Source organism: Streptomyces sp. CBMA123 (genome assembly GCF_014596465.1).
Lineage (GTDB): Bacteria > Actinomycetota > Actinomycetes > Streptomycetales > Streptomycetaceae > Kitasatospora.
The window spans coordinates 1-56,239 of record NZ_MECK01000068.1 but is presented as its reverse complement, the minus strand read 5'-3'; the positions used below and the strand labels follow the sequence as shown (position 1 = coordinate 56,239).

51 protein-coding genes, 3 pseudogenes and 3 riboswitches (1 of these 57 cut by a window edge) are annotated in these 56,239 nt (G+C 72.8%); of the genes and pseudogenes, 31 read left to right on the top strand and 23 right to left on the bottom strand.

All coding sequences use genetic code 11. The features are described from left to right. Both BG452_RS10775 and BG452_RS10770 read right to left on the bottom strand, forming a co-directional pair. Nucleotides 1-527, bottom strand: partial view of a hypothetical protein gene (locus BG452_RS10775; RefSeq protein ID WP_188304008.1) — the 5' portion only. Its footprint begins 157 nt before the window's first position; 527 of the gene's 684 nt are visible here — the first part of the coding sequence; it begins with the start codon at nt 525-527; the stop codon falls past the left edge of the window. A 101-nt stretch (nt 528-628) separates the two neighbouring features. Further along, nucleotides 629-838, bottom strand: coding sequence for a hypothetical protein (locus BG452_RS10770; RefSeq protein WP_188304007.1), 210 nt, complete (start codon nt 836-838; stop codon nt 629-631). Nucleotides 839-1,116: 278 nt separating this feature from the next. On the opposite strand from BG452_RS10770, the gene BG452_RS10765 reads away from it, so the two are divergent. Beyond that, on the top strand, nt 1,117-2,094 hold the full coding sequence (locus BG452_RS10765; protein WP_188304006.1) for a carbohydrate kinase family protein: 978 nt from the start codon (nt 1,117-1,119) through the stop codon (nt 2,092-2,094). A 10-nt stretch (nt 2,095-2,104) separates the two neighbouring features. Here BG452_RS10765 and BG452_RS10760 read toward each other — a convergent pair. Then, nucleotides 2,105-2,335 (bottom strand): annotated as a pseudogene (locus tag BG452_RS10760) (sulfurtransferase TusA family protein); the annotation flags it as partial. 1,020 nt (nt 2,336-3,355) lie between these two features. Further along, nucleotides 3,356-4,669: pseudogene (locus BG452_RS10755) on the bottom strand (cysteine desulfurase family protein); the annotation flags it as partial. A gap of 240 nt (nt 4,670-4,909) precedes the next feature. Here BG452_RS10755 and coxB point away from each other — a divergent pair. The 4 genes from coxB to BG452_RS10735 all read left to right on the top strand — a co-directional run bounded on the left by coxB (nt 4,910) and on the right by BG452_RS10735 (nt 9,393). Next, complete coding sequence (gene coxB, locus BG452_RS10750; protein WP_188304005.1) at nt 4,910-5,764, top strand: cytochrome c oxidase subunit II; 855 nt, start codon at nt 4,910-4,912, stop codon at nt 5,762-5,764. Next, nucleotides 5,761-7,536: a cytochrome c oxidase subunit I gene (gene ctaD / locus BG452_RS10745; protein WP_188304004.1), complete on the top strand. Its 1,776-nt coding sequence runs from the start codon at nt 5,761-5,763 to the stop codon at nt 7,534-7,536. Before coxB ends, ctaD begins: the two co-directional genes overlap by 4 nt. Next, a complete protein-coding gene (locus tag BG452_RS10740) occupies nt 7,536-7,958 on the top strand; it encodes a cytochrome c oxidase subunit 4 (protein ID WP_188304003.1) in 423 nt (140 codons plus the stop codon). Before ctaD ends, BG452_RS10740 begins: the two co-directional genes overlap by 1 nt. 178 nt (nt 7,959-8,136) lie before the next feature. Next, on the top strand, nt 8,137-9,393 hold the full coding sequence (locus tag BG452_RS10735) for an Ig-like domain-containing protein (RefSeq protein WP_188304002.1): 1,257 nt from the start codon (nt 8,137-8,139) through the stop codon (nt 9,391-9,393). Nucleotides 9,394-9,400: 7 nt separating this feature from the next. On the opposite strand, the gene BG452_RS10730 is transcribed toward BG452_RS10735, so the two are convergent. From BG452_RS10730 to BG452_RS10710, 5 genes are all read right to left on the bottom strand, one after another. Next, the gene (locus BG452_RS10730; protein ID WP_188304001.1) at nt 9,401-9,772 is read right to left on the bottom strand and encodes a GntR family transcriptional regulator; all 372 of its coding nucleotides are present in this window, start codon (nt 9,770-9,772) and stop codon (nt 9,401-9,403) included. Nucleotides 9,773-9,906: 134 nt separating this feature from the next. Then, the gene (locus tag BG452_RS10725) at nt 9,907-11,565 is read right to left on the bottom strand and encodes a cytochrome b (RefSeq protein ID WP_188304000.1); all 1,659 of its coding nucleotides are present in this window, start codon (nt 11,563-11,565) and stop codon (nt 9,907-9,909) included. Continuing rightward, the gene (locus tag BG452_RS10720) at nt 11,562-12,614 is read right to left on the bottom strand and encodes a ubiquinol-cytochrome c reductase iron-sulfur subunit (protein ID WP_188303999.1); all 1,053 of its coding nucleotides are present in this window, start codon (nt 12,612-12,614) and stop codon (nt 11,562-11,564) included. The genes BG452_RS10725 and BG452_RS10720 overlap by 4 nt, the downstream gene beginning before the upstream one ends. 8 nt (nt 12,615-12,622) lie before the next feature. After that, a complete protein-coding gene (locus BG452_RS10715; RefSeq protein WP_188303998.1) occupies nt 12,623-13,432 on the bottom strand; it encodes a c-type cytochrome in 810 nt (269 codons plus the stop codon). Nucleotides 13,433-13,619: 187 nt separating this feature from the next. Then, entirely contained in the window at nt 13,620-14,240 is a 621-nt protein-coding gene (locus BG452_RS10710) for a heme-copper oxidase subunit III (RefSeq protein ID WP_188303997.1), read from the bottom strand. Between the two features lie 397 nt (nt 14,241-14,637). On the opposite strand from BG452_RS10710, the gene BG452_RS10705 reads away from it, so the two are divergent. The 3 genes from BG452_RS10705 to BG452_RS10695 all read left to right on the top strand — a co-directional run bounded on the left by BG452_RS10705 (nt 14,638) and on the right by BG452_RS10695 (nt 17,972). Next, nucleotides 14,638-15,063 carry a hypothetical protein gene (locus BG452_RS10705; protein ID WP_188303996.1) on the top strand — a complete coding sequence of 142 codons (426 nt, stop codon included), beginning with the start codon at nt 14,638-14,640 and terminating at the stop codon, nt 15,061-15,063. Nucleotides 15,064-15,181: 118 nt separating this feature from the next. Beyond that, nucleotides 15,182-16,258 carry an anthranilate phosphoribosyltransferase gene (gene trpD / locus BG452_RS10700; RefSeq protein WP_188303995.1) on the top strand — a complete coding sequence of 359 codons (1,077 nt, stop codon included), beginning with the start codon at nt 15,182-15,184 and terminating at the stop codon, nt 16,256-16,258. Between the two features lie 178 nt (nt 16,259-16,436). Beyond that, a riboswitch (SAM riboswitch) is annotated at nt 16,437-16,554 on the top strand. Nucleotides 16,555-16,607: 53 nt separating this feature from the next. Continuing rightward, entirely contained in the window at nt 16,608-17,972 is a 1,365-nt protein-coding gene (locus BG452_RS10695) for an aminotransferase class V-fold PLP-dependent enzyme (protein WP_188303994.1), read from the top strand. A 3-nt stretch (nt 17,973-17,975) separates the two neighbouring features. Here the strand turns inward: BG452_RS10695 and BG452_RS10690 are convergent, their stop codons facing one another. Next, a complete protein-coding gene (locus tag BG452_RS10690; protein ID WP_030240061.1) occupies nt 17,976-18,257 on the bottom strand; it encodes an Lrp/AsnC ligand binding domain-containing protein in 282 nt (93 codons plus the stop codon). A 41-nt stretch (nt 18,258-18,298) separates the two neighbouring features. After that, nucleotides 18,299-19,081: a rhomboid family intramembrane serine protease gene (locus tag BG452_RS10685; RefSeq protein WP_188303993.1), complete on the bottom strand. Its 783-nt coding sequence runs from the start codon at nt 19,079-19,081 to the stop codon at nt 18,299-18,301. A gap of 229 nt (nt 19,082-19,310) precedes the next feature. On the opposite strand from BG452_RS10685, the gene BG452_RS10680 reads away from it, so the two are divergent. From BG452_RS10680 to BG452_RS10655, 6 genes are all read left to right on the top strand, one after another. Continuing rightward, complete coding sequence (locus BG452_RS10680) at nt 19,311-19,574, top strand: hypothetical protein (protein WP_188303992.1); 264 nt, start codon at nt 19,311-19,313, stop codon at nt 19,572-19,574. A gap of 133 nt (nt 19,575-19,707) precedes the next feature. Next, nucleotides 19,708-21,201 carry an NYN domain-containing protein gene (locus BG452_RS10675; protein ID WP_411292931.1) on the top strand — a complete coding sequence of 498 codons (1,494 nt, stop codon included), beginning with the start codon at nt 19,708-19,710 and terminating at the stop codon, nt 21,199-21,201. Between the two features lie 201 nt (nt 21,202-21,402). After that, a complete protein-coding gene (locus tag BG452_RS10670; protein ID WP_188303991.1) occupies nt 21,403-22,437 on the top strand; it encodes a C40 family peptidase in 1,035 nt (344 codons plus the stop codon). A gap of 337 nt (nt 22,438-22,774) precedes the next feature. Continuing rightward, nucleotides 22,775-22,929: riboswitch (cyclic di-AMP (ydaO/yuaA leader) on the top strand. Between the two features lie 10 nt (nt 22,930-22,939). Beyond that, entirely contained in the window at nt 22,940-24,064 is a 1,125-nt protein-coding gene (locus BG452_RS10665) for an NlpC/P60 family protein (protein ID WP_188303990.1), read from the top strand. A gap of 227 nt (nt 24,065-24,291) precedes the next feature. Next, nucleotides 24,292-25,338 (top strand): C40 family peptidase, encoded by a 1,047-nt coding sequence (locus BG452_RS10660; protein ID WP_188303989.1) that lies wholly within the window; start codon nt 24,292-24,294, stop codon nt 25,336-25,338. A gap of 53 nt (nt 25,339-25,391) precedes the next feature. Then, nucleotides 25,392-26,546 (top strand): hypothetical protein, encoded by a 1,155-nt coding sequence (locus BG452_RS10655; protein WP_188303988.1) that lies wholly within the window; start codon nt 25,392-25,394, stop codon nt 26,544-26,546. Between the two features lie 22 nt (nt 26,547-26,568). Here BG452_RS10655 and BG452_RS10650 read toward each other — a convergent pair whose 3' ends face one another. Then, the gene (locus BG452_RS10650) at nt 26,569-27,924 is read right to left on the bottom strand and encodes a glycosyltransferase 87 family protein (RefSeq protein WP_317620979.1); all 1,356 of its coding nucleotides are present in this window, start codon (nt 27,922-27,924) and stop codon (nt 26,569-26,571) included. Nucleotides 27,925-28,136: 212 nt separating this feature from the next. On the opposite strand from BG452_RS10650, the gene BG452_RS10645 reads away from it, so the two are divergent. Further along, complete coding sequence (locus BG452_RS10645; protein ID WP_188303987.1) at nt 28,137-29,273, top strand: glycosyltransferase family 4 protein; 1,137 nt, start codon at nt 28,137-28,139, stop codon at nt 29,271-29,273. A gap of 70 nt (nt 29,274-29,343) precedes the next feature. On the opposite strand, the gene BG452_RS10640 is transcribed toward BG452_RS10645, so the two are convergent. Next, on the bottom strand, nt 29,344-31,137 hold the full coding sequence (locus BG452_RS10640; RefSeq protein WP_188303986.1) for an AMP-dependent synthetase/ligase: 1,794 nt from the start codon (nt 31,135-31,137) through the stop codon (nt 29,344-29,346). Between the two features lie 345 nt (nt 31,138-31,482). On the opposite strand from BG452_RS10640, the gene BG452_RS10635 reads away from it, so the two are divergent. From BG452_RS10635 to BG452_RS10615, 5 genes are all read left to right on the top strand, one after another. Then, complete coding sequence (locus tag BG452_RS10635) at nt 31,483-31,917, top strand: SRPBCC family protein (RefSeq protein ID WP_188303985.1); 435 nt, start codon at nt 31,483-31,485, stop codon at nt 31,915-31,917. A gap of 33 nt (nt 31,918-31,950) precedes the next feature. Further along, nucleotides 31,951-33,123: an ArsA family ATPase gene (locus BG452_RS10630; protein ID WP_188303984.1), complete on the top strand. Its 1,173-nt coding sequence runs from the start codon at nt 31,951-31,953 to the stop codon at nt 33,121-33,123. A 109-nt stretch (nt 33,124-33,232) separates the two neighbouring features. Continuing rightward, a complete protein-coding gene (locus BG452_RS45475; RefSeq protein WP_223242041.1) occupies nt 33,233-33,637 on the top strand; it encodes a DUF5304 family protein in 405 nt (134 codons plus the stop codon). Between the two features lie 192 nt (nt 33,638-33,829). Continuing rightward, on the top strand, nt 33,830-34,771 hold the full coding sequence (locus BG452_RS10620; protein ID WP_188303983.1) for an ROK family glucokinase: 942 nt from the start codon (nt 33,830-33,832) through the stop codon (nt 34,769-34,771). 158 nt (nt 34,772-34,929) lie between these two features. Beyond that, complete coding sequence (locus tag BG452_RS10615) at nt 34,930-35,688, top strand: endonuclease/exonuclease/phosphatase family protein (protein WP_188303982.1); 759 nt, start codon at nt 34,930-34,932, stop codon at nt 35,686-35,688. 50 nt (nt 35,689-35,738) lie between these two features. Here BG452_RS10615 and BG452_RS10610 read toward each other — a convergent pair whose 3' ends face one another. Next, the gene (locus tag BG452_RS10610) at nt 35,739-36,605 is read right to left on the bottom strand and encodes a hypothetical protein (protein WP_223242040.1); all 867 of its coding nucleotides are present in this window, start codon (nt 36,603-36,605) and stop codon (nt 35,739-35,741) included. Next, a complete protein-coding gene (locus tag BG452_RS10605; protein WP_188303981.1) occupies nt 36,598-37,392 on the bottom strand; it encodes an alpha/beta hydrolase in 795 nt (264 codons plus the stop codon). Before BG452_RS10605 ends, BG452_RS10610 begins: the two co-directional genes overlap by 8 nt. A gap of 176 nt (nt 37,393-37,568) precedes the next feature. On the opposite strand from BG452_RS10605, the gene BG452_RS10600 reads away from it, so the two are divergent. From BG452_RS10600 to BG452_RS10590, 3 genes are read left to right on the top strand one after another with little or no spacing between them, the layout of a single operon-like run. Then, complete coding sequence (locus BG452_RS10600; RefSeq protein WP_411292929.1) at nt 37,569-38,438, top strand: lysophospholipid acyltransferase family protein; 870 nt, start codon at nt 37,569-37,571, stop codon at nt 38,436-38,438. 46 nt (nt 38,439-38,484) lie between these two features. Beyond that, nucleotides 38,485-39,714, top strand: coding sequence for a MacS family sensor histidine kinase (gene macS, locus BG452_RS10595; RefSeq protein WP_223242039.1), 1,230 nt, complete (start codon nt 38,485-38,487; stop codon nt 39,712-39,714). 26 nt (nt 39,715-39,740) lie between these two features. Next, complete coding sequence (locus tag BG452_RS10590; protein ID WP_188304019.1) at nt 39,741-40,406, top strand: response regulator transcription factor; 666 nt, start codon at nt 39,741-39,743, stop codon at nt 40,404-40,406. A 40-nt stretch (nt 40,407-40,446) separates the two neighbouring features. Here the strand turns inward: BG452_RS10590 and BG452_RS10585 are convergent, their stop codons facing one another. Then, entirely contained in the window at nt 40,447-42,387 is a 1,941-nt protein-coding gene (locus tag BG452_RS10585; RefSeq protein ID WP_188303980.1) for an anthranilate synthase family protein, read from the bottom strand. A gap of 302 nt (nt 42,388-42,689) precedes the next feature. Here BG452_RS10585 and BG452_RS10580 point away from each other — a divergent pair, with 302 nt between their 5' ends. Both BG452_RS10580 and BG452_RS10575 read left to right on the top strand, forming a co-directional pair. Beyond that, a complete protein-coding gene (locus tag BG452_RS10580) occupies nt 42,690-44,039 on the top strand; it encodes a class II 3-deoxy-7-phosphoheptulonate synthase (RefSeq protein ID WP_188303979.1) in 1,350 nt (449 codons plus the stop codon). Nucleotides 44,040-44,220: 181 nt separating this feature from the next. Then, nucleotides 44,221-44,508 (top strand): bacterioferritin-associated ferredoxin, encoded by a 288-nt coding sequence (locus BG452_RS10575; RefSeq protein ID WP_411292927.1) that lies wholly within the window; start codon nt 44,221-44,223, stop codon nt 44,506-44,508. A gap of 16 nt (nt 44,509-44,524) precedes the next feature. On the opposite strand, the gene bfr is transcribed toward BG452_RS10575, so the two are convergent. Next, the gene (bfr, locus tag BG452_RS10570; RefSeq protein WP_188303977.1) at nt 44,525-45,004 is read right to left on the bottom strand and encodes a bacterioferritin; all 480 of its coding nucleotides are present in this window, start codon (nt 45,002-45,004) and stop codon (nt 44,525-44,527) included. A 229-nt stretch (nt 45,005-45,233) separates the two neighbouring features. On the opposite strand from bfr, the gene BG452_RS10565 reads away from it, so the two are divergent. Continuing rightward, entirely contained in the window at nt 45,234-45,863 is a 630-nt protein-coding gene (locus tag BG452_RS10565; protein WP_188303976.1) for a molybdopterin-dependent oxidoreductase, read from the top strand. A gap of 40 nt (nt 45,864-45,903) precedes the next feature. Here the strand turns inward: BG452_RS10565 and pknB are convergent, their stop codons facing one another. The 4 genes from pknB to thiO form a co-directional block, all read right to left on the bottom strand. Next, nucleotides 45,904-47,682: a Stk1 family PASTA domain-containing Ser/Thr kinase gene (pknB, locus tag BG452_RS10560; protein WP_223242044.1), complete on the bottom strand. Its 1,779-nt coding sequence runs from the start codon at nt 47,680-47,682 to the stop codon at nt 45,904-45,906. Nucleotides 47,683-47,760: 78 nt separating this feature from the next. Beyond that, on the bottom strand, nt 47,761-48,567 hold the full coding sequence (locus BG452_RS10555; protein WP_188303974.1) for a thiazole synthase: 807 nt from the start codon (nt 48,565-48,567) through the stop codon (nt 47,761-47,763). A 3-nt stretch (nt 48,568-48,570) separates the two neighbouring features. Beyond that, the gene (gene thiS, locus BG452_RS10550; RefSeq protein ID WP_188303973.1) at nt 48,571-48,780 is read right to left on the bottom strand and encodes a sulfur carrier protein ThiS; all 210 of its coding nucleotides are present in this window, start codon (nt 48,778-48,780) and stop codon (nt 48,571-48,573) included. Beyond that, nucleotides 48,777-49,952, bottom strand: a complete 1,176-nt coding sequence (gene thiO, locus BG452_RS10545; RefSeq protein ID WP_188303972.1) for a glycine oxidase ThiO — start codon at nt 49,950-49,952, stop codon at nt 48,777-48,779. Before thiO ends, thiS begins: the two co-directional genes overlap by 4 nt. A 3-nt stretch (nt 49,953-49,955) precedes the next feature. Next, a riboswitch (TPP riboswitch) is annotated at nt 49,956-50,068 on the bottom strand. 83 nt (nt 50,069-50,151) lie between these two features. On the opposite strand from thiO, the gene BG452_RS10540 reads away from it, so the two are divergent. Genes BG452_RS10540 through thiE form a run of 3 tightly spaced genes read left to right on the top strand, consistent with a single transcriptional unit; the run spans nt 50,152 to nt 52,406 of the window. Then, the gene (locus BG452_RS10540) at nt 50,152-51,354 is read left to right on the top strand and encodes an NAD(P)/FAD-dependent oxidoreductase (protein ID WP_188303971.1); all 1,203 of its coding nucleotides are present in this window, start codon (nt 50,152-50,154) and stop codon (nt 51,352-51,354) included. Nucleotides 51,355-51,387: 33 nt separating this feature from the next. Beyond that, nucleotides 51,388-51,753 carry an Rv2175c family DNA-binding protein gene (locus BG452_RS10535; protein ID WP_188303970.1) on the top strand — a complete coding sequence of 122 codons (366 nt, stop codon included), beginning with the start codon at nt 51,388-51,390 and terminating at the stop codon, nt 51,751-51,753. Then, nucleotides 51,753-52,406, top strand: a complete 654-nt coding sequence (gene thiE, locus BG452_RS10530; RefSeq protein ID WP_188303969.1) for a thiamine phosphate synthase — start codon at nt 51,753-51,755, stop codon at nt 52,404-52,406. The genes BG452_RS10535 and thiE overlap by 1 nt, the downstream gene beginning before the upstream one ends. Before the next feature lie 25 nt (nt 52,407-52,431). Here the strand turns inward: thiE and BG452_RS10525 are convergent, their stop codons facing one another. Further along, nucleotides 52,432-53,538 (bottom strand): polyprenyl synthetase family protein, encoded by a 1,107-nt coding sequence (locus BG452_RS10525; RefSeq protein WP_317620978.1) that lies wholly within the window; start codon nt 53,536-53,538, stop codon nt 52,432-52,434. 182 nt (nt 53,539-53,720) lie between these two features. On the opposite strand from BG452_RS10525, the gene metF reads away from it, so the two are divergent. Both metF and BG452_RS10515 read left to right on the top strand, forming a co-directional pair. Beyond that, nucleotides 53,721-54,635 carry a methylenetetrahydrofolate reductase [NAD(P)H] gene (metF, locus tag BG452_RS10520; protein ID WP_188303968.1) on the top strand — a complete coding sequence of 305 codons (915 nt, stop codon included), beginning with the start codon at nt 53,721-53,723 and terminating at the stop codon, nt 54,633-54,635. Nucleotides 54,636-54,800: 165 nt separating this feature from the next. After that, complete coding sequence (locus BG452_RS10515) at nt 54,801-55,715, top strand: hypothetical protein (RefSeq protein ID WP_188303967.1); 915 nt, start codon at nt 54,801-54,803, stop codon at nt 55,713-55,715. A gap of 34 nt (nt 55,716-55,749) precedes the next feature. Here the strand turns inward: BG452_RS10515 and BG452_RS10510 are convergent. Beyond that, nucleotides 55,750-56,239: pseudogene (locus BG452_RS10510) on the bottom strand (hypothetical protein); the annotation flags it as partial.

Genomic DNA, 56,239 nt, shown 5'->3' with positions numbered 1-56,239 from the left:
CAGACCTGTCCCGGCTGGACGGCTGGCGGGCCCGGCACGACCTGGACGCCGACCTGGCCCTGCTGGGACTCGTCCGCCTTCAGCGCGTACTTGGTGCAGACCCCGCCGAAGAAGTAGACGGTCAGTGTGTTGCCGCCGTCCACCCGGTAGCCGATCGGCGGTCGCGCCCCGGGGTTGGGCTTGCCGGTACCGGCCGGGTCGGGCTCGCCGGGGGCGATCCCGTTGGCCGGGGGAGTGGCCGCTCCCGACGGCCGCCCGGGGGCGGGCTCGGCCGGGGTCGGGGACCAGCCGGGCGGCGGGCCGCTCGTGGTGGCCCCCGCGGACGGCGAGCCGGAGTCCGCCGGGACCTGCGGGGAGCCGCTCGCCGAGGGCGAGGCGCTCGCGGCGGCCGACGCGGTGCTCTTGGCCGAATCCCCGGAGCCCTTGCCGTCGCCGTTGCAGCCGGCCAGGGTCACCACCGCCGCCAGCGCGGCCACCGCCAGGGCCACCGTCCGCCGACCGCGCTGGGGCATCGTCTCCAGATCCATCTGCACATCCTCCCGAGGGCTCAGCGGCGCCGCCTCCTCGGCTGCTCCGCGCGGATGTGACGTGCCCCGGTCGGATCCGGTTCCGCTTCGGCCCGGGCGGATCACATGCCGTACTCGGCCATCCCGGCGACCAGTCGCTGGGCCCCGGACGGGACCCGTACGCCGACGGACGCGGGGGCGGCCGGCTCCGGACCGGCCGTCACCTGCGGCCAGAACCGGCGCAGCCGACGGGAGGAGCTGACCAGCGCGTCGAGGGTCTCGCCGTCCGCGTCGGACCGGAGGGCGGGCAGCGGGGAGTGGTTGGGCATCATCGGGCATCGCTCCGATCCAGGCCGTGGCCGCACCGCCACGGTCGACGACGGGCCCCGTCACGTCCGACAGGGTTCCCGTTGCCGACCCTAGGCGCGGCTCCGTGGGCCCACCAGTGCTACCCGGAGGTAGTACACGTCCGAGGGCTTCGGGTGCCACCATGGCCGGGAGGGCCGGGCGGCAGCTTGCGGGACGCATGCCGGCTCGCCGCCCCCGCACCGGTACCGTTAGTGGGTTCATCCGCCCCCGCTGGCCCTGTTGCCATCCTGAGGAGACCTCCGTGCGTATCGCCGTCGCCGGCTCGATCGCCACCGACCACCTGATGACGTTCCCCGGTCGGTTCGCCGACCAGCTCGTCGCCGAGCAGCTGCACACCGTGTCGCTGTCGTTCCTGGTCGACGCCCTGGACATCCGCCGCGGCGGGGTCGCGCCGAACATCACGTTCGGCATGGGTGTGCTCGGGCTCCGACCGATCCTGGTCGGCGCCGCCGGCGCGGACTTCACCGAGTACCGCAGCTGGCTGGAGCGCAACAACGTGGACTGCGACTCCGTCCACATCTCCGAGACCCGGCACACCGCCCGCTTCATGTGCACCACGGACGAGGACCACAACCAGATCGCCTCGTTCTACACCGGTGCCATGGCCGAGGCCCGCAACATCGAGCTCAAGCCGATCGCCGACCGCGTCGGCGGCCTCGACCTCGTCCTGATCGGCGCCGACGACCCGCAGGGCATGGTGCGCCACACCCAGGAGTGCCGCACCCGCGGTTACGCCTTCGCCGCCGACCCCTCCCAGCAGCTGGCCCGCCTGGAAGGCGAGGACATCCGCGAGCTGGTGGACGGCGCCGCCTACCTCTTCACCAACGAGTACGAGGCCGCGCTGATCGAGACCAAGACCGGCTGGGGCGGCGAGGAGCTGCTCACCCGGGTCGGCACCCGGGTCACCACCCTGGGCAGCAAGGGCGTCCGGATCGAGCGCAAGGGCGAGGCCCCGATCCTGGTCGGCTGCCCGGTGGAGGACGCCAAGGTCGACCCGACCGGCGTCGGCGACGCCTTCCGGGCCGGCTTCCTGGCCGGCCTGTCCTGGGGGCTCGAACTGGAGCGCAGTGCCCAGCTCGGCTGCATGCTCGCCACCCTGGTGATCGAGACCGTCGGCACCCAGGAGTACGAGCTGCGCCCGGTCGCCTTCCTGAAGCGCTTCGAGGACGCCTACGGCGCCGAGGCCGCCGCGGAGATCCGCGCGAACCTGGTCAAGTAGCCCGCCCCGGTCAGGAGCGGCGCACCACCAGGTAGGCCGAGCCCCGGTCACCGCCGTAGTCGGCGGCCGGGGCCTCGCCCGCGTACTCCTGTCCGCGCATCCCGCACCAGGCCGGGATGTCCAGCCGGGCGGCTTCGTCGTCCGCGAGGACGGCGACCGTGCCGCCCACCGGCACCTCGCCGATCCGCTTCGCCAGCTCGATCACCGGCAGCGGGCAGCGCTTGCCGAGGGCGTCGATCACTGTGACTCGCCCGCTCGCCTCCGGGCGCTCGGACCCGGCGCCGACGCTCTTCGCTCCGGCACTCCCTCCTGCGTCGGTCGCTGGTCGCTCATCACTTTCGGCACCGGCGCGCCCTTCGGCTCGGGGCGCCACTCGCCCGCTCGCCTCCGGGCGCTCGGACCCGGCGCCGACGCTCTTCGCTCCGGCACTCCCTCCTGCGTCGGTCGCTGGTCGCTCATCACTTTCGGCACCGGCGCGCCCTTCGGCTCGGGGCGCCACTCGCCCGCTCGCCTCCGGGCGCTCGGACCCGGCGCCGACGCTCTTCGCTCCGGCACTCCCTCCTGCGTCGGTCGCTGGTCGCTCATCACTTTCGGCACCGGCGCGCCCTTCGGCTCGGGGCGCCACTCGCCCGCTCGCCTCCGGGCGCTCGGACCCGGCGCCGACGCTCTTCGCTCCGGCACTCCCTCCTGCGTCGGTCGCTGGTCGCTCATCACTTTCGGCACCGGCGCGCCCTTCGGCTCGGGGCGCCACTCGCCCGCTCGCCTCCGGGCGCTCGGACCCGGCGCCGACGCTCTTCGCTCCGGCACTCCCTCCTGCGTCGGTCGCTGGTCGCTCATCACTTTCGGCACCGGCGCGCCCTTCGGCTCGGGGCGCCACTCGCCCGCTCGCCTCCGGGCGCTCGGACCCGGCGCCGACGCTCTTCGCTCCGGCACTCCCTCCTGCGTCGGTCGCTGGTCGCTCACCGCTTTCGGCACCGGCGCGCCCTTCGGCTCGGGGCGCCACTCGCCCGCTCGCCTCCGGGCGCTCGGACCCGGCGCCGACGCTCTTCGCTCCGGCACTCCCTCCTGCGTCGGTCGCTGGTCGCTCACCGCTTTCGGCACCGGCGCGCCCTTCGGCTCGGGGCGCCACTCGCCCGCTCGCCTCCGGGCGCTCGGACCCGGCGCCGACGCTCTTCGCTCCGGCACTCCCTCCTGCGTCGGTCGCTGGTCGCTCACCGCTTTCGGCACCGGCGCGCCCTTCGGCTCGGGGCGCCACTCGCCCGCTCGCCTCGGGGCTCGGCGTGAGCTCCGTCGGGGCGCTGACCGCCGTGGGCGCGGGCAGGTCCAGCCCGAGCGGCGCCCGGACCCCGGCGACCAGCTCCGGCAGCACGGCGAGGAAGCGCTCCACGTCCGCCTCGGCCGTCCCGTACGGCAGCGAGACCCGGACGTTGCCCTCGGTGAGCACCCCCATCGCGGCCAGCACGTGGCTCGGCGTCAGGGTGGAGGAGGTGCAGGAGGAACCGGAGGAGACCGCGAAGCCCGCCCGGTCCAGCTCGGTCAGCAGCACCTCGCCGTCCACGTACAGGCAGGAGAAGGTGACGATGTGCGGCAGCCGCCGCACCGGGTCGCCGACCACCTCGACCTCGGGCACCGTCTGCGGCACCCGGGTGCGGATCCGCTCCACCAGCGCGTGCAGCCGGGCGTTCTCCCGCTCGGCCTCGGCCCGTACGGCGCGCAGCGAGGCGGCCGCGGCCACGATCGCCGGGACGTTGACGTAGCCGGGCACCCGTCCGCCCTCGCGTTCGTCGGCCGGCAGCGGTGAGGCGTACCGGACTCCCTTGCGCACGGCGAGGATCCCGACCCCGGGCGGCCCGCCCCACTTGTGGGCGCTCGCGGTCAGCAGTGACCAGCCCGCCGGGACGTCCATCCGTCCGACGCTCTGCGCCGCGTCGACCAGCAGCGGCACCCCGGCCGCGGCGCACAGCGCGGCGACCTCGCCGACCGGCTGGACCGTCCCCACCTCGTGGTTGGCGCTCTGCAGCGCGGCCAGCGCGGTGTCCGTCCGCAGCAGGGCGCCGAAGGCCTCCGGGTCCACCCGTCCGGCGCCGTCCACCGGGGCGACCGAGACCTCGCCGCCGTCCGTCTCCCGGCGCTCGGCGACGTGCAGCACGCTGGAGTGCTCCACCGCGGAGTGCACCAGGTGCCCGCCGCGCCGCCGGTTCCCGGCCAGGCCGCCCAGCAGGCCGAGTTGGACGGCCTGGGTCCCGCTGGCGGTGAAGGAGATCTCGTCGGCGCGTACGCCCAGGACGCCGGCGACCGTCTCGCGGGCGGCGTCCAGCAGCATCCGGGCCTGGCGGCCGGAGCGGTACAGCCGGGCCGGATCGGCCCAGCCCTCGTCCAGGGCGGCGGTCAGGGCCTGCCGCGCGACGGGGTGCAGAGGGGCCGTCGAAGCCACGTCGAAGTACACGGTCACATTTAACGGCACACCCGGAAGCGTTCCGCTCGCTCCGCATCGCTCACCGACCGTCAGTCGATCACCCCGAATGTCCGCTTCGTCCGGTACCGACGGGCCGTCACTCCCGTTGTTCGAGGTCATCCCCCGATCGGGCGTAACGGCCTCGAATGCCTACGATGACCTGGGACGCAGCCCCTGCCGGGCCTGATCGGGCGACCGGGCGGCGCGTTACCGGGGGCTGCCCGTCAGGAGCGCATAAGGCTGGAGTAGGGTTTGGCCCGCATAAGCATTCAAACCGTGCCCGTGGACGGGTCGCCGGAGGAGCTCACAATCCCCTCCCGGTGCGACGCGAAGGCGGGCGAGACTTCGGGAAGGCGCTACGTGAGTCCCAACGGCTCCGACCGCTCGCCGCGGCGCACGATGCGGCGGAAGCTGCCTCAGGCGCTGGCACTGGGCCTCGTCATCGCGACCGCCACCGGCTGCTCGGCCAACGACCTCCCCAGGCTTGGCCTCCCGAGTCCGGTCACGAAGGAAGGACCCATGGTCCTCCAGATGTGGCAGGGCTCCTGGATCGCGGCGCTGGTGGTCGGCGTACTGATGTGGGGTCTGATCATCTGGAGCGTGATCTTCCACCGGCGCAAGCGCACCGGCGTGGAGATCCCCCCGCAGACCCGGTACAACGTGCCCATCGAGGCGCTCTACACCGCGGTCCCCATCATCATCGTCTCGGTCCTCTTCTACTTCGTCGCCCGCGACGAGTCGAAGCTGACCTCCGTCTCCGCCAAGCCGCAGCACTACGTCAACGTGGTGGGCTTCCAGTGGAGCTGGGCGTTCAACTACGAGAACACCGAGACCCCCGACCCGGCCAACAAGGACGCCGCGTACGACGTCGGTACGCCCAAGGACGTTCCGACGCTCTGGCTGCCGGTCAACGAGACGGTGCAGTTCCGGCTCACCTCTCGGGACGTCATCCACGACTTCTGGCCCGTCAACTTCATGATGAAGATGGACGTCGTGCCGGGCGTGGTGAACAAGTTCGAGGTCACCCCGACCGTCAAGGGCGAGTACAGGGGCAAGTGCGCCGAGCTCTGCGGCGTCGACCACTCGCGCATGCTCTTCAACGTCAAGGTCGTCGATCGCGCCGACTACGACAAGCACCTGGCCGAGCTTCGTGCGAAGGGTCAGGAAGGCGCGGTGCCCTCCGGCGTCATCACCATGGGAAGTGAAGCGAAGTGACCATCCTCAACGAGCCCGCCGCGGCCGGCGGGGGCGCCGAGGCCGTCACGGTCGGGGCGCAGCGGACCCGCAAGCCGGGTTCGACCATCATCAAGTGGCTGACCACCACTGACCACAAGACGATCGGCACCCTGTACCTGGGTACGTCGTTCGCCTTCTTCCTGATCGGTGGCATCCTCGCCCTGGTCATGCGTGCCGAGCTGGCTCGTCCCGGGACCCAGATCCTGTCGAACGAGCAGTTCAACCAGGCGTTCACGATGCACGGCACGATCATGCTGCTGATGTTCGCGACGCCGCTGTTCGCGGGCTTCGCGAACTGGATCATGCCGCTCCAGATCGGCTCCCCGGACGTGGCCTTCCCGCGTCTGAACATGTTCGCGTACTGGCTGTACCTCTTCGGTTCGTCCATCGCGGTCTGTGGCTTCCTGACCCCGAACGGCGCCGCCGACTTCGGCTGGTTCGCCTACTCCCCGCTCTCCGACGCGGTGCACTCGCCCGGCGTCGGCGGCGACATGTGGATCATGGGTCTGGCCTTCTCCGGCTTCGGCACGATCCTCGGTGCGGTCAACTTCATCACCACGATCATCTGCATGCGCGCTCCGGGCATGACGATGTTCCGGATGTCGATCTTCGTCTGGAACGTCCTGCTGACCTCGGTGCTGGTCCTGCTGGCCTTCCCGGTGCTGGCCGCCGCGCTGTTCGCCCTGGAGGCGGACCGCAAGTTCGGGGCCCACGTCTTCGATCCCGCCAACGGCGGGGCGATGTTGTGGCAACACCTGTTCTGGTTCTTCGGCCACCCCGAGGTGTACATCATCGCGCTGCCGTTCTTCGGCATCGTGTCGGAGATCATCCCGGTCTTCAGCCGCAAGCCGATGTTCGGCTACTCCGGTCTGATCGCGGCCACCATCGCGATCGCCGGTCTGTCCGTGACGGTGTGGGCGCACCACATGTACGTCACCGGACAGGTGCTGCTGCCGTTCTTCTCCTTCATGACCTTCCTGATCGCGGTCCCGACCGGTGTGAAGTTCTTCAACTGGGTCGGCACCATGTGGAAGGGCTCACTGAGCTTCGAGACCCCGATGCTCTGGACGGTCGGCTTCCTGGTCACCTTCCTCTTCGGTGGTCTGACCGGTGTGCTGCTGGCCTCGCCGCCGATCGACTTCCACGTCTCGGACTCGTACTTCGTCGTCGCCCACTTCCACTACGTGGTCTTCGGCACCGTCGTGTTCGCGATGTTCGCCGGCTTCCACTTCTGGTGGCCGAAGATGACCGGCAAGATGCTGGACGAGCGCCTCGGCAAGATCACCTTCTGGACGCTGTTCTTCGGCTTCCACACCACCTTCCTGGTGCAGCACTGGCTCGGCGCGGAGGGCATGCCCCGCCGTTACGCCGACTACCTGGCCTCGGACGGCTTCACCACGCTGAACACCGTCTCGACCATCGGCTCCTTCGTGCTCGGCCTGTCGATCCTGCCGTTCCTCTACAACGTCTGGAAGACCGCCAAGTACGGCGAGAAGGTCGAGCAGGACGACCCGTGGGGCTTCGGCCGCTCGCTGGAGTGGGCGACCTCCTGCCCGCCGCCGCGGCACAACTTCCTCACCCTGCCGCGGATCCGCTCCGAATCCCCGGCCTTCGACCTCCACCACCCGGAGATCGCCGCGCTGGACTACCTGGAGAACCACGGTGAGCCGGCCAAGCACCTCGCCGGTGTGACCCCGGCGAAGTACGACGCCCCGAAGCTGGGCAAGGGCAAGCAGGAGGGTGACGCCTGATGAAGGAACAGGGAAAGATCTTCCTGGGCCTGGCGGTCTTCGTACTGGCGATGGCCATCACCTACGGCCTGTGGACCAGCCACGCGAGCAACGGCCCGGGCCTGGAGGCCGCCGGTACCACCGCGCTGTTCCTGGCCTTCGGCCTCTGTGCCTTCATCGGGTACTACCTCGCCTTCACCGCCCGCCGGGTGGACAGCGGCGCGGGTGACAACCCCGAGGCCGAGGTCGCGGACGACGCCGGTGAGCTGGGCTTCTTCGCCCCGCACAGCTGGCAGCCGCTGTCGCTGGCGCTCGGTGGCGCGCTCGCCTTCCTGGGCGTGATCTTCGGCTGGTGGCTGATGTTCTGGGCCGCTCCGATCATCCTGATCGGCATCTTCGGATGGGTCTTCGAGTTCTACCGGGGCGAGAACCAGAACCAGTAGGTTCCGCCTCCCACCACAGGGCCGGTCCTCCCGCACGGGAGGACCGGCCCTGCTGCGTCCTGAGGGTGACGACCTCACTCACCCGGGTGAACGGAGAGTCGCTCGGATGTCGCTCGATGCGACGCGTTCCTACGATCTGATCAATCGTGCGAATCGTGCGAACCCCTCGGAGGCGGTCATGGCCGACAGGCGCGGAATCGCAGGCATCAGCAGCATCTCGCTGGCCCTGGCAGTACTGGCCCCGCTGGCCGCCTGCTCATCCGGCGACGAGGAGCCCACCGGGCCGCACCGGATCGACGCGGCCCCGCTCGTCCACCTCTCGGCCGAGGGCAAGGTCGACCCCTCCAAGCCGGTCACCGTGACCGCCGTGGGGGGCAGCCGGCTCACCGACGTCACCGTGCTCGGCCCGGACGGCCGGGTGGTGGCCGGCACGCTCGCCGACGACCAGCACAGCTGGCAGACCACCGGCCGGCTGAAGGCCGACACGGCGTACGCCGTCCGGATCTCCGCCGACGACGGCCGGAACGGCCGGGGCGACACCACCCAGACCTTCAGCACCATGGCCGCCCAGCGCCTGCTGAACGTCAAGCTCGGGCCGGACTCCTCCGGCACTGGCGTCTACGGGGTGGGCCAGCCGCTCACCGCGCAGCTCTCCGAGGCGGTGAAGGACCCCCAGGCCCGTCAGGAGGTCGAGCGCGCCCTGACGGTGACCTCCCAGCCGGCCGTCACCGGCGCCTGGTACTGGGTGGACGACAAGAACCTGCACTTCCGCCCGCAGGAGTACTGGCCGGCCGGGACGACCGTGGCACTGGCCTTCGACGGCACCGGCAGCCGGATCTCGGACGGCCTCTACGGCGGCGACCGCAGCTCGCTGCGGCTGCGGATCGGCGCGCGGGTCGAGTCGGTGGTCGACGCGGCCACTCACGAACTCACCCTCAAGCGTGACGGCGAGGTGGTCCGGAGGATCCCGGTCACCACCGGCAAGCCCGGCTTCGACACCCGCAACGGCATCAAGGTGGTGCTCGGCCAGGAGCGCTCGGTGCGGATGAACGGCGAGACGATCGGCATAGCGGCCGGCAGCTCCGAGGCGTACGACCTCGACGTGCTGTGGGCCACCCGGGTGACCTGGAGCGGCGAGTACGTCCACGCGGCGCCCTGGTCGGTCGGCTCGCAGGGCTACGAGAACGTCAGCCACGGCTGCACCGGGATGAGCACCGACAACGCCAAGTGGTTCTACGACAACACCCGGGTGGGGGACCTGGTGACGGTGGTCAACAGCCGCGGCGCCACCATGGAGCCCTTCGGCAACGGCTTCGGCGACTGGAACGTCTCCTGGGTGGACTGGGTCAAGCACAGCGCCCTCGGACAGCCCCTCAGCACCACCGCCCCGGCCGGCCAGGCCCCCGCCGCGGGCATGACGCGCCCCGAGCTCTGAACCGGCCCTAGGCCCCGGGATAGGTCACGTGCAGGGCCGTCACCACGGCGGCCAGGGCGTCCGGGTGGGACAGGCCCAGCCGGCCCACCCGCTCGGCGTACTCGGCGGCGGCCTCGGCGGCCAGCCGGTGGGCGGTGTCCCCGGTGGCCGCGATCAGGGTGCCGCGCCGGCCGTGGGTCTCCACCACGCCGTCCGCCTCCAGCTCCTTGTAGGCCCGGGCGATCGTCCCGGCGGCCAGCCCCAGTTCCTCGGCGAGGGCCCGTACGGTGGGCAGCCGCTGCCCGGTCGGCAGCGCGCCCGAGCGGGCCCGCTCGGCGATCTGGGCGCGGATCTGCTCGTACGGGGGCGTGGCGGCGGCGGGGTCGACGGACAGCTGCACGGAGGGCTCCTGGGGGCGATGCGGGGCGATACGGGGCGGTGCGGTGACTGTGCGGGGGCGGGAAAGCCCGAGGGCCGCCGACCAGATGAACTCTGGTCAGCGGCCCTCGGGGTGACGCGGGGGTGCGTACGGGATCAGTGGTGGCCGTGGCCGCTGGTGATCTCGTGGTGCTCCTCGGCGGTGGGCTTGGGGATCTGGCTGCCCTCGCCGTAGAAGCCGCGGGAGAGCTTGGCCCGGGTGCGGGTGAGGGCGCCGGCCTTGCGGGCCACGCCGTTCTCGTCCGTCTGGGCCGGCAGCTCGACCGGCTGGTTCTGCTCGTGCGCCGTGAGGGTGTGCAGGTCCTTCGCCGGCAGCTGGGCGTGCACCTCGACGAACTCACCGTGCGGCAGGCGCTTGATGACGCCGGTCTCGCGGCCGTGCAGCACCTTCTCCTTGTCACGGCGCTGGAGGCCGAGGCACCAGCGCTTGGTGACGATGAAGGTGATGACCGGCACCAGGAAGAAGCCGGCACGCACGAAGTAGGTGATCGAGTTGAGCGACAGGTGGAAGTGCGTGGCGAACAGGTCGTTGCCACCACCGACCAGCAGGACCAGGTAGAGGCTGATCCAGGCGGCACCCAGGGCGGTGCGGACCGGGGCGTTGCGCGGGCGGTCCAGGATGTGGTGCTCGCGCTTGTCGCCGGTGATCCAGCCCTCGATGAAGGGGTAGACCGCGATGGCGACCAGGACCAGCGGGAAGATCATCAGCGGGATGAAGACACCCAGGTTCAGGGTGTGGCCCCACAGGCTGATCTCCCAGCCCGGCATGACGCGGATCAGACCCTCGGAGAAGCCCATGTACCAGTCGGGCTGGGCGTCGGTCGACACCTGGTCCGGACGGTACGGGCCGTAGGCCCAGATCGGGTTGATCGTGGCGATCGCCGAGATGGCGGCGATGATGCCGAAGACCAGGAAGAAGAAGCCACCGGCCTTGGCCATGTAGACCGGCATCAGCGGCATGCCGACGACGTTCTTCTCGGTCTTGCCCGGGCCCGCCCACTGGGTGTGCTTGTGGTAGAAGACCAGGATCAGGTGCGCCACCAGCAGACCGAGCATGATGCCCGGGATCAGCAGCACGTGGATGGTGAAGAACCGCGGCACGATGTCGTGGCCGGGGAACTCGCCCCCGAACAGGAACATCTGGATGTAGGTGCCGACCAGCGGGACCGCGAGGATCGCGCCTTCCATGAAGCGGATACCGGTACCCGACAGCAGGTCGTCCGGCAGCGAGTAGCCGAAGAAGCCGTCGAACATGCCGAGGACCAGCAGCAGGAAGCCGAAGACCCAGTTGATCTCACGCGGCTTGCGGAACGCGCCGGTGAAGAACACGCGCATCATGTGCACGAGCATCGCGGCCACGAAGACCAGCGCGGCCCAGTGGTGGATCTGGCGGATCAGCAGACCGCCGCGGATCTCGAAGCTGATGTCCACCGTCGAGGCGTACGCCTCGGACATCCCGATGCCCTTGAGCGGCACGTACGAGCCGTTGTAGACGACCTCGGCCATCGACGGCTTGAAGAACAGCGTCAGGTAGACACCGGTCAGGATGATGATGACGAAGGTGTAGAGGCAGATCTCGCCCAGCATGAAGGACCAGTGGTCCGGGAAGATCTTGCGCAGGTTGGCCTTGGCGAGGGAGTAGATCCCCAGCCGGCCGTCCGTCCAGTCAGCCGCGGACTCCCACTTGTTGGCGGGATTGGCGCGCGTGCTGGAGGGCTTGGCGGCACCGGTCTTGGTGCTGCTCGCGCTACTCATCGAGCACGCTCCCAGAAGCTCGGGCCGACGGGCTCGTCGAAGTCGCCGGTGGCGACCAGGTTGCCCTTGTCGTCAGTGGTGATCTTCAGCTGCGGCAGCGGGTGGCCGGCCGGGCCGAAGATGACGCGCGCGCCGTCCGCCAGGTCGAAGGTCGACTGGTGGCAGGGGCAGAGCGCGTGGTGGGTCTGCTGCTCGTACAGGCTGATCGGGCAGCCGACGTGGGTGCAGATCTTGGAGTAGGCGAGGATGCCCTCGAAGCCCAGCTCCCTGGACTTGTCGTCCTTGATGTCGTCCGGCGCGATGCGCACCAGCATCAGGGCGTCCTTGGCGATCCGCTGCTGGAAGTCCTCGTCGTGCGTGGTCAGACCCTCCGGCATGGCGAAGGTCAGCGAGCCGATGACGAGGTCCTCGGGCTTCATCGGCTGCAGGGTGCTCATGTTGACGAGCTGCAGGGGCCTGGCCGGAGTGGCCTCCTTCCAGCCCGTCTCCTTGAGCTTCTTCTCCGGCAGCGGGCCCAGGTCGCGGAGCAGGACCACGCCGGAGAGCGGGACCAGCGCCATCGACCCGATGAGGGTGTTGCGGATCATCTTGCGGCGACCGAAGCCGGACTCGGCGGCACCGGTCTTGAACTGCTCGATGACGTCCGCGCGGACGTCATCGGGGGCCTCGATCGGGTGACGCTCGGCCGGCAGCTCGACGTCCGACATCAGGGTGCGGGCCCAGTGGACCGCGCCCGCGCCGATCATGAACAGCGCGACGCCCAGGGTCAGGCCGAGCGCGAAGTTCAGCGCGCTGACGTGACCCAGCGGGAAGATGTAGACGATCTTGTCCGGGTCGATGGCCACGTACGAGGCGATGAAGCCGATGGTGGCCAGCATCGAGACCACGAACATCAGCGAGACCTGACGCTCGGCCCGCTGGGCGGCCCGCTCGTCGATGTCGGTGCGACGGGGCTCGTGGGCCGGCAGGCCCGGGTCGGCGAACGGGTTGCCGTGGTCGGCCACCTCGCCGGCGGAGCCGTGCGGCTCCGGAAGCTTCTCTTCTGACATGTCGTGGCTCATGACTTCTTGGCCTTGGTGGTGTGGGCGGCGACCCAGATCGCGACCGCGATGAGCGTGCCGAGGCCGAAGATCCAGCCGAACAGGCCCTCGGTCACCGGACCGAGGCTGCCCAGGGTGAGACCGCCGGGGTTGGGCTCATCGTTGGTGGTGTGGCGGACGAAGGCCACGATCTGCTTCTTCTGCTCCTCGGGCATGGTGCTGTCCGGGAACGACGGCATGTTCTGCGGGCCGGTCTGCATGGCCTCGTAGATGTGCTTGGCGTCCACGCCCTCCAGGGACGGGGCGTACTTGCCCTTGGTCAGGGCACCACCCTGACCGGCGAAGTTGTGGCACTGGGCACAGTTGGTGCGGAACAGCTCGCCACCCTTGGAGATGTCGTCAGGGTTGGTCGAGGTGTACTGCTTCGCGTCCGGGGTGATCGGGCCGGGGCCGAGCGACTGGACGAAGGCGGCGAGCTGGTCGATCTCGCCCTGGGTGTAGATGGCCTTCTTGCGCGGCACCTGGGCACCCGGCTGCTGAGCCGGCATGCGGCCGGTGCCGACCTGGAAGTCGACGGCGGCGGAGCCCACGCCGACCAGGCTCGGACCGTCACTGCTGCCCTGGCCGTTCAGGCCGTGGCAGGAGGAGCAGCCCACGGCGAAGAGCTTCTTGCCCTCATCGATCGCGAGCGACTGCGCGGCGACGTCGGCCTGCGCCTTGTCGGCGGGCGCGAACAGGCCGTACAGCCCCCCGGTGGCCGCCAGGGCGAGAAGTAGGACGACCAGCGCCGCCAATGGGTGGCGCCGTCGTGCGGAGAGCTTTTTCACGGAATAACCCCGGTGTCAGGATCTGGTCGACTGGTGGGTGCACCCGGCTGCCGGTCTGGCCGGCACGAGGCTGCCTGTCCAAGGCTGCGCGCGCGGTCGGTCGGTGGGAGCGTCGGCACCGGCAGAAGCGGCCCGTCGCCGGTGAGGGCGGGGGCCGCTGCCGGTGGCCAGCGACCTGATCAGCTGGTTACTTGATCAGGTAGATGGTCGCGAACAGGCCGATCCACACGACGTCGACGAAGTGCCAGTAGTAGGACACGACGATCGCGGCGGTGGCCTGCTCGTGCGTGAAGCGCTTGGCTGCGTACGTCCGTCCGAGGACCAGCAGGAAGGCGATCAGACCACCCGTCACGTGCAGACCGTGGAAGCCGGTGGTCAGGTAGAACACCGTGCCGTACGGGTCGGAGGACAGCGAGAGGCCGTCGTTCTTGACCAGCTCGGTGTACTCGTAGACCTGGCCGCCGATGAAGATCGCGCCCATGAAGAACGTGAGGATGAACCAACCGCGGAGCTTCTTCACGTCACCGCGCTCGGCGGCGAACACGCCGAGCTGGCAGGTGAGCGAGGAGAGCACCAGGACGGTGGTGTTGATCGAGGAGAACGTCACGTTGAGGGCGTGCGCCTTCTCGGCCCAGAACTCGGCTCCCTTGACGGAGCGGAGCGTGAAGTACATCGCGAAGAGGGCCGCGAAGAACATCAGCTCGGAACTGAGCCAGACGATCGTTCCGACGCTGACCATGTTCGGTCGATTGACCGATCCGTGCGCGTGCCCGGTTTCTGTTGCTGTTGCTGTCGCCACGACGGACATTATGTCGGTCCCTTATTCCGTCTTCACGTCGGGGGGTGTCCCTCGGAGTGTCCGGTGCGTGCGGTATGCCCGCTTGAGGGCCGACGGGGTGTCCGGACGGCGGCCGGTCAGCGGCGTGTCCCTTTTCTGACGGTTCCTCGGGACGGCCCGCTACCCCCTTGCCCGGCGCGTCGTTGCACGGTCGGCGCAGCGTCGGGTTGTAGGGGAGGGGAGTGCGCCATCGGCTGTCCGGGTGGACCTGGCCGGCCCGGGTGACGGGCCGTCCTCCGGGCGGGTGAGCCGTGGGCGCGGCGGCTTGAGGGGGAACGTGCGCGAGGGGGACCGGCGACGGGCGAAACGGGGGTAGCATCCGGATCAGGTGAACGTGGTCCGGATCACACTTGAGGGAGCAGGGTCCATGGCGTACACGACCGACGAGACGCTCACCGTCCTCGTCTACAGCGACGACCGCAACACCCGCGAGCAGGTGCTGACGGCGCTCGGCCGTCGGCCCGCCGAGGATCTTCCGGAGCTGTCCTACCTCGAATGCGCGACCACCCCCGCGGTGCTCAAGGCGCTGGAGAAGGGCGGCGTCGACCTCTGCGTGCTGGACGGCGAGGCGGTGCCGGCCGGCGGGCTCGGCCTCGGGCGACAGCTCAAGGACGAGATCTACGGCTGCCCGCCGGTGCTGGTGCTGATCGGCCGGCCCCAGGACTCCTGGCTCGCCGCCTGGAGCCGGGCCGATGCCGCGATCTCCCGCCCGGTGGACCCGGTGGCGCTGGCCGAGGCGGTCGCCACCCTGCTGCGGGCCCGGTTGGCCAAGCGGGCCCCCGCCACGCGTTGAACAGTGCCGTCTCAGTACTAGAGAAGACGGGGCCGTAGGGACCCCGCCGCTCGATAGGCTGGCTCCATCCGTACGGACGTCCCCCCGAGCGGGGAACCGACAACAGCTGGAGTCAGCCATGGTGAACGTGAACCCTGCGAACGGTGGTACCGACCCCGCGCAGGTGGTCCGCACCTGGCCGGACCTCCTGGCGGCGCTGTTGAAGGGGGAGGACCTCGACCGCTCGTCCACCGCGTGGGCGATGGACCGGATCATGAGCGGCGAGGCGTCCCCCGTCCAGGTGGCCGGGTTCATGGTGGCGCTGCGGGCCAAGGGCGAGACGGTCGACGAGATCGCCGGCCTGGTGGACGCGATGTACGAGCACGCCGAGCCGCTGGAGATCCCCGGCCCGGCGGTCGACATCGTCGGCACCGGCGGCGACCGGGCGAAGACCGTCAACATCTCGACCATGTCGGCGATCGTCGCGGCGGCGGCCGGGGCGAAGGTGGTCAAGCACGGCAACCGGGCCGCCTCCTCGTCCAGCGGGTCCTCGGACGTGCTGGAGAAGCTCGGGGTGGCGCTGGACCTCTCCCCCCGGCGGGTGGCCGAGGTGGCCGAGGAGGTCGGACTCACCTTCTGTTTCGCGGCGAGGTTCCACCCCTCGATGCGGCACGCCGCCACCGCGCGGCGCGACCTCGGGGTGCCCACCGCGTTCAACATCCTCGGCCCGCTGACCAATCCGGCGAAGGTCACCTCGCACGCCATCGGCTGCTTCGACACCCGGCTGTCCGGCTTGATCGCCGGGGTGCTCGCCCGGCGCGGGGCGACGGCGCTGGTGTTCCGCGGTGACGACGGGCTGGACGAGCTGACCATCACCACCACGTCGCGGGTCTGGGTGGTGCGCGACGGGGTGGTCACCGAGACCGCCTTCGACCCGCGGGACGTCGGCATCGAACTGGTCGGCATCGAGACGCTGCGCGGGGCCGACGCCGCCTACAACGCCGAGGTCGCGCGCCGGCTGCTGGCCGGGGAGCGCGGGCCGGTGCGGGACGCCGTACTGCTGAACACCGCGGCGGCGCTGGTCGCGCTCGACCTCGGCGACGCGCCGCTGTCCGAGCAGCTCGCGGCGGGCATGGCGCGGGCGGCCGAGGCGATCGACTCGGGCCGGGCGCAGGACCTGCTGCGGCGCTGGTCGGAGGCCACCAGCCGGATCTGAGGCGGTAGTTGAGGGCCCGTGCCGGTTTTCCGGTGCGGGCCCTCGCGCGTGGGCCCGCTCTCGTGCCCCGAGCGTCGGCACCGGGCCCGAGCGCCCCGGAGGCGGGTGGGCGAAGGCAGAGTCCGGATGGTGGATACCTGTTTGACCGTCCGACGCGCCCGACCTAGAGTCTTGGCCAGGTCATGAGTGACAGCGTCAAGCCCCAGCTGGCTGTCCGGCAACCCTCCGTCCGTGGCGGGGTGCCCTGGGTGAGGACCGGGTCGCCGGGCATGCCGTCCGCGCGACAAGCGCGGACGCCCGATGACTAGCACTCCCGGGGGTCCCTCACCCCCAGAAGGAGTGCATCCTCATGTCGGTCTCTGTTGACCTCTGCTCCCCGCTCGCCGTTCTCGGCCACGACGTCCAGGTGCCGCTGGCCAGCGGTGCGAAGGTCGGTTACGCCGCGCTGGACTACGCGGCCAGCGCGCCGGCGCTCCAGCGGGTGTGGGACGACGTCGCCGCCTACGCGCCGTACTACGGCAGCGTGCACCGCGGTGCCGGCTACCTCTCGCAGCTGTCCACCGACCTGTTCGAGCAGAGCCGCCGGACCGTCGCCGAGTTCCTCGACCTGCGCGAGGGCGACCAGGTGGTCTTCACCCGCGCCACCACCGACTCGCTCAACCTGCTGGCCGCCGCCGTGCCGGCCGGCGCCCGGGTGTTCGCCTTCGAGACCGAGCACCACGCCTCGCTGCTGCCCTGGGCGCACGCCGGGCTGGAGGTCGCCTACCTGCGGGCGCCGCGCTCGCGGGCCGAGGCGGTCGAGGCGCTGGAGGCCGCGCTGGCCGCCGCGCCCGAGGGCCCCAAGCTGCTGTGCGTCACCGGCGCCTCCAATGTGACCGGCGAGCTGTGGCCGGTCGCCGAACTGACCGCGACCGCGCACCGGTACGGCGCCCGGGTGGTGCTGGACGCCGCCCAACTGGCCCCGCACCACCGGGTCTCGGTGCGCGAGCTGGACGTCGACTGGATCGCCTTCTCCGGCCACAAGCTGTACGCGCCGTTCGGCGCCGGGGTGCTGGCCGGGCGGGCCGACTGGCTGGACGCGGCCGAGCCGTACCTGGCCGGCGGCGGGGCGACCCGCACGGTGGCCCGGGAGCTGGACGGCTCGGTGGCGGTGCAGTGGCACAGCGGCCCGGCCCGGCACGAGGCCGGCTCGCCCAACGTCATCGGGGCCTACGCGATCGCCTCGGCCTGTCGGGCGCTGACCGAGGCCGGCTTCGACGCGCTGGAGGCCCGGGAGCGGCAGCTGGTCGACCGGCTGACGGCCGGGCTGGCGGAGATCCCGGAGGTCAGGGTGCTGAACCTGTTCGGCGCCGGCTCGGCCCGGGTGGGCGTGCTGTCCTTCGTCGTCCGGGGCTGGAACAGCTCGCACTTCTCGGCCGCGCTGTCCGCCGAGTACGGCATCGGGGTGCGCGACGGGCTGTTCTGTGCCCACCCGCTGGTGCGGACCCTGCTCGGGGACGAGGACGTCGCCGTGTCCGAGTGCGGGGCGCCCGAGCCCTCGCTGCCGGGCGAGCGCAGCCTGAACGCGATCCGGGTGAGTTTCGGGGCGGGCACGCCGGACGAGCACATCGAGCGTTTCCTGACCGCCGTCCGCGAGCTGGTCACCGACGGCGCGGCGTGGAACTACCGCAACGAGGGCGGCCGTTGCGTCGCCGACAGCCGCCGCGAGGGCTGAGGACTACTCGTCCAGGCCGAGGGCGAAGGCCGCTTCCAGGTCGTGCTGGGAGTAGGTGCGGAAGGCGATCTGGGTCTCGGTGTGGGCCACGCCCGGGACCTTGTTGAGCCGGCCCGGGATGACCTCGGCCAGGTCGTCGTGGCGGCGCACCCGGACCATCGCCACCAGGTCGTAGCCGCCGGTCACCGAGTACACCTCGCTGACGCCCTCGATCGCGGCGATGGCCTCGGCGATCTCCGGGATGCGGTCGACGCTGGTCTTGATCAGGACGATGGCAGTGATCACTGTGCGGGCTCCTTCATGGGGTGCGGCCAGCGTATCGGGCCTCAGCCGGGGCGTCTCGGGGGGTGTCCGGCCACGGTGCAGGCGTACAGGAAGCCGGCCGAGAAGCCGATCACGTGCACCAGGTAGGCCACCCCGGGCCCGGCCGAGTGCACCGACCACCACTGCAGGGCGAACCAGAGGCCGAGCACCAGCCAGGCCGGGAAGCGCAGCGGGAGGAAGAGGAGCAGCGGGACCAGGGTGGTGACCCGGGCCCGCGGGTGGAAGCGCAGGTAGGCGCCGAGGACGCCGGAGATCGCGCCCGAGGCGCCGATCAGGACCCGGGTGGAGTCCGGCGAGTGGGCCTCGGCGAGCGCGAAGCCGTACGAGGCCAGGCTGCCGGCGGCCAGGTAGAAGAGCAGGTACCTGGCCCGGCCGAGCCGCCGTTCGACGGTGGGGCCGAAGACGTGGAGGAAGAGCAGGTTGCCCAGCAGGTGCAGCCAGCCGGCGTGCAGGAAGAGGCCGGTGAGGGCGGACACCGCGGGGTGTTTGCCGGGGGTGGGGGCGGCGGGGCAGCCGGGGACCGGGTCGGGGGCCTCGGCCAGTTGCCCGGCGGTGAGCGGGTGGCCGGTCAGCAGTTCGGCGGGGACGGCTCCCCAGCGCTGCTCGTAGCGCTGCTCGGCGCAGATCCGGGCCTGGCCGGTGCCGTACAGCGGGTTGACGCCGGCCGCCGGGCCGAGCAGGAAGACCAGGGTGTTGACCGCGATCAGGGCGTAGGTGACCGCCGGGGCGGGCACCGCCGGGCGGCCGTCCCACGCGTCGGTGTGGCCGGGGGCCGCGAGTGCCATGCGGCCAAGCATCCCTCCGGGCGCGGCAGGTGACACGGCGGTTTACGGCAGGTGGACTACCGGTCCGTCCGGCGGGGCGGAACGGGCTCCGGTCATCTCAGCTGACCGGTGGTCCTGATGGTTGCCCCAGGCAATAGGCTTGGGCCGGGCCATCCCGCCTCCCGCCGCCGATGCCGGGGCTCCGGGGGGAGCGCCTAGCCCACCCAGGGACCAGCCGAGAGGATCCCCGATGACCGTCCCCGCACTGACCGCCGAGACGCGCTGGCGCTGCACGCTGTGCGGCAACCTCACCCGCTTCGACGTGACCCGCACCGCGCGGGTGACCGAGTTCCTGCACTTCGACCTGGCCGGCGAGTCCAAGGTCGAGGAGACCGAGGTGCACAGCGAGACGATCGAGTCGGTGCGCTGCCGCTGGTGCAACGCGGTGGACCAGGTCGAGCTGGTGGCCCGCCCGGGTGCCGAGGGCGCGGAGGCCCCCGCCGCGCAGGGCTGACCCCTCCGGTGCGGTGGGTGGTGCGCGACGCGGCCGTCCACCGCACGGGACAATACAGACAAGACGCACGGAGCGTGACGACAGGGGCGGCTGCGGCCGTACCCGCTGGATCAGGATCGGAGCCGAGGACGTGGTGGACGCAGCGAGGGAGCCCGGCGAACCGCAGGGGCTTCAGCCCGCTGCGCAGGCACCGGAGCCGGCGGCCGGGACGGTCCCGTCCGAGACCCCTGGCGGGGGCGCCGACGCTTCGGGCACTCCCGCTTCGGATACTCCCGCCTCGGATACTCCCGCCTCGGGTGCTGCCGCGGAGCGCGCGGCCGAGAAGCTGGACCGGCCGCTGCCCGAGGGCGTGCGCCGGCGGGTGGTCGGGCTGGCCTCGGACGCGCTGGGCGGGCTGCCGCCCGGGGAGCTGCCGCAGAGCCTGCGTCAGTACGCCAAGTTCACCCCCGCGCGGCGGGCCAAGTACGCGGCCACCGCGCTGGCGGCGGCGCTGGAGTCCGAGCCGGCCTTCCGGGTGCGGATAGCGGAGCGGCTGCGGCTGGGCCAGCCGGACCTGGTGAAGGCGTTGGAGTCGGGCAGCGTCCCCGGCGCCGCCGATCCGATGGACGTCGCGGCCGCCGCCTACCTGGTGCGCTCGGCGGGCTGGAGCCGGCTGGTCGCCGAGGCCGGCGAGGAGGCCGAGCGGGCCGGCGCCGAGGACGCGGTGGCGGAGGCCTCCCGGCTGGTGGAGAAGCTGCAGGCCGAACTGGCCGAGGTGCGGGCCGCCGCCCGGGCGGACCTGGACCGCCAGCGCGCGGAGTTCGAGGGCGTCCGGCGGGAGGCCGAGTCGCTGCGCAAGAAGGTGCGGTCGCTGGAGAGCGACACCCGCCGGGCGCAGGCCGAGACCCGGCGGGTGGCCGCGGAGCTGGAGGCCGCGAAGGCGCAGGCCGCGGGTGAGCGCAGCGCGGCCGAGAGCGAGGCGCGGCGGTTGCGGCACCGGGTGTCCGAGCTGGAGAGCGCGGCCGAGCAGGGCCGCCGCTCGGCCCGGGAGGGGCGCAGCGTCGAGGACATGCGGCTGCGGCTGCTGCTGGACACCGTGCTGCAGTCGGCGCAGGGCCTGCAGCGCGAGCTGGCGTTGCCGGTCTCCCAGATCCGCCCGGCGGACCTGGTGGAGGCGGTGGTGCCGGGGGCGGCCTCGCCGCACGACGTGGCCCGGCGCGGCCTGGCCGACGACGACCCGGCGCTGCTGGACCAGCTGCTGGCGATCCCCCAGGTGCACCTGGTGGTGGACGGCTACAACGTGACCAAGACCGGGTACCCGACGCTGCCGCTGGAGCAGCAGCGGATCCGGCTGCTGGGCGGGCTGGCGATGCTGGCCCAGCGCACCCAGGCGGAGGTCACCTGTGTGTTCGACGGGCAGGACCTGGACGTCCCGGTCATCATGGCGCCACCGCGCGGGGTGCGGGTACGGTTCAGTCGGACCGGCGAGACCGCGGACGAGTTGATCCGCCGTCTGGTCCGGGCCGAGCCGCAGGGCCGTCCGGTGGTGGTGGTCTCCACCGACCGGGAGGTCGCGGAGGGCGTACGGAAGGCGGGCGCGCGCCCGGTGGCCTCGGTGCTGCTGCTGAACCGGCTGGCCCGGCCCTGATCGGGGGCCCGGGCGGCGTGATGGCAGGTCAGTGCCGTCGCCGCGGGGGTGTGCGGATCCGGTGAAGTCAGCGGGAGAACCGGAGTTCACGCCTTCGGGGGAGTGGCAAAACGGGTAGATCTTCACTAGGGTCTGGCGTCAAACCTATTTTCCGGTATCTCACCCGATCGGGCGAGTCCGTTGGAAGAAGGAGCCGGTCTCTTGGCCTCCCACCGCCGTCCCAGGCAGCCCAGCCGCGCGCGGGTCTCCGTGCTCACCGCTGCCGCTGCGACCGCGGTCGCCCTCTCCGCTCAGGTGGCCGCGCACGCCGCGCCGCAGCCGAACACGACCGACGTCAAGGCGCAGATCGACCAGCTCCAGCAGGACCAGGAGCAGGCGGCGGAGAAGTACAACGGCGCCAAGGAGCGCGCCGACCAGCTCCGCAAGCAGGCCGACCAGCTGCAGGATCAGGTGGCCCGCAGCCAGGACCAGATGAGTCAGCTGCAGACCGGCCTGGCCCAGGTCGCCGGCGAGCAGTACCGCACCGGCGGCATCGACCCGTCCGTCCAGCTGATGCTCTCCTCCGACCCGTCGGGCTACCTGGAGAAGGCGTCGAGCGTCCAGCAGGCCAGCACCAGTCAGACCGAGGCGCTCAAGGGCCTGCTCGACCAGCAGCGCCGGCTGGACCAGGAGAAGGCCGAGGCGGCCGCCGTACTGGCCTCGCTGGACTCCACCACCAAGGACCTGAACCAGGCCAAGGCGGACGTCAACACGAAGCTGAAGGCCGCCCAGGACCTGCTGAACTCGCTCAGTGCCGCCGACCGCGCCGCGCTGCGGGCCCAGCAGCAGCAGGACGACCGCGCCTCGCGCGGCGCCGACCGGGTCGACCTCAGCAACCTGCCGCCGGCCAGCGGCTACGCGGCCGTGGCCGTGGCCAAGGCGATGAGCAAGCAGGGTTCGCCGTACGTCTGGGGCGCCACCGGGTCGAGCACCTTCGACTGCTCGGGCCTGATGGTCTGGGCGTACGGCCAGGCCGGCGTCTCGCTGCCGCGCACCTCGCAGGAGCAGGGCCACATCGGGACCGCGGTGACGCTGGCCACGGCTCAGCCGGGCGACCTGGTGATCTACGGCGGGGACATGCACCACGTCGCGATGTACATCGGCAACGGCATGGTGGTCCACGCGCCGCACACCGGTGACGTGGTGAAGGTGATGAAGGCCGACGCGATGCCGATCAACACCATCCGCCGGATCTGACGGGCCGACACGCCGTCGGGGCCCGTTCCGGCCGTGTGATCCGCGCCACCCTCCGGTCGGAGGGTGGCGCTTCGGCTTGTCCGTTCCGTGGCTGACTCGTGAGACCTGATCAGCTTTGCGTGCGGAACTGATCACCATCAGTCATTTTCACAAAAGAACATGGGTAATCTTCCGTCTTTTTTCTGACAAGGATTTGAACGGATCACGGTTCAGTTACTAGGGTCATGCTCCGAACCACCGCACTGTCGATCACCCAGCCCGGGTGGCGGCGGTGGTTACCGCCGAGTTCGCGAAACAGCGGGGCAGGTCGAAGCGACTGCCCGACAGGGGAGCCCAGTAGTCGGGGGTGCTGCGGAGCGGAGCCGGGGAACCACGTTCCTCCGGGGTGAATCGGCGCCAGGTCGGCCGTAGGTGAGGCCGGTGAGGCGTCGTAGGGCATGCTTCCGGCCCGAACCCGTCAGCTCACCCGGTAGGCGGACGTAGGAAGAAGGAGCCCGCCTTCGTGGCGTCCCATCGTCGTCCCAAGCCCGCCAGTCGCGCTCGTGTCTCGATCCTGACCGGCTTCGCCGCCGCGGCCGTCGCGCTCTCCGCGCAGTCCGGCGCGCACGCCGACCCGCAGCCGACCAAGGACCAGGTCAAGGAGCAGGTCGACCAGCTCAACAACCAGGCCGAGCAGGCGACCGAGAAGTACAACGCCGCCCAGGAGAAGCAGCAGGAGCTGGAGAAGCAGGTCTCCGGCATGCAGGACCAGGTGGCCCGGCAGCAGGCGCAGGTGACCGACCTCCAGGGCGGCCTCGCCGAGATCGCGGGCGAGCAGTACCGCAACGGCGGCATATCCCCGACCGTCCAGCTGATGCTCTCCTCCAGCCCGGACAACTTCCTCAGCCAGGCCGGTGCGCTCAACCAGGCCGGCAGCACCCAGAAGAACCAGCTGAAGCAGCTCCAGGACCAGCAGCGCAAGCTGGACCAGGACCGTACCGAGGCCCAGGGCAAGCTCGCCGAGCTGGAGTCCACCACCACCCAGCTGAAGGCCTCCAAGGACGAGGTCCAGACCAAGCTGAAGGCGGCCCAGGACCTGCTCAACACGCTGACCGAGCAGGAGCGCCAGGCGATCAAGGCAGCCGAGGACAAGGCCGCCGCCGACGCCAAGGCCAAGGCGGACGCCGCCGCGAAGGCCGCCCAGCCCGCCAGCTCGGACCGCGCCTCGCGCGACAGCAGCCGCAGCGACATCGGCGCGGGCGCCGCCTCCGCGCCGGTCAAGATCGCCCCGGGCAGCTCGCACGGCGCGGCCGCGCTGGCCGCCGCCGCCACCAAGGTCGGCAGCCCGTACGTCTGGGGCGCCACCGGCCCCGGCTCCTTCGACTGCTCCGGCCTGATGGTCTGGGCGTTCAACCAGGCCGGCGTGTCGCTGCCGCGCACCTCCCAGGAGCAGGCGGGCGCCGGCACCCGGATCGGCTCGGACATCTCCCAGGCCCAGCCCGGCGACATGCTGATCTTCTACGGCGACGCCCACCACGTCGGCATCTACGCCGGCAACGGCCAGGTGCTGCACGCTCCCAAGCCGGGTGCGTCGGTCCGCTACGAGGCCGTCTCCAACATGCCGCTGGCCTCCATCGTCCGGGTCTGATCCCCGCTCGAAGGTTCACGGGCCCGGTCCTCCGCCACGGGGGGCCGGGCCTGCGGCTTTTCCGGCGGCTCGGCCTGATGTCCGAATAGGGGTCAAATATTCGGGTCCGGAGGGGTTTGGACTCGCTTGCCCGGACTCGCTAACGTCTGCCACCGGACTCCCGCTCGACGGCCGCCCAGCAGGGCGCGGCCGCGGGGCCGCGCCGCAGGAATGGAGCCGCTGCCGACATGCCCGTGCACCGTCGTTCCCAACTGCTCGCCCGTGCGCTGGTACTGACCGCGGCCGCCACCACGGCCCTGGGCGTGGCGACCGCCGGCAGTGCCCAGGCCGCCCCCGGAGCGCCGGACGCGCCCGACCGCAAGGACGTCAAGGCCCAGGTCGAGCAGCTGTACGACGAGGCCGAGCAGGCGTCGGAGAAGTACAACGCCGCCCAGGAGGCGCAGAAGCGGCTCCTCGGCGAGACCACGATCCTGCAGGGCGAGGTCGCCGCCGCCCAGGACCAGCTCAACCAGCTGCGCGGGGACCTCGCCACGGTGGCCGGGGCCGAGTACCGGAGCGGCGGGATGGCCCAGACCGCCCAGCTGATGCTCTCCACCGACCCCGAGGGCTACCTCGCCCGCGCCCGGACCCTCGGCCAGGCCGCCGAACGTCAGCAGGAGACCCTGCACGAGCTGGTCACCCGTCAGCGCGGGCTCGACCAGCGCCGCACCGAGACCGCGGCCAAGCTCGCCGAACTGGACCAGGCCCGCCGCTCGCTGGCCGAGAACAAGCAGCAGATCCAGCAACGGCTGACCAAGGCCCAGAAGCTGCTCAACAGCCTGGGCGTCGCCGAGCGGACCCGGATGGTCGCCCAGGACGCCCGGGACGCCGAACAGCGCGCCACCCGCGGCACCGACCGGCTGGACCTCGGCAGCGCCCCGGCCGCCTCCGAGCGCGGGGCCGCCGCGCTGGCCGCCGCGGTGCGGATGATCGGCTCGCCCTACGTCTACGGATCCACCGGACCCCGTGCCTTCGACTGCTCCGGTCTGATGTACTACAGCTGGCGGCAGGCCGGAGTGACCCTGCCGCGGACCTCGCAGGCCCAGGCGTACGCCGGGCAGCGGATCAACCTCTCCGAAGCACGGCCGGGAGACCTGGTGATCTTCTACCGGGACATGCACCACGTCGGGATGTACGCCGGCGGCGGGGTGATGGTGCACGCGCCGTACCCGGGTGCCAAGGTCCGGTACGAGAGCGTCAACGCGATGCCGGTCTCGGGAGTGGTCCGGCTCTGAGCGCGACGCCCACCGGGCCGGACGGCCCCCACCCGATAGACCCGGCCCGCCGCGTGCTGTCCCGGCGCGGTGCGCTGCTGCTGGCCGCCGGCGGACTGGCCCAGCTGTCGCTGCCGCCGGCCGCCCCGGTGGCGGTGCCCGACGGGCGGGCCGGCGACCTGCGGGGCGAGGTCGCCGGGCTGCTGGCGGCGCGGGCGCGCTCGCTGCCCGTCTGGTCGGGGCTGACGGGGGCCGAGGCGACGTACCGCAACCTGGTGCTGTCGCCGGCCGGCGGACCGGACCGGCTGACCGGCTCCGTCGAACTGGCCGTGCGGATCAGCGGGTACGACGAGTACCCCGTGGTGTACCCGCGCCGGATCGAGCTGGTCCGGGACCCGGGCGGCTGGCGGGTCGATCGGGAGGAGGGCACCGGCGGGCCCCCGGCGCTGTGGGACCTCGGCCCGGCCCGTACCGCCCCGGGCGCCCACTGCCTGGTGCTCGGCCTCGCCGGCGGGCCCGACCCGGCCGGGCTGGTCGCGGTGGGGGACAGCGCCGTGCCGGCCGTCAACGCGGTCTGGGGCAGTGCCTGGCCCGGCCGGCTGCTGCTCGAACTGCCCGCCACCGAGCCGCAGTTCGCCCGGCTGCTGGAAGCCGACCCGGCGGGCTGGACGGGCATGGCGGCGGTCACCGTGGCCGCCCCCGGCGCGCCCTGGCACACCCCGGCGGACCGGGTGGTGATCAACCCCGAGGCGTTCGGGCGGCTCAGCGGCTTCGGCCGGCAGGTGGTCGTCACCCACGAGGCCACCCATGTCGCCACCCGGGCCGACACCCGGGCCTGGACCCCGCTGTGGCTCTCCGAGGGCGTCGCCGACTGGACCGCCTACCGCGAGTCCGGCCGCCGCCCGCAGCAGATCGCTCCCGAGCTGGCCCGGGACGTCGCGGCCGGGAAGCTGCCCACCGCGCTGCCCGCCGACGGGGACTTCGCCGCGGGCGCCACCGGCATCGCCCAGGCCTACGAGCAGTCCTGGCTGGCCTGCGACCTGATCGCCCGCCGGTACGGGACCGGGCGGCTGGTCGACTTCTACCGGGCGGTCGGCGCGGGCGACGGACAGGGTGAGGACCGCGAGCACCGCGTCGACCGGCTGCTGCGCGGCGAACTGGGCGTCGGGCTGGCCGAGTTCACCGGGCTCTGGCTGGCCGAGGTGGAAGCCCTGAAGAGCCGGGGCTGAAGGCCCCCGGGCCGGACAGGGCCTAGCGGCCGGCCGGGTGGTCGATGCCGTCCAGGAGGTCCTGCTCGTACGCGATGCCCGGGCGCACCGGGTAGGCGGAGGCGGGCGGCAGCGCCGGCGGCTCGGCCAGCACCACGGTGGGCGGCAGCGGCGCCGGGGCGCGGGTGGAGCGCCAGAGCCGGACGCAGGAGAGCACGGTGGCGGTCAGCAGCAGCAGGTTGCGCAGGCCCAGCACGGTGACTGCCAGCGGCTCGCTGTTGAGGACCTGGGTGAACATCGTCGGGAACTCGAGCAGGGTGAGCGGGCAGGCCAGCAGGATCAGCAGCGCCACCGGCCGCTGGCTGGTGCCGCGCACGGTCAGGCAGACCGCGGCGACGCCGACCAGCCAGACCAGGTACTGCGGGCTGATCACCCGGCTGGTCACCACGAAGATCAGCAGCGCGCACAGCGCCGCGTCGTACATGGTGGCGGCGTTGCGGCGGCGGGCGGTGAAGCGCCACAGCAGCAGCCAGAGGAAGCCCAGCACGGTGCCGGCCATCATCACCTTGCTGATCACGCTGACCCACGGCCCGAGCATCTCGGGGGAGCCGTAGTTCATGGTGACCTTGCCGTCCCAGCCGCCGGCCAGCCGGGCCAGGTGCAGCGGCAGTGCGCCGACCGACTCGACCTCGATGCCGCGGGCGCCCTGGAAGGCCAGGAAGCCGAAGGCGCCGTTCATCCCGGCCGCGAGCAGGAAGCCCACCGAGACGGCGGTGGCGGCGGCCAGCGTCCAGGAGCGGCGGGTGCGGCGGCCGGACGGGGTGCCGATCAGGCCGAGCAGCGGCCAGACCTTGACGATGCCGCCCAGGCCCAGCAGCAGCCCGCCGATGGCCGGGCGGCGGATCAGCGCGAGCAGACCGGCCAGGGCGAGGGCGGTGACCAGGAGGTCGAAGCGGTTGTAGATCATCGGGCCGAGCAGCGGCACGGCGACCACCCACAGCCAGGCGCCGGTCAGCGTCCGGCCCTTGCGCAGCCCGGTGCGGATCAGCAGCGCGGCCGCGGCGGCGTCGGCGATCCCGCAGATCACCCAGAACGAGGTCAGGTACGACCAGGGCAGCAGGCCCGGCAGCAGGATCACCAGGGCGGCGCCCGGCGGGTACTGCCAGGTGACGTCGTCGAACGGGAAGGTGCCGGTCTGCAGCACGCCGTACCAGGCGTGGTAGATCATCCAGACGTCCGCGGTGACGTCGCCGCCGGGCGACTTCAGCACGCCGGTCATCAGCAGCACCAGCACGGTGCGGGTGGCCACCCAGGTCGCCCCGAGGGCGGCGAGCGCCCCGAGCGGGCGGCCGAGGCGGCCGCGTGAAGAACCGGACTCGGTGGCCGGGGCCAACTCCACTGCGCTCCCTCGTTCGTCTCGACGTCCTCACCGGAGGCGTCGAACTGACGGACGCCCGGGCCGCCGCGTCCGCGGCCTAGGTACTAGGACAGGCCCGGGGGTCAAACGGTTGCCGTGGGCGGATCCGTTCCCGGCGGGTCATGGTGTTGACCTATCGTACGGATCACCCAGCGGTACACCGAGCACCCCCCGACCGAGCGAGCCGTGGCCTGATGCACAGAACCTTGATCGTCACCAATGACTTCCCGCCCCGTCCGGGGGGCATCCAGGCCTTCGTGCACAACATGGCCGTCCGTCAGCCTGCCGGAAGCGTCGTGGTGTACGCCTCGACCTGGCGGGACGGCACCGAGGTGCGGGCCTTCGACGCCGAGCAGCCGTTCCCGGTGATCCGGGACCGTACGAAGGTGATGGTTCCCACACCCCGGGTCACCCGGCGGGCCGCCGAGATCCTGCGCGCGGAGAAGTGCGACTCGGTCTGGTTCGGCGCCGCCGCGCCGCTCGGCCTGATGGCGCCGACGCTGCGCCGGGCCGGGGCCGGGCGGCTGCTCGGCATGACCCACGGGCACGAGGCCGCCTGGGCCCAGCTGCCGGGCTCCCGGCAGTTGCTGCGGCGGATCGGCGCGGGCACCGACGTGCTGACGTACCTGGGCGAGTACACCCGCTCGCGGATCGCCGCCGCGGTCGGGCCGCAGGCCGCGGCCCGGATGGTGCAGCTGCCGCCGGGCGTGGACGAGACGACCTTCCACCCCGGTTCCGGGGGCGCCGAGGTGCGCCGGCGGCTGGGGTTGGCGGACCGGCCGGTGGTGGTCTGCGTCTCCCGGCTGGTGCCGCGCAAGGGCCAGGACACCCTGATCGAGGCGATGCCGCAGATCCTGGCGGACGTGCCGGACGCGGTGCTGCTGATCGTCGGCGGCGGCCCGTACCGGGCGGACCTGGAGAAGCTGGTGGACGCCACGGGCGTACGGGCCTCGGTGCGGTTCACCGGCTCGGTGCCCTGGGAGGAGCTGCCCGCCCACTACGGGGCCGGGGACGTCTTCGCGATGCCCTGCCGGACCAGGCGCGGCGGGCTGGACGTGGAGGGCCTGGGGATCGTCTACCTGGAGGCCTCGGCGACCGGCCTGCCGGTGGTCGCGGGGGACTCCGGCGGGGCGCCGGACGCGGTGCTGGAGGGCGAGACCGGGTACGTGGTGCCGGGCGGCTCGGCCGGAGCGGCGGCGGAGCGGATCGTCCGGCTGCTGCGGGACGAGGAACTGCGCCGCCGCCTCGGCGAGGCCGGGCGGCGCTGGGTGGAGCGGTCCTGGCGCTGGGACCTGCTGGCCGGGCGGCTGACCGCGCTGCTGGCGGGCTGACACCGGCACGGGAGAGGGCCCCGGGGAGTCCCGGGGCCCTCTCCGCGTACGGCCTACGTCTGCGGACGGCCTACTTCTGGTAGAGCGCCTCGATCTCGGCCGCGTAGTCCTTGAGCACGACGTTGCGCTTGAGCTTGAGCGAGGGCGTCAGATGGCCGCTCTCCTCGGAGAACTCGGTGTCCAGCAGGCGGAACTTCTTGACCGCCTCGGCGTGCGAGACGGCCGCGTTGCCGTCGTTCACCGCGGCCTGCAGGGCGGCCAGCAGGTCCGGGTCGGCGGCCAGCTCGGCGACGGTGGCGGTGGCGGGCTTGCCGTTGAGCTCCTTCCACTTCGGGAAGAAGTCCGGGTCGACGGTGATCAGGCAGGCGATGAAGGGCTTGCGGTCGCCGACCACCATGACCTCGCCGACCAGGGCGTGGGCCCGGATCCGGTCCTCGATCACGGCCGGGGCGACGTTCTTGCCGCCCGCGGTGACGATGATCTCCTTCTTGCGGCCGGTGATGGTCAGGTAGCCCTCGGAGTCCAGCGAGCCGAGGTCGCCGGTGGCGATCCAGCCGTCCTTGAGGGTGTCGGCGGTGGCCTGCGGGTTGTTCCAGTAGCCGGTGAAGACGTGCGGGCCCTTGAAGTAGACCTCGCCGTCCTCGGCGATCCGGACGGAGGCGCCGGGGACGGGCTGGCCGACCGTACCGATCTTCGGCTTGTCCCACGGGTTGAAGGCGGTGGCCGCGCAGGTCTCCGTCAGGCCGTAGCCCTCCAGGACGGTGAAGCCGATGCCCCGGTAGAAGTGGCCGAGGCGCTCGCCGAGCGGGGCGCCGCCGGAGATCGCGTGGGTGGCCCGGCCGCCGAGGGCGGCCCGCAGCTTGCTGTAGACGAGCTTGTCGAAGACGGCGTGCTTGAGCCGCAGGACCAGGCCCGCGCCGCCGGCGTCCAGCGCCCGGCTGTAGGCGATCGCGGTGTCCGCCGCCTTGTCGAAGATCTTGCCCTTGCCGTCGGCCTGGGCCTTGGCACGGGCGGTGTTGTAGACCTTCTCGAACACTCTGGGCACGCCCAGGATCAGGGTCGGCTTGAAGGAGGCCAGCTCGGCGGTGACGTCCCTGATGTCGGAGACGTGGCCCAGCTTGATCGGGGCCATCACCGGGGCGATCTCGGCGATCCGGGCGAGCACGTGGGCCAGCGGCAGGAAGAGCAGCACGGAGCTGTCGCCGGTGCGGAACAGCGGGGCCAGGCGCTCGACCACGTTGCCGCACTCGGCGAGGAAGTTGCCGTGGGTCAGCTGACAGCCCTTCGGGCGGCCGGTGGTGCCCGAGGTGTAGACGATGGTGGCGATGTCGTCGGGGCCGGCGATCGCGCGGCGCTCCTGGACCGTCGCGTCAGGGACGCCCTGGCCGGCCTCGGCCAGCGCGGCGAGCGCGCCGCCCTCGATCTGCCAGGTGTGCTTCAGCCCCGGCAGCCGGTCGCGGACCTCGGCGACCACCTTGACGTGCTGGTCGGTCTCGGTGAGGACGGCGACCGCGCCCGAGTCGCCGAGGATCCACTCGACCTGCTCGGCGGAGGAGGTCTCGTAGACCGGCACGGTGATCGCGCCGGCCGTCCAGATCGCGAAGTCCAGCAACGTCCACTCGTACCGGGTGCGGGACATGATGCCCACCCGGTCGCCGGGCTCGATGCCCGCGGCGATCAGGCCCTTCGCGGCGGCGTGCACCTCGGCGAGGAACTGGACCGAGGTCAACTCCTGCCAGTGGCCGTCCACCTTCCGGCTGAGCACCGCGACGTCCGGGTGCTCCTCGGCGTTCCGGTGCACAGGGTCGGAGAGGTTACTGCCGCTCGGTACCTGGTAGAGAGCCGGAAGGCTGAAGTCGAGCAAGACTGCTCCTCGTTCGCGACGCTGCGGGACGGCAGGACGTTACTGCCCAGTAGGCAGCTTCGACCAGGGGGGTCGGCCCCGGTGTTCGAAGTGTCACACCCGGCCGGGTCGGACCAGGCCGTGACCGGGTCGTTCGACTGGCACCCTACGACAGCCCGGTGGTGACCGGTCGGTAGCCTGCCTCGCCGCCCGCCCGCAAGGCCCGCCACCGCGGACCCCGGCCACCGACGCCGGTGCCCGCGCGGCCGAGCCGATCGCCGGTCGCGATAGCCTGCTCCGGGCGGATCGGGTCGAGCACGCCTCGACCGGACCGGCAGGCAGAGGGACGACGCGGAGGGCCATTCCATGGCGGAGCACACCAGGTCGAGCATCACCATCGACGCGACCCCGGCCACGGTCATGGCCGTGATCGCCGACTTCGCCGCCTACCCGGCCTGGACCGGCGAGGTCAAGGAGATCGAGGTCCTGGAGACCGGCGAGGACGGCCGCGCCGCCCAGGTCCGGCTGCTGCTCGACGCCGGCGCCATCCGGGACGAGCACACCCTCGCCTACACCTGGGACGCCGACCGCGAGGTCAGCTGGACCCTCGTCCGCAGCCAGATGCTCCGCTCGCTGGACGGTTCCTACACCCTCGCCCCGCTGGCCGGCGGCCGCACCGAGGCCACCTACCAGCTCGCCGTGGACGTCAAGATCCCGATGCTCGGCATGATCAAGCGCAAGGCCGAGAAGGTCATCATCGACCGCGCGCTGGCCGGTCTGAAGAAGCGCGTCGAGGGCTGACGGGGCCGGCACGGCGGAACGGGGGCTGACGGCATGACGGCGACGCGCACCATCCTGGTCAGCGGCGACGCGGGCGCGCCCGCCGTGGCCGCCGCCACCGCCCTGCACGCCGCCCGGCGCGGCCACCGCACCTGGCTGCTCGCCGCCGACGACCCCCACCGCACCCTGGACTCCGCGCTCGGCACCCGCCTGGAGCCCGAACCGCTCCACCACGCGCCGGGCCTGACGGTCTCCCGGATCGACGAGCAGGCCGCCTTCCGCTACGCCGTCGGCGAGCTCTCCGGCCGGCTCAAGCCCGCCCTCGACCTGCTCGGCGCCGAACAGCTCGACCCCGAGGAGCTGACCGCCCTCCCCGGCATCGCCCGGCTCGCCCTGCTGCGCGCCCTGCCCGCCGCCGACCAGGACGTCCTGGTGGTGCTCGCCCCGCCACCCGCCGAACTGATCTCCACCCTCGCCCTGCCCGAGCAGCTCGGCCGCTACCTGGACCGGCTCGTCCCCGAGCAGCGACAGGCCGCCCGCGCGCTGCGCCCGCTGCTGGCCGGGCTGGCCGGCGTCCCGATGCCCGCCGAGTGGCTGTACGAGGGGCGCACCAGGGCCGCCGCCGTGCTGGCCGAGTCCCGCGCCGCGATCAGCGACCCGGGCACCAGCGTGCGCCTGGTCGTCCCGGCCGACGGCCACCCGTACGAGGAACTGCGCCGGACCCGGGCCGGGCTCGCGCTGTACGGGCACCGGCCGGACGCCGTCGTGGTGCACGGCGCGCTGCCGCCCGCCGCCCTCGCCTCGCCCGACCCCTGGCTGGCCGAGCTGGCCCGCCGCCGCCAGGAGGAACTGGACCGGCTCATCGCCGGGACCGACGTCCCGGTGCTGGTCACCGGCCTGGCCGAGGGCACCCTGGAGGCCGTCGCGGACCGCCTGTACGGGGACGGGCCCGGCCCCGAGCGGCTCGAAGCGCGCCCCTGGGCCGTCGAGGACCGGCTCGCCGAGGAGGGCCTGCTGGTCTGGCACCTCGACCTGCCCGGCGCCGACCGCACCGGCCTGGACCTGGTCCGCCGAGGTGACGACCTGGTGGTCGGCCTCGGCGCCCACCGCCGGGTCCTGCCGCTGCCGTCCGCGCTGCGCCGCTGCACGGTCGCCGGGGCGGGGCTGCACGAGGGCGTGCTCTCGGTGCGGTTCGCGCCCGACCCGTCGCTCTGGCCGCAGGGCTGACGGGCCTTCCGGCTCCTGGCCGAATCAGCGGGGCCCGGGCTCACGGCCGGTCGGGTAGCGTCGGGCCGAGGGGCCGCGGGGTGCGGCCACGGCTGAGGAGGCGCCCGCGATGACCAGCACCGACGACCGTACCGAGCCCGGCACCGAGCGGGGGAGCGGGCCGTCCCACCCGTTCGGGCCGGAGCTGGGCCCGCTGGTGGACGAGGTGCGACGGTTCGCCACCGCCATCGGCGAGAAGGCGCAGGAGACCAGCGCCACCACCCTGATCACCCTGTCCGGGCTGGCCGACCGCCTGCGCACCCAGCAGCCGGAGGTCTACACCCACCTCGCCGCGGCCGGCTCCGGGCTGGCCGCCGCCGGCGCCGAGCTGCTGGCCGCCTACCGCTCCGCGGTCGCCGGGCACGAGCAGCGCTGGACCGCCGGGGACGGGGCGTCGGTGGAGAAGATCGACCTCGACGCACCCGGCCGGACCGAGGGCCCCGACGCGACTGACGGGCCGTCCGCCAAGCAGTGAATCCGTAACCTCCGCAGCGTGAGCAGGCTGCTCTCGTACGTCACGAAGAAGGAATTTCGATACGACTTTTGAAGCATCGCGGCCCGGCTGGCCCAGAATTGTCTTCGGATAATGTATGCGAGGCTGTGTACGGGGGCAGGGTTGGGCGGTACCGTTCCGTCCAGCGGGAACGAGTGAATAGCTGAGGGACACATGGCTCTGACCATCGGCGTCGATGTCGGCGGGACCAAGATCGCGGCAGGCGTGGTCGACGATGCGGGTGCGATCCTGGCCCGGACCCGGGTCCCCACCCCGGCCGACCCCCAGTGGGCGGTCGACGCCATCGCGCAGGCCGTGCGCGAACTCAAGGAGCAGCACTCCGGCGTCACCGCCGTCGGTGTCGGGGCCCCCGGCTTCGTCGACAGCAATCGCTCCACGGTGATCTTCGCGCCCAACATCGACTGGGAGAACGAGCCGCTGCGCGGCCGGATCGAGGAGCTCACCGGCCTGTCCACGGTGGTCGAAAACGACGCCAACTGCGCCGCCTGGGCTGAGTTCCGCTTCGGCGCGGCCGCCGACCACCAGGACATGGTGCTGATCACCGTCGGCACCGGCATCGGCGGCGGCATCGTGCTCGACGGGCGGCTGCACCGCGGCCGCTTCGGCGTGGCCGGCGAGATCGGCCACCTCAACATGGTCCCCGACGGCCTGCCGTGCGGCTGCGGCGGCAAGGGCTGCTGGGAGCAGTACGGCTCCGGGCGCGCGCTGCGCCGCTACGGCCGGGAGAAGGCCGCGGCCGACCCGGTGCGCGGCCGGCGGATGCTGGAGCTCAACGACGGCGTCGCCGAGACCATCCGCGGCATCCACATCACCGAGGCGGCCGAGGCGGGCGATCCGCTCGCCCTGGAGTGCTACGCCGAGCTGGCCGACTGGCTGGGCCGCGGCATGGCCGACCTCGCCGCGCTGTTCGACCCGGGCGTGTTCGTCCTCGGCGGCGGCGTCTCCGACTCCGGCCGACTGCTGCTCGACCCGGTCGCCAAGGCCTTCGAGCACTACCTGACCGGCGGGGTGCACCGCCCGCGCGCCGAGGTCGTGCTCGCCTCCATGGGCTCTGCGGCCGGCATCGTCGGCGCGGCGGACCTCGCCCGCACCTGAGGGTGACACCCCCTTCGCCGGTACCGGCCGACGGAGGGGGGAGCCGGACCCGCCGGCGGCGGAGCGACCGGGCCCCGACCAATCCCGGACGCGCCGCCGCCGTCGCACTACGGTCTTCCCAGGTGGCACCGCACGTGCCGTCGCACCAGGGGAGGACCATGACCGCCGCGCCCATCGAACCGCCGCCCGCCGGCCCGCGCCGACTGCGCCTGCTCAGCTACAACATCCGCTCGCTGCGCGACGACCGGCGGGCACTGGCCCGGGTGATCCGGGCCTGCGCGCCCGACCTGGTCTGCGTCCAGGAGTCCCCGCGCTACTGGCGCCCCGAAGGACAGGCCGCCTGGCTGGCCCGGAACACCGGGACGGTCGTCCTGGCCGGCGGCGGCCGCACCGCCGCCGGCCCGCTGCTGCTCGGCCGGCCCGGCGCGGTGGACGTCCTGGGCGTGCACGACCGGCTGCTGCCCAAGACCCGCGGCCTGCACGCGCGCGGCTTCGCCACCGCCCTGCTGCGACTGCCCGGCGCCGCGCCGTTCACCCTCACCAGCTGCCACCTCAGCCTGGACCAGGCGGAGCGGTACGGGCAGTTCGAGCTGCTGCTCGACCAGCTGACGATCGCCGAACAGGGCATCGTGGCAGGGGACTTCAACGAACACCCGGACGGGCCGGGCTGGCAGCTGCTGGCCTCGCGGATGTGGGACGGGTACCAGACCGCGCCTTGGGGCGGCGAGTTCACCTCCGTGCCGGAGAACCCCTACCAGCGGATCGACGCCGTCTTCGCGACGCCCGGGATCACCGTCCTCGGCTGCGGGGTGCCGCACGGGCTGCCCGGCGTCACCGAGGCCGACCTGCGGGCCGCGACCGACCACCTGCCGGTGCTGGCCGTCCTGGAACTGCCGGCGGCCTCGGACGCGCCGTAAGCCCTGCCCGGCCGGTCTTGCCGGGCGCGCCGAGCCCGACCGGACAGGCCCTAGACGACCGCGCCGTGGTCCGGGTCCTCCGGCTCGTCCTCGTCGCGGTCCTTCATCCGGGCGACCAGGGTGACGAAGCCGCCGAGGAAGGCGGTGACCCCGACCCAGGCGGGCCAGCCGGAGATCTCCCGCCACACCACCGCGTCGATCAGCAGCAGGGCCGGGCCGCCGAGCACCGCCAGCCAGGCGAACTTGGCGGTGGTGTCGGCGGGCGGCAGCGGCGGGGGCTCCGGCGGGACGTAGTGGCCCTCGTCGGCGTCCTCGGCCAGCTCGAAGTCGCGCGGGCCCGGGCTCGCGGCCGGGAGTACGGGGCCGCCCGCGCGGGGGCGGGGCTGCGGGGCGAGGTCGGCGAGGTCGTCCGGGCCGGCCTGGCCGGTCTTGGGGCCGGAGCCGTCCTTGAAGCCGCCCTTGAGCTCGTTCTGCGCCCGGAGGTTCTCGACCTCGGGCCAGTTGGGGTTGGTGAGGTCGACGGGGTCGTCGAACTGGGCGACCAGGGCGGCGAAGATCGCGTCCTGCTCGGCCTGGCTGCGCTCGGGGGCGGTGCGGCGCGGTCGGGGCTCCACGGGTGCCGGGGCGTCCGCCGTGGGGGCGGTTCCGGCGGCGGGCGCGGGCGGTGCGGCGCCGTCGGATCCCGGGCCGGAGGCCGTCGGGTCGCCCTGGACGGTGCCGTCCCCGTGGACGGTGGCGTTCCCGGGGGCGGTCGAGGTCCCCTCGGTGGCGTCCCCCTGGGCGGTGGCGTCCTTCGCCGCCCCGTCCGTCCGCGCCCCGTCCGTCCGCGCCCCGTCCGTCCGCGCGCCGTCCTCACGGGGCTTGTCGTCCCCGCTGCCCGCAGTGCTGCTCTCGTGCACTTCCGGCCCTTCAGCCATGGTGATCGTCGGATTCGGCCCTGTCGGCGCCCGCCGCGTGCGCGGGAGCCAGCCGTCGGATGAAGTCCAGGCTCGCCGCGAATATTTCCGCCGCGTCGTGGTCCAGCGTCGCGACGTGGAAGCTGCGTTGGCACAGCCGCTCCGTCACGTCGGTCGAGGATATCCGGGCCAGCACCAGTTCCGAGTTGGCCGGCGAGACCACGTGGTCCTGCGGGCTGTGGAAGAGCAGCACCGGCTGGGTCACCTCGGGCAGCCTCCGCTGGACCTCTCGCCACAGCCGGCCCAGCGACCAGGCGGCGTGCAGCGGCGTCCGGTCGTAACCGACCTCGTGGGCGCCCGGCTTGTGGATGTCGTTCGCGATCCCCGGAATGCTCGGGACAAGGTGCCGGAGCACCGGAAGCAGCACACCCGCGGGGTTGTCCGAGCGCACCGACGGGTTGACCAGCACCAGCCCGGACACCGTCGGGCCGTGCAGCGCGGCCAGCCGCAGCGCCAGCCCGCCGCCCATCGACAGCGCGCAGACGAAGACCTGCTCGCACTCCTCGGCGAGGGTCAGCAGCTCGCGCTCGACCTCCGCGTACCAGTCCTCCCACCGGGTGACCTGCATGTCCTGCCAACGGGTGCCGTGCCCCGGCAGCAACGGGAGCGAGACGGTGAACCCGGCGGCCGCCAGCTCGTCGGCCCACGGCCGGAGCGACTGCGGCGACCCGGTGAAGCCGTGGCACAGCAGCACCCCGACCGGTCCGCCGTGGTGGCGGTACGGTTCGGCACCGGGCAGCAGCGACATGGCGGACTCCTTCGCGGGCGGGTGGCGCTGGGGGAGAGGACGCTGAGAGGGGAGCTGCAGGAATCCGCATCGTCCCACGCCCCGCGCCGGGACGTACACCCCCTACGGCGGGCCCGGGCACAGCCGACGGTCGCGGGGCATTAGGATCGACCGGTCCGCATAACAGGAGGCCCGGGTTGTTCTACCGACTGATGAAGATGATCGTCGCGCCACTGCTTCGGATCTTCTTCCGGCCGTGGATCGAGGGTGAGGAGAACATCCCCACCGAAGGTGCGGCGATCATCGCGAGCAACCACCTGTCCTTCTCGGACTCGTTCTTCTTCCCCGCGCTGATCAAGCGCCGGGTGACCTTCATCGCGAAGGCCGAGTACTTCAACACCCCGGGCCTCAAGGGCCGGCTGACCGCGGCCTTCTTCAAGGGCGTCGGCCAGCTGCCGGTGGACCGCTCGGGCGTGCGCGGCGCCGGTGAGGCCGCGATCCGCAGCGCCATCGCGGTGCTGGACCGCGGCGAGCTGTTCGGCGTCTACCCGGAGGGCACCCGCTCGCCCGACGGCAAGCTGTACCGCGGCAAGGTCGGCGGCCTGGCGCGGGTCGCGCTGGCCACCGGCGCCCCGGTCATCCCGGTCGCCATGATCGACACCGAGAAGGTGCAGCCGCCCGGCCAGGTGATCCCGAGTTTCGGCATCCGCCCCGGCATCCGGATCGGCCGCCCGCTGGACTTCTCCCGCTACCACGGCATGGAGAACGACCGTTTCATCCTGCGTTCGGTGACGGACGAGGTGATGTACGAGATCATGCGGCTCTCCGGCCAGGAGTACGTGGACGTCTACGCGACCGCCGCCAAGCGGCAGATCGCCGACGAGAAGAAGAAGGCCGACGCCGAGCGCCGGGCCGCCGCCAAGGCGGAGAAGGCCGAGGCCGAGAAGGCCGCCGAAGCCGAGCAGGCCGCGGTGAAGGACCAGCCGGACCAGCAAGACCAGCAAGACCAGAAGGACCAGAAGGACCAGAAGGACCAGAAGGACCAGAAGGGAACCGGGTCGGCCTGACCGACCCGGTCGGGTCCAGGGGAGGGGCCGGGGGAGGAGCCGGGGCATGGCGGAGGGCGCGAGAACGGGCGGCGGCGTGGTGGGCGGCGCGGTGGCGGCCGGCGGCATGTCCGTCGAGCTCCCGCTGTGGAAGGCGATCTCCTACTTCCGGGTGCTGGCCCTCTGCTACGCCCTGCTCCGGTACTTCAACTCGTACCTGCACTTCCTGCACCCGGTCGCGGGCTGGATCTACTTCGGCGCGCTGATCCTCTGGACGCTGGCCAGCACCCGGGCCTTCTCCGACCCGCAGCGCTGCACCTGGTACGTCCTCGGCTTCGACCTGTCCCTGGCCGTGACCGGCATCGTGATGAGCGGGATGACCGACGCCCCGGCCCGGATCAGCCACGGCGCGCCCACCCTGCCGACCATCTGGGCCGCCGGCACGGTGCTGGGCTTCGCCGCCAGGGGCGGCTGGCGTCCGGCGGCGGCGTCCGGCGCGGTGATCGGGGTCGCCAACATCCTCGGCCACGGCGGCCCGACCGGCGACAACGTGCACAACATCGTGCTGCTGCTGGTAGCCGGCTGCGCGATCGGGTACGTGATCGAGCTGGCCCGCGCCAGCGAGGCCACCCTGACCCGGGCGCTGCAGGTCGAGGCGGCCACCCGGGAGCGGGAGCGGCTCTCCCGCGACATCCACGACGGCGTGCTCCAGGTGCTGGCACTGGTCCAGCGCCGGGGCGCGGAGCTGGGCGGCGGCACCGGGGACGGTACGGACTTCGCCGAACTGGGCCGGCTCGCCGGGGAGCAGGAGCGGGCGCTGCGGGCGCTGATGACCGGCGGCCCGCTGCCGGCCCAGCGGCTGCCGGAGGCGGACGGAGCCGAGGAGCCCGACCCGGCCGGGCCGCAGGACCTCACCGCCCTGCTGCGCCCGTACGCCGACGAGCGGATCACGCTCTCCGCTCCCGGGACCCCGGTGCTGCTGCCCGGTCCGGCGGCGCGTGAACTGGCCGCGGCGGTCGGCGCGGCCGTCGACAACGTCCGCCGGCACGCCGGGGAGCCGGCCCGGGCCTGGATCCTGGTGGAGGACGAGCCGGAGGCCGTCACGGTCAGCATCCGCGACGACGGTCCGGGCTTCGCCCCCGGCCGGCTCGGCGAGGCGGAGCGGGCCGGGCGGCTGGGCGTCACCCAGTCGATCCGCGGCCGGGTGCTGGATCTCGGCGGTACGGCCGAGCTGTACTCGGCGCCCGGGGAGGGCGTCGAGGTCGAACTGCGCATTCCGAGGAAGGCCTCCCGATGACCGACCAGCCCATGACCGATCAGCCGATGACCGACCGGCCGGTGCGGGTGATGGTGGTGGACGACCACCCGATGTGGCGGGACGCCGTCTCCCGCGACCTGGCCGAGGCGGGCCTGGACGTGGTGGCCACGGCGGGCGACGGCGAGGAGGCGGTGCGCCGGGCCCGGGCCTGCACGCCGCAGGTCGTCGTGCTGGACCTCAACCTGCCCGGCCTGTCCGGCGCCGAGGTGTGCCGCCAGGTGGTCGCGGCCGATCCGGCGGTGCGGGTGCTGGTGCTGTCGGCCAGTGGTGAGCACCAGGACGTGCTGGAGGCGGTGAAGTCCGGCGCGACCGGGTACCTGGTGAAGTCGGCCGGGCGGGAGGAGCTGTTGGACGCGGTGCGGCGTACGGCCGTCGGCGACGCGGTGTTCACCCCGGGCCTGGCCGGGCTGGTGCTCGGCGAGTTCCGCCGGCTGGCCGCCGAGCCGGCCCCGGCCTCGGCGCCGGCCGTCCCGCAGCTGACCACCCGGGAGACCGAGGTGCTGCGGCTGGTGGCCAAGGGTCTGTCGTACCGGCAGATCGCCGACCGGCTGGTGCTGTCGCACCGGACGGTGCAGAACCACGTGCAGAACACCCTGGGCAAGCTGCAGTTGCACAACCGGGTGGAGCTTGTCCGGTACGCGATCGAGCAGGGGTTGGACGAGGAGCTGTGAGCCGGTCCCGGGCGCCGCCGCCCGGGACCGTTCCAACTCCTCAGCCCCGTACGGCCGTTGCCTCCCGCAGCAGGTCCGCGACGATGTCCACGCCGTCCCGGGTGAGCACCGACTCCGGGTGGAACTGCAGGCCCGCGAAGCCGGGGCCGCGCAGCGCGTGGACGTCGCCGGTGGCGGCGTCCCGGGCGACCTCGACGCCCCCGGCGGCGAGCCGGGCCGCGTCGGCGTCCGAGCAGCGGGCGGTGAAGGTGTTGTAGAAGCCGACCGTCCGCTTGCGGCCGAACAGCTCGATGCTCTCCTGGGCGCCCTGATAGGGGACGGCCTTGCGGCCCAGCGCGAGCCCGAGCTCGGCGGCGAGCAGCTGGTGGCTGAGGCAGACCGCGAGCAGCGGGGCCGTCCGGGCGCCGGAGCGGACGGCGGCGAGGGCGTCGGCGACGACCGGGCGCAGCACCGCCATCTTGGGGTCGTCGGCGAGCGCCGGGTCGCCCGGGCCGGGGCCGAGCACCAGCGGGCCGCGGTGGGCCGCGACCAGTCCGCGCAGGCCGGGCTCGTCGAAGCGGACCACGGTGACCTGGTGGCCGAGCGAGGTCAGCAGGTGGGACAGCATCGAGGTGAAGGTGTCCTCGCCGTCCACGACCAGGGTCGGCCGGGTTTCGGTGATCGTGGACGGCGCCTGCATCCGCAGCCAGAACGGGGCGAGGTCGGCCCGGCGGGCGTCCAGCGCGGCCTGCACCCGGTGGTCGTCGCCGAGCCTGGGCCCGCCGGGGTGGGGCAGCCGGGCTGGGGCGGGCCGGGCGCCGATTGCGGTGAGCACTCCGGCGGCCTTGGCGTGGGTCTCGGCGACCTCGGACTCCGGGACGGAGTGGCGCACCAGTGTGGCGCCGACCCGGACGACCAGCCGCCCGGTGGCCGGGTCGATGTCGGCGGTGCGGATGCAGATCGGCGAGTCCAGCAGCTGCCCGCCGCTCGCGGAGCGCCCGATCAGGGCGAGCGCGCCGGAGTAGTAGCCGCGCCCGCTCGGCTCGTAGCGCCGGATCACCCGGGTGGCGTTCTGCACCGGGCTGCCGGTGACGGTGGCGGCGAACATCGTCTCGCGCAGCACCTCGCGCACGTCCATCGAGGTGCGCCCGCGCAGCTCGTACTCGGTGTGGGCGAGGTGGGACATCTCCTTGAGCCGGGGGCCGAGCACCTGGCCGCCGAGGTCGCCGACGGTGCACATCATCTTCAGCTCCTCGTCGACCACCATGGTCAGCTCCTCCAGCTCCTTGGGGTCGTGGAGGAACCGGAGCAGCGAGTCGAGGTCGGAGCCGCCGGCCGGATAGCGGTAGGTGCCGGAGATCGGGTTCATCACGACGGTGCCGCCGCTCTGCCGGACGTGCACCTCGGGGGAGGCGCCGACCAGGACCCGCTCCCCGGTGTGCACCAGGAAGGTCCAGTACGCGCCGCGCTCCTGCTCCAGCAGTCGGCGGAACAGCGCCAGGGCGAGAGTGGGCGAGAAGTTCTCCAGGGTGGCGTGGAAGTCGCGCCGGATCACGAAGTTGGCGCCCTCGCCGTTGCCGATCTCGTCGTCGATCACCCGGCGGACGATCGCCGCGTACGCCTCGTCGTCCACGTCGAACGCGCCGTCGGAGAGGGTGACCGGCAGCTGCGGCAGGGCGGTGGTGAGTTCGGCCAACGGCAGGGCGTACTGCTCGGTCACCGCGAGGGCCTGCAGCGGGGTGCCGTCGTCGTGCGCCTCGAAGCCGCGCTCGCGGATCTGCCGGTACGGGACCAGCGCGAGCAGGTCGTGGACCGGTCCGGCGGCCGGGATGCCGGAGCGGACCGGGAGGTCGGCGAGGTGCGCGTAGCTGTCGACGGTGCCCAGCAGCACCTCGACGGTGTCCGGGGCGTGCCGGGGGGTGCGGCGGTGCAGCAGGGCGAAGGCGGGGGCGCCGGGTGCGGTGAGACGTGCGAGCAGCTCAGCGGGGGCGGGGGTGGTCACGAGTACGGCTTCCTTCCGGGGAGGATGGCGAGGGCGGTGCTGGTTCCGCTCCCGGAGGGCCGTCTGCTCGGACGCACGACGGCCGCCCCGAGGGGCGGCCGTCGTGTTCGTCTAGGAACGCGCGATCTGTGGGCCACCCAGGGGGGAGGCCCACCACCAGGAGTGGGTGTGGGGCGCGTGCATGGGTCGAGCGTAGCGGATGGGGCCGTGCGGGTGAGTCGGCTCACGTGCAATGTCCGAGACGTGTCTCATCCCTCGGGCAATGGTCACCTATCGCTCGCGCCACCCCGTAGCCTTGCCGTGTGACCGCAACGACTGAGACATCGAGGACTGGCCACTCCTGGCAGTCCCTGCCCGCGGCGCAGCAGCCTGAGTGGCCGGACCAAGAGGCTCTGCGCAAGACCCTTGCCGAGCTCGCCTCGTATCCGCCGCTCGTCTTCGCCGGAGAGTGCGACCAGCTGCGCGCCCGGCTCGGCGCCGTGGCGCGCGGGGAGGCGTTCCTCCTCCAGGGCGGCGACTGCGCCGAGGCCTTCGACGGCGTGTCGGCGGAGCACATCCGCAACAAGCTGAAGACCCTGCTGCAGATGGCCGCCGTGCTGACGTACGCGGCCTCGGTGCCGGTCGTGAAGGTCGGCCGCATCGCCGGCCAGTACTCCAAGCCGCGCTCGAAGTCGACCGAGACCCGGGACGGCGTGACCCTGCCGGTCTACCGCGGCGACTCGGTGAACGGCTTCGAGTTCACCCCCGAGTCCCGGATCCCGGACCCGGAGCGCCTGAAGCGGATGTACAACGCGTCCGCCGCGACGCTGAACCTGGTGCGTGCGTTCACCACCGGTGGTTACGCCGACCTGCGCCAGGTGCACGCCTGGAACCAGGACTTCGTGCGCAACTCGCCGGCCGGCCAGCGCTACGAGCAGCTCGCCCGGGAGATCGACAACGCCCTGGCCTTCATGAACGCCTGCGGGGTGGCCCCGGAGGAGTTCAAGACCGTCGAGTTCTTCTCCTCGCACGAGGCGCTGGTCCTCGACTACGAGACCGCGCTGACCCGCGTGGACTCGCGCACCGGCGAGCTGTACGACGTCTCCGGCCACATGGTGTGGATCGGTGAGCGCACCCGCCAGCTGGACCACGCGCACATCGAGTTCGCCTCCAAGATCCGCAACCCGATCGGGGTCAAGCTCGGCCCGACGACCTCGGTGGACGAGGCGCTCACCCTGATCGAGAAGCTGGACCCGGAGCGCGAGCCCGGCCGGCTGACCTTCATCACCCGGATGGGTGCGGGCAAGGTCCGCGACCACCTGCCCACCCTGCTGGAGAAGGTCACCGCCTCCGGCGCCAAGCCGGTGTGGATCTGCGACCCGATGCACGGCAACACCTTCGAGGCCTCCAGCGGCCACAAGACCCGTCGCTTCGACGACGTCCTGGACGAGGTCAAGGGCTTCTTCGAGGTGCACCGCGCGCTGGGCACCCACCCGGGCGGCATCCACGTGGAGCTGACCGGCGACGACGTCACCGAGTGCGTCGGCGGCGGCGACGAGGTGATGGTCGACGACCTGCACCAGCGCTACGAGACGGCCTGCGACCCGCGGCTCAACCGCAGCCAGTCGCTGGACCTGGCGTTCCTGGTGGCGGAGATGTACCGCGGCCAGTGATCCACCGGCCCTGATGTGACGAAGGCCCCTCCGGATTCGGGACTCCCGAAGCCGGAGGGGCTTTTTCGTACCCGGATCGCCGGGTAAGGTGAGGCTTAGTGAACTAAGGCAAACCTTAGTCAAGATCCACTCCGCGCTTCACCTGCGCTTCATCCCGGGAGAGACCGCTATGTACGTGTGCATGTGCCATGCGGTCACCGAGGACCAGGTGAAGAAGGCGATCGACGGGGGCGCCGACACCCCGCGCCGGATAGCCAAGGGCTGCAAGGCCGGCACGGACTGCGGGTCCTGCGTCCGCCGGATCCAGGCGCTGCTCGGCGAGCACGGTGCCCGGCCCTGCCCGACCGCCCGGCTGGCCGCCAGGCTCGGCCTCGCCGATCCGGAGGTCCAGGACGTGTCCGGGCCGGCCGCCCCGAAGCCGGGCCCGGTGGCGCCGATCGCCCCGGTGGTCCCGCTGCGGGTGGCCTGAGCCGGGGCGCCGGGCCTCAGGACTCCGGCTGCTCGATCAGCTGGGCGAGGTAGAGCGCCTCGCCGAGCTTCTCCAGGAGTTCCAGCTGGGTGTCGAGGTAGTCGATGTGGTGCTCCTCGTCGGCCAGGATGTCCTCGAAGATGTTCGCCGAGGTGACGTCGTTCTTGGCCCGCATCACCACGATCCCGCGCTTGAGGCGGTCGATCGCCTCGACCTCGATCTGGCGGTCCGCCTCGAACATCTCCTTGACCGTCTGGCCGATCCGGACGTGGAACAGCCGCTGGTAGTTGGGCAGCCCCTCCAGGAACAGGATCCGGTCGGTGAGCGTCTCGGCGTGCTTCATCTCGTCGAACGACTCGTGCCGGGTGTACTTGGCGAGCTTCGTCCAGCCGAAGTTCTCCTGCATCTTGGCGTGCAGGAAGTACTGGTTGATCGCGGTCAGTTCGGCCGTGAGTTGCTCATTGAGGAACTCGATGACCTCCGGGTCGCCCTGCATGGTGCTGCCTCCCTGCGTTACGTCCTGCGGTGAGTCCTGCGCTGGGCATCCTGGCACCGTATCGGGAGGAAATTCCAGTAAGTTCACACTCACTAGGACATGTGGCGGAATATCCCATTTGGGCATTGATGGGGGGTGTGCGATCGACCATTGGCCCGTACGGGCAGGGCGTGAACCGGGGCCAAGGGGCGCGCGGCGGGGCCCGTCCGCCGTCTGTCACCATGGAGCCATGGGTCAGTCCGAACGAGAACCGCTTCCGCCGTCTGACCCGAGCCTCCCCCCGGGTCAGCGCGCGCAGCGCGGCTGGCCCGCCCTGCACTACGGGCCGGTGCCCCGCTTCAAGCCGCTGAGCTGGGACCTCCAGGTGTTCGGCGCCACCGCCTCGGCCGAGAAGCACAGCTGGGACCTCGCGGCCTTCGACGCCCTGCCGCGCACCACCGTGGTCGCCGACCTGCACTGCGTCACCAAGTTCTCCCTCCTCGGCAACGAGTGGACGGGCGTGCCCGCGGCCCTCCTGCTCGACCTGGTGCCCCCGGCGCCCGGCGTCACCCACGTCATGGTCTGGGCCGAGTACGGCTACAGCGCCAACCTGCGGCTGGCCGACTTCGCCGACCCCCACACCCTGCTCGCCACCCACCGCAACGGCGAGCCGCTGACCGCCGAACACGGCTTCCCGGTGCGGCTGGTGGTGCCCCGGCTGTACGCCTGGAAGGGCCCCAAGTGGGTGCGCGCGGTGGAGTACATGCGGGCCGACCGGCGCGGCTTCTGGGAGGAGCGCGGCTACCACAACCTGGCCGACCCGTGGCGCGAGCAGCGCTACTCCTACCAGGAGGAGCCGGGCGACGGGCCGCTCCGCTGAGCCCGGAAGCCCCGGAAGCCCTATTGGGCCCCGAACTCCGTTAGAACAGCGAGAAGTTGACCGTCACCACGGACTTCTGCGGCCGCCGCTCGCCGGCCGCCGGGGACTGGCTGCTCACCTTGCCCATGCCGAGCGTCCAGTCGGTGGCGGCCTTCATGGTGAAGCCCGCCGCCTGCAGCGCCCGCTGGGCGTCGTCCCGGCCCATCCCGCTGACGTCCGGGACCGGCACCATGCCCTTGCTGACCACCAGCGAGACCGCCGCGTTCTCCTGCAGCATCTGCCCGGCGGCCGGCGAGCTGCTGATCACCGAGCCCTCCGGCACGGTGTCGCTGTAGGTCTGGGTCACCCCGCCCCTGGTCAGCTGGGCGCCGGCCAGCGCGGCGGCCGCGTCGTCCGAGCTCTTGCCGGCGAGGTCCGGCACCGCGATCCGCTTGGGGCCCTTGGAGAGGGTGACCGTCACCGCGTCGCTCTTGCGGGTGCGCGCCCCCACCCCGGGGTCGGTGGAGATCACCTGCCCGGCCGGGACGGACTCGCTGAACACCTCGACGAACCGGCCGTGCATGCCCTCGTGGTCCAGCACCCGCTGCGCCTCGGAACGGTCCTTGCCGAGCACGCCCGGCACCGAGCCGTACAGCCCCTCGGAGATCCCGTACGTGACACCGCCCACCGCCAGCACCAGGGCGGTCAGCGCGGCCGTCCAGATCAGCGGCTTGCGCGGGAGGCCTCGCGGCCGGCCCGGCCGCCGCGTCCGGACCGGGGTCGGCTCGTCGTACGGGCGGGGCTCGACCAGCAGCTGGTCCATCAGCTCCGCCGGGACGTCCAGCACGCTGGTGCGCTCCGGCGCCGGGGTGTCGGTGGGCCGGGGCAGCGGCTGGATCACCGAGGTCGGCTCGCTGGTGGGGTAGCGCGGGCTGGGCCGGGTGGAGGCCGGCGGCTCGGCGTCCAGCTCGGCCGGGGTGAGCGTGCGGCGGACCCGCTGGAGGGCGGCGAGCAGCTCCACCGCGTCGTACGGGCGGGCCTCGGCGGCCCGGGCGCAGGCGCCGGCCACTATGGCGTCCAGCGCCGGGGCGACGGTGGGGGCGGCCAGCGAGGGGGCGGGGACGTCCTCGTGCAGGTGCTTGTACATGACCTGGACGGGGTTGTCGCCGGTGTGCGGGCGGCGGCCGGTGAGCATCTCGTAGAGCAGGATGCCGGCCGCGTAGACGTCGACCCGCTGGTCGGTGGGGGCGTCCGGGAGGATCTGCTCGGGGGCCAGGTAGGAGACCGTGCCCATGACGGTGCCGCCGGTGGCGGTACTGGTCGAGGTGGGCGCGCCGTCGGCGGTGCCGAGCACCCGGACCAGGCCGAAGTCGGCGACCTTGACCAGGCCGCTCTCGGTGATCAGCACGTTCTCCGGCTTGACGTCCCGGTGGACCAGCCCGGCCCGGTGGGCGGCGCCGAGGGCGGCGAGCACCGGCTCCAGCACGTCCAGCGCGGCCCGTACGGACAGCGCGCCGCGGTCGCGCAGCAGGTCGCGCAGGGTGCGGCCGGGCACGTACTCCATGGCGAGGAAAACGTTTCCGCCGTCCGCGCCCTGGTCGAAGACGTTGACCACATTGGGGTGGCTGAGCTTGGCGACCGCCTTGGCCTCGCGGATGAAGCGGGCGGTGAAGCCCTCGTCCCCGGCCAGTTGGGGGTGCATCACCTTGAGGGCGACCACCCGGTCCAGCCGGGTGTCGGTGCCCTTGTAGACGGTGGACATCCCGCCGGTGGCGATGCGCCGCTCGACCCGGTACCGGTTGTCGAGCACGGTACCGATCAGGGGGTCGTGCAATGCCATGTCCACCCGGCGAGTCTAGTGGGGCGGGTGGGTGCCGGTCCCGGCGGACATCGCTCCGGGACCGGCTTGTGACACGGCCTACACGCCTTGGAACGCCGGCCGCTCCCGGGTGTCCAGGTCGGCGCGGCCGGCCATCGCGGAGGAGGCCTCGGCGTGGAAACGGCGCGGGATGCGGCCGGCCCGGTGGGCGAGCCGGCCCGCCTCGGCGGCGTGCCGCATCGCCTCGGCCATCAGCACCGGGTCCTGAGCCCGGGTCACCGCGGAGGCGAGCATCACCGCCGAGCAGCCCAGCTCCATCGCCAGCGCCACGTCGGAGGCCGTCCCGGCGCCCGCGTCCAGGATCACCGGGACGCCCGCACCCTCCACGATCAGCTGGAAGTTGTGCGGGTTGCGGATGCCCAGGCCGGAGCCGATCGGCGAGCCCAGCGGCATGATCGCCGCGCAGCCGACGTCCTCCAGCTTGCGGGCCAGCACGGGGTCGTCGTTGGTGTACGGGAGCACCGTGAAGCCGTCGTCGACGAGCGTCTCGGCGGCGTCCAGCAGCTCGATCGGGTCCGGCAGCAGGGTGCGCTCGTCGGCGATCACCTCCAGCTTCACCCAGTCGGTGCCGAGTGCCTCGCGGGCCAGCCGGGCGGTCAGCACGGCCTCGCCGGCGGTGAAGCAGCCGGCCGTGTTGGGCAGCACCCGGATGCCGTTGCGGGTCAGCACGTCCAGGACGGAGCCCTGGGTGGTGGCGTCGACCCGGCGCATGGCCACGGTGGTCAGCTCGGTGCTGGAGGCGAGCAGGGCGCGCTCCAGGACCTCCAGGCTCGGCGCGCCGCCGGTGCCCATGATCAGCCGGGAGGAGAAGGTCGCCCCGGCGATGGTCAGAAGGTCGTCGGCCATGGTTCAGCCTCCCTGGACGGCGGTGAGGATCTCGACCCGGTCGCCGCTGTCCAGCGTCGTTCCGGACCACGAACTGCGCGGCACCACGGCCTCGTTGAGGGCGGCGGCGACACCGGTGTTGGCGGCGCTGACGGTGGCCACCAGCTCGGCGAGGGTGGTCGTGGCGGGCACCCGGCGGGGCTCGCCGTTGACGGTCAGGGCGATCTCGGTCATGCGGAGGCCTTCATCGGGGGGACGGCGGGGGAGAACCGGGTGGGCGTGAACGGCCTTGCCAGGTCGGGGACTTCGCCGGTCGCCAGGTAGTCGGCGAGCAGGTCGGCGGTGACCGGGGTGAGCAGTACGCCGTTGCGGTAGTGGCCGGTGGCGGCGACCAGTCCGGGCAGTGACGTGGGGCCCAGCAGCGGAGCGTTGTCCGGCGAGCCGGGGCGCAGCCCGGCGGCCGTCTCGCGCAGCGGGAGTTCGGTGATGCCCGGGACCAACTCATGCGCGTCGCGCAGGAGTTCGTACACCCCGCCGGCGGTGACGGTGGTGTCGTAGCCCTGCTCCTCGGTGGTCGCGCCGATCACCAGCTCGCCGTTCTCGCGCGGCACCAGGTACAGGTGCCGACCGCGCACCACCGCGCGCACGTTGCGGGAGAGGAACGGCCGGTAGGTCTCGGGGATCTGCAGCCGCAGCACCTGTCCCTTCACCGGGCGCACCGCGGGCAGCACCCCCTCGGGCAGGCCGGGCAGCCGGTGGCTGTGCGGGCCGGCGGCGAGCACGACCTGCTCGGCGGTCAGGGTCTCCCCGGTGTCCAGCCGGGCGCCGACCGCGCGGCCGCCCTCGACCAGCAGCTCGACGGCCTCGCCCCGGTGCAGCCGCACCCCGGCCCGCTCGCCGGCGGCGACCAGGGCGGTGAGCAGCCGGCGCGGGTCCACCTGGTGGTCGTCCGCGACGTGCAGGGCGCCGCGCACACCGGGGGCGAGCATCGGCTCCAGCCGGCGGGCCTCCCGGCCGGTCAGCCAGTCGGAGTCCAGGCCCAGCCGCCGGTGGAAGTCGTGCAGTTCGCGCAGTTCCTCGCGGTCGTCGGAGTCCAGGGCGACGGCGACGGTGCCGCACCGGCGGTAGCCGGTGTCCAGGCCGCCGCTCGCCTCGGTGAGCTCGGCGGCGAAGCCCTCGTACCGCCGGTTGGAGGCCATCCCGAGGTGCAGCAGCGGCTCCTCGCCGTACTGCAGCTCGGTGACCGGGGCGAGCATCCCGGCGGCGACCCCGGCCGCGCCCCTGCCGTGGTCGGGGTCGACCACGGTCACGTTCCGCAGCCCGCGCTGGGCGGCGCGCCAGGCGACGGCGAGGCCGATGACGCCCCCGCCGATCACCAGCACGTCCGCGCGGCTGCCTGTCGGCAAGCGTGACAAAGCTGCTCTTCTCCCTTCGCCGGTATGACCCGGATCAGGTTCGGACGGTCGCGGGCCGTGCCAGCCCGCCTCTCAGCCCGGTACGCCGGGCTCCCGTGTGGTGCACCCACCTTAACGCCGGGGGTCGGCCCGGCCGAAGGGCCGTACACCGGCTGGACGGGCGGCGGGAGCCCCGGCGGCGCTGAGTACAGTGACGGGCGTGGCAGAGCTGAGCGCAACGGATCGGGTGGTCGTCGTCGGGGCCGGACTGGCCGGGGCGCAGTGCGCCCTGAAGCTGCGGGAGGGCGGCTGGCGCGGGCGGATCGTGCTGGTCGGCGAGGAGGCGCACGCGCCGTACGACCGGCCGCCGCTCTCCAAGGACGTGCTGCTCGGCAAGGCCGACGCCACCACCCTGGACATCGACTACGACGGGCTCGGCATCGAGCTGCTCACCGGCCGCCGCGCCACCGGCCTCACCCCGGGCGTGCTGCACACCGACGGCGGCGACCTCCGGTACGACTCGCTGGTGATCGCCACCGGCGCCACCCCGCGCGCCCTGCCCGGGGCCGAGCGCGCCCACCTGCTGCACACCCTGGACGACGCCCTTGCGCTGCGCGCGCTGCTGCGCCCCGGGCTGCGGCTGGTGCTGGTCGGCGCGGGCTGGATCGGCGCCGAGGTGGCCACCGCGGCGCGGCAGGCCGGCTGCGAGGTCACCGTGGTCGAGGCCGGTCCGGCGCCGGTGCCCGGGGCGCTTCCGACCGAGATCGGCTCGGCGATGGCCGCCTGGTACGCCGAGGCCGGGGTGGAGCTGCGCTGCGGGGTCGGCGTGGCCGCCGTCGAGCCCGGGGCGGTGCTGCTGGCGGACGGCTCCCACCTGCCCGCCGACGAGGTGGTGGTCGGCGTCGGCGCCCGGCCCGCAACGGGCTGGCTGGCCGGCTCGGGCGTCGAGCTGGACGCCTCCGGCGCGGTCGTGGTGGACGGGCGGCTGCGCACCGGCCTGCCCGGGGTGTTCGCGGCCGGGGACTGCGTCAGCTACCCGTCGGCCCGTTCCGGCGCCCGGCTGGCCGTCCAGCACTGGGACCACGCGCTGCAGTCGGGCGGCGCCGCGGCCGCCGCCGTGCTCGGGGCGGACGCGCCGTACGACCCGGTGCCGTACTTCTGGTCCGAGCAGTTCGGGCGGATGGTCCAGTACGCCGGCCGGCACGCCGAGGGCGACGAACCGCTGTGGCGCGGCGGCCCGCAGGACGCCGCCTGGACGGTGCTGTGGCTGCGCGACGGGGTGCCGAGCGCGCTGCTGGCCGTGGACCGGCCGCGCGACCTCACCCAGGGCCGGAAGCTGATCGAACGCGGCGCGGTGCTCGACCGGGCCCTCGCCGCGGACCCCTCGGTGCCGCTCAAGGGGGCCACCGCTTAGCGCCGGACGGCGCGGAGGTGGCAGTCTGGTGGCGTGAGCGAGATCGAAAGCAAGATTGAAGCCCTGGTCCCCGAGTGGATGTACCTCCCCGACATCTCGGAGCAGTGGGGTGTGCTGGTCACCGAGGTCCGCGACATGGTCAGGAAGCGTGAGCTGATCGCGGTCCGCCGCGGCCCCAACAAGTCGCTGCAGGTCCCTGCGGCGTTCATCGACGGCCCGGGGCTGGTCAAGCACCTGTCCGGCACCCTGAACCTGCTGCGCGACTGCGGGTACAACGACGTGGAGATCCTGGAGTGGCTCTTCACCGAGGACCCGTCGCTGCCCGGCAGCCCGATCCAGGCGCTGCGGGAGAACCGCGGCACCGAGGTCAAGCGCCGCGCCCAGGCGATGCTGATCTGATGGCGGCGGACACGCTGCGTGCCCGCCTGGCCGACGCCCGGCTCTACCTGTGCACCGACGCCCGGCGCGAGCAGGGCGACCTGGCCGAGTTCCTGGACGCGGCGCTGGCCGGCGGGGTGGACATCGTCCAGCTCCGCGACAAGGGCCTGGAGGCCAAGCAGGAGCTGGCGGCCCTGGAGGTCTTCGCCGACGCCTGCCGCCGCCACGGCAAGCTGCTGGCGGTCAACGACCGCGCCGACGTCGCCCACGCGGCCCGGCCGGACGTGCTGCACCTCGGCCAGGACGACCTGCCGGTGCCGGCCGCCCGGGCGATCCTCGGCGAGGACGTGCTGATCGGGCGGTCCTGCCACGCCGAGTCCGAGGTGGACGCGGCGGTCGCCGAGCCGGGCGTGGACTACTTCTGCACCGGCCCGGTCTGGCCCACCCCGACCAAGCCGGGCCGCCACGCGCCGGGCCTCGGCCTGGTCTCGTACGCGGCGAAGCAGGCCACCGACCGGCCGTGGTTCGCGATCGGCGGGATCGACCTCGGCAACCTGGACGAGGTGCTGGCCGCCGGCGCCCGCCGGATCGTCGTGGTCCGGGCCGTCACCGCGGCCGAGGACCCGCGGGCGGCCGCCGCCGAGCTCGCCCGCCGGGTGCGCGCGGCGCTCTGACCGCTCCCGAGGCCGTCGCCGTCCCTCAGTACTTGCGGACGGTGGCGGCCTCGGCCAGTGCCAGCAGCACCGTACGGGCCCGCTCGTCGGCCAGCGGCGCCGCCGCCAGCGCGGCCAGCGACTGCCGCATCAGCTCCTCGATCCGGGCTTCCACCAGCTCGGGCGCGCCGCTGCGGGCGACCAGCCCGCTCAGCTCGGCGACCTCCTCGCCGGCCAGGTCCGGCGCGCCGAGCCGGGCGTCCAGGTGCCGGGCGTCGGCCGGCGGCAGGGCGCGCATCGCGTGCGCGACCAGCAGGGTGCGCTTGCCCTCGCGCAGGTCGTCCCCGGCGGGCTTGCCGGTGACGGCCGGGTCCCCGAAGACGCCGAGCAGGTCGTCCCGCAGCTGGAAGGCCTCGCCCAGCGGCAGCCCGAACGCGCCGAGGGCCTCGACCAGCTCCGGCCCGGCCCCGGCGAGCAGCGCGCCGACCTGCAGCGGCCGTTCGATGGTGTACTTCGCCGACTTGTAGTGCAGGACGGTCTGCGCCCGCTCCAGCGCGCCCTCGTCGGCGGAGTCGCCGGCCACCGGCTCCAGCACGTCCAGGTACTGGCCGAGCATGACCTCGGTGCGCATCAGGTCGAACCTCGGCTTGGCGGCCAGCACGGCGGCCGGGTCCAGGCCGGAGCGCAGGAACAGCTCGTCGCACCAGATCAGCAGCAGGTCGCCGAGCAGCACCGCGGCCGAGGCGCCGTACTGCTCGCGGTCGCCGCGCCAGCCGCTGTCCCGGTGCAGCGCCTCGAAGCGGCGGTGCACCGAGGGCAGGCCGCGGCGGGTGTCGCTGCGGTCCATCAGGTCGTCGTGCACCAGGGCGCTGGCCTGCAGCAGTTCCAGCGCGGCCGCCGCGTTGGCGATCCCCTCGCCGGCGGCGGGCCCGCCCGCGGCCCGCCAGCCCCAGTAGCAGAAGGCCGGGCGCAGCCGCTTGCCGCCGTCCAGCAGGAAGTCCCGCAGGGCGTCGGCGGCGGGCACCAGGTGCGGCGAGATCTTGCCGAGCAGCGCGGACTGGCCGTCCATGAACTCGGCGAGGGCCGCGTTGACGCGGGTGCGGACGTCCTCCACGTCCATGGGGTTGGCCGGCCGGTTGCTGGACGAGGTCACGATGAGGCTCCGCTGGTTCGCTGGGGTGCAGCAAGCGTAGCGGGGCGGCGGGGAACGGCCGTGCGAGCGGGTCGACCGGGGCATGCGGGGCGGCGGGAAGGAAGCGGAAGCCCGTCCACTACTTGTCCCGAATCGTGGAACCGAGTTGTCCGGCCCCTTCGGGGGCCGGATAACCTGCGAGCATGGCACTCGGCATCGCTTCCACGAGACCGGACCGTGCGCTCACGGTCCGCGAACTCCTGGCGGCCGGAAAGCGCTCCTTCTCCTTCGAGTTCATGCCGCCGCGCACCGAGGCCGGCGAGCAGAGGCTCTGGGACGCCATCCGGCGGCTCGAACCGCTGGACCCGAACTTCGTCTGCATGACGTACGGCGCCGGCGGCTCCTCGCGCGAGCGCACCGTCAACATCGTCGGCCGGATCGCCACCGAGACCACGCTCACCCCGGTCGCCCACCTGACCGCGGTGGACCACTCGGTCGCCGAACTGCGCAACATCATCGGCCAGTACGCCGACCAGGGCGTGCGCAACGTCCTCGCGGTCCGGGGCGACCCGCCCGGCGACCCGATGGGCGAGTGGGTCCGCCACCCGGACGGCGTCACCTACGCGTACGAGCTGGTGGAGCTGATCAAGGGCATCGGCGACTTCTGCGTCGGTGTTGCGGCCTCGCCGAACCGGCACCCGCGCTCGACCGACTGGGACGAGGACATCCGGCACTTCATCGCCAAGGTCCGCTCCGGCGCCGACTACGCGATCACCCAGATGTTCTTCGAGGTGGACGACTACCTGCGGTTCCGCGACCGGGTCACCGCCGCGGGCTGCGAGACGCCGATCATCCCGGAGATCATGCCGGTCACCAACGCCAAGCAGCTGGAGCGCTTCCCCCAGCTCAGCGGCTCGGCCTTCCCGGTCGACCTGGAGGCCCGGCTGCGCGCCGCCATCGACGACCCGGCGGCGCTGCGCGCGATCGGCATGGAGCACGCCACCGCGATGGCCGAGCGGCTGCTCGCCGAGGGCGCGCCCGGCCTGCACTTCATCACGCTCAACCACTCCACGGCGACGCTGGAGATCTACCAGAACCTGGGTCTGCACCACCGCTGACCACGGCTGTTCACGGGCCCGCCACCGTGCTGCGGTGGCGGGCCCGGTCGTGTGCGGCCGGTGCCGCCGACGGCGGGAACGCGATGCGGTACCCCGGCCGTTGAACCGGTACAGTCGCCGCACACGCGCGGCGCGCGCGGGCACGCGACTGGAGGTAGCGGGCGGATGGGCATCGGATATCTGCTGCTGTACGTCGCGTTGGCGGTGGTGGCGCTCTGGCTGGTCGCCGAGGTGCTGCTGCAGAACCGGGCGCCGGTGCACTGGCGGGTGCTGGCCCTGGCGGGGTTCCTCGGCGTGGCCGTCGGGATGGGCCTCGACTCGGTCGTGGTGATCGGCGTCGGAGCGGGCCTGTTCGCGGTCGGCCAGGCCTTCGTCACCCTCTCGGTCAAGCGCGGCTACCAGAACGGCTGGTCCCTGCGGAAGGCCGACGGCAGCCTGCCCGGCCCGCTCGCCAAGGTGCCGCTGCTCGGCGCCCTGACCGGTGGCGCGGCGGTCACGGCCGCCGCGACGGCGAAGGAGAAGCGGGTCGGCGAGGTCAGCGCGGTCGAGGAGACCCCGGCCCCGGCCGTGGCCCCGATGCCGGAGCCGGCCGCCGAAGAGGCCCCGGAGGTCGAGCAGACCGCCGCCTTCGAGATGCAGGAGCTGGCCCAGGACGGCGTCTACGCCCCCTCCTACTACGAGCAGCCGCAGACCGCGCAGCCGCAGGACCCGTACGCCCCGGCCTACCAGCCCGGCTACGACCAGCAGCAGTGGCAGACCCAGCAGCAGCCCGCCTACGCCTACGACCAGCAGTCCTACGGCGGCTACCCGCAACAGCAGCAGGACCCGTACGGCGGCTACCAGCAGCCCCAGGACCCGTACCAGGGCTACCAGCAGCAGGCCTGGGACCCGAACGCCCAGCAGCACCAGCAGCACGACCAGCACCGGCAGCAGCACGAGCACCAGCAGCACGACCAGCAGCAGCACGACCAGCAGCAGTGGCAGCCCCAGCCGGACCAGCACGGCCAGGGCATTCCCCAGCAGCCGGCGTACGACCAGAACTACGGCTACCAGCAGCAGAACACCTGGCACCAGGGCTGACGGACGCGGCGGCGCGTACGGGCCGACGGACGCCTCAGGCCGGGCCGATGAGGTTGGCCGTGATGCACGCCGACATGCCGACCCGGGCGAGCCCGCCGCCGGGATGGGCGCCGCCGCCGATCAGGTAGTGGCCCGGGTACGCCTCGGTGGCGGCCTGGAGGTAGGCGCCGCGCGCGCCGGGCAGGGCCGGGCGGGGGACGGCGCCGAAGCGGGAGCCGTTCTCGCGCTCGGTGTCGGCGGGGGTGCGGACCACCCGCCACAGCACGCGCTCGCCGAGGCCCAGGCCGGCCGCGTCCGCGTGGGCGAGCATCCGGTCGGCGAAGCGGTCGGCGGCGCCGGGGGCCGCCCAGTCGTGGCCCCTGGTGGAGGGGACGGTCGCGGTCAGCACGGCGGTGTGGTGGCCCGCCGGGTGCAGCGAGGGGTCGTCCGGGCGGAGCACCTGGACGGTCGGGCGCTCGGCGAGCGGGGCGCCCCGGTCGAAGGCCCCGGCCTGCTCGGCGGCCGGGTCCGCCGCGTGGACGACC

Bases quoted from the DNA above. Each gene is read 5' to 3' on its own strand.
- BG452_RS10770 (WP_188304007.1), bottom strand. From the start codon at position 838: ATGATGCCCAACCACTCCCCGCTGCCCGCCCTCCGGTCCGACGCGGAC.
- BG452_RS10740 (WP_188304003.1), top strand. From the start codon at position 7,536: ATGAAGGAACAGGGAAAGATCTTCCTGGGCCTGGCGGTCTTCGTACTG.
- BG452_RS10735 (WP_188304002.1), top strand. From the start codon at position 8,137: ATGGCCGACAGGCGCGGAATCGCAGGCATCAGCAGCATCTCGCTGGCC.
- BG452_RS10725 (WP_188304000.1), bottom strand. From the start codon at position 11,565: ATGAGTAGCGCGAGCAGCACCAAGACCGGTGCCGCCAAGCCCTCCAGC.
- BG452_RS10720 (WP_188303999.1), bottom strand. From the start codon at position 12,614: ATGTCAGAAGAGAAGCTTCCGGAGCCGCACGGCTCCGCCGGCGAGGTG.
- BG452_RS10710 (WP_188303997.1), bottom strand. From the start codon at position 14,240: ATGTCCGTCGTGGCGACAGCAACAGCAACAGAAACCGGGCACGCGCAC.
- BG452_RS10705 (WP_188303996.1), top strand. From the start codon at position 14,638: ATGGCGTACACGACCGACGAGACGCTCACCGTCCTCGTCTACAGCGAC.
- trpD (WP_188303995.1), top strand. From the start codon at position 15,182: ATGGTGAACGTGAACCCTGCGAACGGTGGTACCGACCCCGCGCAGGTG.
- BG452_RS10695 (WP_188303994.1), top strand. From the start codon at position 16,608: ATGTCGGTCTCTGTTGACCTCTGCTCCCCGCTCGCCGTTCTCGGCCAC.
- BG452_RS10685 (WP_188303993.1), bottom strand. From the start codon at position 19,081: ATGGCACTCGCGGCCCCCGGCCACACCGACGCGTGGGACGGCCGCCCG.
- BG452_RS10680 (WP_188303992.1), top strand. From the start codon at position 19,311: ATGACCGTCCCCGCACTGACCGCCGAGACGCGCTGGCGCTGCACGCTG.
- BG452_RS10660 (WP_188303989.1), top strand. From the start codon at position 24,292: ATGCCCGTGCACCGTCGTTCCCAACTGCTCGCCCGTGCGCTGGTACTG.
- BG452_RS10645 (WP_188303987.1), top strand. From the start codon at position 28,137: ATGCACAGAACCTTGATCGTCACCAATGACTTCCCGCCCCGTCCGGGG.
- BG452_RS10635 (WP_188303985.1), top strand. From the start codon at position 31,483: ATGGCGGAGCACACCAGGTCGAGCATCACCATCGACGCGACCCCGGCC.
- BG452_RS10630 (WP_188303984.1), top strand. From the start codon at position 31,951: ATGACGGCGACGCGCACCATCCTGGTCAGCGGCGACGCGGGCGCGCCC.
- BG452_RS45475 (WP_223242041.1), top strand. From the start codon at position 33,233: ATGACCAGCACCGACGACCGTACCGAGCCCGGCACCGAGCGGGGGAGC.
- BG452_RS10620 (WP_188303983.1), top strand. From the start codon at position 33,830: ATGGCTCTGACCATCGGCGTCGATGTCGGCGGGACCAAGATCGCGGCA.
- BG452_RS10615 (WP_188303982.1), top strand. From the start codon at position 34,930: ATGACCGCCGCGCCCATCGAACCGCCGCCCGCCGGCCCGCGCCGACTG.
- BG452_RS10610 (WP_223242040.1), bottom strand. From the start codon at position 36,605: ATGGCTGAAGGGCCGGAAGTGCACGAGAGCAGCACTGCGGGCAGCGGG.
- BG452_RS10605 (WP_188303981.1), bottom strand. From the start codon at position 37,392: ATGTCGCTGCTGCCCGGTGCCGAACCGTACCGCCACCACGGCGGACCG.
- macS (WP_223242039.1), top strand. From the start codon at position 38,485: ATGGCGGAGGGCGCGAGAACGGGCGGCGGCGTGGTGGGCGGCGCGGTG.
- BG452_RS10590 (WP_188304019.1), top strand. From the start codon at position 39,741: ATGACCGACCGGCCGGTGCGGGTGATGGTGGTGGACGACCACCCGATG.
- BG452_RS10575 (WP_411292927.1), top strand. From the start codon at position 44,221: ATGTGCCATGCGGTCACCGAGGACCAGGTGAAGAAGGCGATCGACGGG.
- bfr (WP_188303977.1), bottom strand. From the start codon at position 45,004: ATGCAGGGCGACCCGGAGGTCATCGAGTTCCTCAATGAGCAACTCACG.
- BG452_RS10565 (WP_188303976.1), top strand. From the start codon at position 45,234: ATGGGTCAGTCCGAACGAGAACCGCTTCCGCCGTCTGACCCGAGCCTC.
- pknB (WP_223242044.1), bottom strand. From the start codon at position 47,682: ATGGCATTGCACGACCCCCTGATCGGTACCGTGCTCGACAACCGGTAC.
- BG452_RS10555 (WP_188303974.1), bottom strand. From the start codon at position 48,567: ATGGCCGACGACCTTCTGACCATCGCCGGGGCGACCTTCTCCTCCCGG.
- thiS (WP_188303973.1), bottom strand. From the start codon at position 48,780: ATGACCGAGATCGCCCTGACCGTCAACGGCGAGCCCCGCCGGGTGCCC.
- thiE (WP_188303969.1), top strand. From the start codon at position 51,753: ATGGCGGCGGACACGCTGCGTGCCCGCCTGGCCGACGCCCGGCTCTAC.
- metF (WP_188303968.1), top strand. From the start codon at position 53,721: ATGGCACTCGGCATCGCTTCCACGAGACCGGACCGTGCGCTCACGGTC.
- BG452_RS10515 (WP_188303967.1), top strand. From the start codon at position 54,801: ATGGGCATCGGATATCTGCTGCTGTACGTCGCGTTGGCGGTGGTGGCG.